The sequence below is a fragment of the Aeromonas sp. 600282 genome (genome assembly GCF_049175755.1).
In the GTDB taxonomy this organism is placed as follows: domain Bacteria; phylum Pseudomonadota; class Gammaproteobacteria; order Enterobacterales; family Aeromonadaceae; genus Aeromonas; species Aeromonas veronii_A.
This window is the reverse complement of record NZ_JAAKVR010000001.1, coordinates 288225-345895: the sequence shown is the minus strand read 5'-3', so window position 1 is coordinate 345895 and position 57671 is coordinate 288225. Positions and strand designations below refer to the sequence as shown.

General features: G+C 60.3%; 40 protein-coding genes (2 of these 40 cut by a window edge). 13 read left to right on the top strand and 27 right to left on the bottom strand.

Annotation, left to right across the window (positions count from 1 at the left end; translation table 11 throughout):
* The 5 genes from cysG to G5137_RS01455 all read right to left on the bottom strand — a co-directional run.
* A protein-coding gene (gene cysG / locus G5137_RS01475; protein ID WP_421254806.1) for a siroheme synthase CysG crosses the window boundary here: on the bottom strand, nucleotides 1–1371 show its 5' portion. The gene continues 9 nt to the left of window position 1, outside the view; the window shows 1371 of its 1380 coding nt (coding positions 1–1371); its start codon is at nucleotides 1369–1371; the stop codon falls past the left edge of the window.
* Nucleotides 1372–1568: 197 nt separating this feature from the next.
* On the bottom strand, nucleotides 1569–2579 hold the full coding sequence (gene asrC, locus G5137_RS01470) for a sulfite reductase subunit C (RefSeq protein WP_421254805.1): 1011 nt from the start codon (nucleotides 2577–2579) through the stop codon (nucleotides 1569–1571).
* 11 nt (nucleotides 2580–2590) lie between these two features.
* A complete protein-coding gene (asrB, locus tag G5137_RS01465) occupies nucleotides 2591–3430 on the bottom strand; it encodes an anaerobic sulfite reductase subunit AsrB (protein WP_021229668.1) in 840 nt (279 codons plus the stop codon).
* A 1-nt stretch (nucleotide 3431) separates the two neighbouring features.
* Nucleotides 3432–4490 (bottom strand): anaerobic sulfite reductase subunit AsrA, encoded by a 1059-nt coding sequence (gene asrA, locus G5137_RS01460; protein ID WP_421254804.1) that lies wholly within the window; start codon nucleotides 4488–4490, stop codon nucleotides 3432–3434.
* Between the two features lie 200 nt (nucleotides 4491–4690).
* Nucleotides 4691–5533 carry a patatin-like phospholipase family protein gene (locus G5137_RS01455; RefSeq protein WP_005333746.1) on the bottom strand — a complete coding sequence of 281 codons (843 nt, stop codon included), beginning with the start codon at nucleotides 5531–5533 and terminating at the stop codon, nucleotides 4691–4693.
* Nucleotides 5534–5798: 265 nt separating this feature from the next.
* Here G5137_RS01455 and G5137_RS01450 point away from each other — a divergent pair, with 265 nt between their 5' ends.
* Nucleotides 5799–6815 carry a S66 family peptidase gene (locus G5137_RS01450; RefSeq protein ID WP_421231470.1) on the top strand — a complete coding sequence of 339 codons (1017 nt, stop codon included), beginning with the start codon at nucleotides 5799–5801 and terminating at the stop codon, nucleotides 6813–6815.
* 134 nt (nucleotides 6816–6949) lie between these two features.
* Here the strand turns inward: G5137_RS01450 and G5137_RS01445 are convergent, their stop codons facing one another.
* The gene (locus tag G5137_RS01445) at nucleotides 6950–8545 is read right to left on the bottom strand and encodes a methyl-accepting chemotaxis protein (RefSeq protein ID WP_421254062.1); all 1596 of its coding nucleotides are present in this window, start codon (nucleotides 8543–8545) and stop codon (nucleotides 6950–6952) included.
* Nucleotides 8546–8798: 253 nt separating this feature from the next.
* On the opposite strand from G5137_RS01445, the gene hutW reads away from it, so the two are divergent.
* On the top strand, nucleotides 8799–10160 hold the full coding sequence (gene hutW, locus G5137_RS01440; RefSeq protein ID WP_421221530.1) for a heme anaerobic degradation radical SAM methyltransferase ChuW/HutW: 1362 nt from the start codon (nucleotides 8799–8801) through the stop codon (nucleotides 10158–10160).
* A 98-nt stretch (nucleotides 10161–10258) separates the two neighbouring features.
* Here the strand turns inward: hutW and G5137_RS01435 are convergent, their stop codons facing one another.
* Together G5137_RS01435 and G5137_RS01430 are read right to left on the bottom strand one after the other, a co-directional pair.
* Nucleotides 10259–11659 (bottom strand): DEAD/DEAH box helicase, encoded by a 1401-nt coding sequence (locus G5137_RS01435; protein ID WP_266133891.1) that lies wholly within the window; start codon nucleotides 11657–11659, stop codon nucleotides 10259–10261.
* 161 nt (nucleotides 11660–11820) lie between these two features.
* Nucleotides 11821–12297 carry a glutathione peroxidase gene (locus G5137_RS01430; RefSeq protein ID WP_040066373.1) on the bottom strand — a complete coding sequence of 159 codons (477 nt, stop codon included), beginning with the start codon at nucleotides 12295–12297 and terminating at the stop codon, nucleotides 11821–11823.
* A 338-nt stretch (nucleotides 12298–12635) separates the two neighbouring features.
* On the opposite strand from G5137_RS01430, the gene G5137_RS01425 reads away from it, so the two are divergent.
* Together G5137_RS01425 and G5137_RS01420 are read left to right on the top strand one after the other, a co-directional pair.
* The gene (locus tag G5137_RS01425) at nucleotides 12636–13244 is read left to right on the top strand and encodes a 2OG-Fe(II) oxygenase (protein WP_040066372.1); all 609 of its coding nucleotides are present in this window, start codon (nucleotides 12636–12638) and stop codon (nucleotides 13242–13244) included.
* Between the two features lie 204 nt (nucleotides 13245–13448).
* A complete protein-coding gene (locus G5137_RS01420) occupies nucleotides 13449–14438 on the top strand; it encodes a D-alanine--D-alanine ligase (RefSeq protein WP_040066371.1) in 990 nt (329 codons plus the stop codon).
* Between the two features lie 169 nt (nucleotides 14439–14607).
* On the opposite strand, the gene mngB is transcribed toward G5137_RS01420, so the two are convergent.
* Together mngB and mngA are read right to left on the bottom strand one after the other, a co-directional pair.
* A complete protein-coding gene (gene mngB / locus G5137_RS01415; RefSeq protein WP_421254803.1) occupies nucleotides 14608–17262 on the bottom strand; it encodes a mannosylglycerate hydrolase in 2655 nt (884 codons plus the stop codon).
* 86 nt (nucleotides 17263–17348) lie between these two features.
* Nucleotides 17349–19295 (bottom strand): PTS 2-O-a-mannosyl-D-glycerate transporter subunit IIABC, encoded by a 1947-nt coding sequence (mngA, locus tag G5137_RS01410; protein WP_421254802.1) that lies wholly within the window; start codon nucleotides 19293–19295, stop codon nucleotides 17349–17351.
* Between the two features lie 247 nt (nucleotides 19296–19542).
* On the opposite strand from mngA, the gene G5137_RS01405 reads away from it, so the two are divergent.
* Nucleotides 19543–20262 (top strand): GntR family transcriptional regulator, encoded by a 720-nt coding sequence (locus G5137_RS01405; protein WP_421254801.1) that lies wholly within the window; start codon nucleotides 19543–19545, stop codon nucleotides 20260–20262.
* A 116-nt stretch (nucleotides 20263–20378) separates the two neighbouring features.
* Here the strand turns inward: G5137_RS01405 and xseA are convergent, their stop codons facing one another.
* Nucleotides 20379–21752 carry an exodeoxyribonuclease VII large subunit gene (xseA, locus tag G5137_RS01400; protein WP_421208516.1) on the bottom strand — a complete coding sequence of 458 codons (1374 nt, stop codon included), beginning with the start codon at nucleotides 21750–21752 and terminating at the stop codon, nucleotides 20379–20381.
* A gap of 330 nt (nucleotides 21753–22082) precedes the next feature.
* Here xseA and G5137_RS01395 point away from each other — a divergent pair, with 330 nt between their 5' ends.
* The 6 genes from G5137_RS01395 (at nucleotide 22083) to G5137_RS01370 (ending at nucleotide 34735) form a co-directional block, all read left to right on the top strand.
* Nucleotides 22083–25289, top strand: a complete 3207-nt coding sequence (locus G5137_RS01395) for an alpha-amylase family glycosyl hydrolase (RefSeq protein ID WP_227340721.1) — start codon at nucleotides 22083–22085, stop codon at nucleotides 25287–25289.
* A gap of 623 nt (nucleotides 25290–25912) precedes the next feature.
* Nucleotides 25913–26536 carry a YitT family protein gene (locus tag G5137_RS01390; RefSeq protein WP_100654792.1) on the top strand — a complete coding sequence of 208 codons (624 nt, stop codon included), beginning with the start codon at nucleotides 25913–25915 and terminating at the stop codon, nucleotides 26534–26536.
* Nucleotides 26537–26800: 264 nt separating this feature from the next.
* Nucleotides 26801–28264, top strand: coding sequence for an IMP dehydrogenase (gene guaB, locus G5137_RS01385; protein ID WP_041207517.1), 1464 nt, complete (start codon nucleotides 26801–26803; stop codon nucleotides 28262–28264).
* 84 nt (nucleotides 28265–28348) lie between these two features.
* Nucleotides 28349–29938: a glutamine-hydrolyzing GMP synthase gene (guaA, locus tag G5137_RS01380; protein ID WP_042032353.1), complete on the top strand. Its 1590-nt coding sequence runs from the start codon at nucleotides 28349–28351 to the stop codon at nucleotides 29936–29938.
* 380 nt (nucleotides 29939–30318) lie between these two features.
* Nucleotides 30319–30591, top strand: coding sequence for a hypothetical protein (locus G5137_RS01375; protein WP_005337011.1), 273 nt, complete (start codon nucleotides 30319–30321; stop codon nucleotides 30589–30591).
* A 298-nt stretch (nucleotides 30592–30889) separates the two neighbouring features.
* Complete coding sequence (locus tag G5137_RS01370; RefSeq protein ID WP_421254800.1) at nucleotides 30890–34735, top strand: hypothetical protein; 3846 nt, start codon at nucleotides 30890–30892, stop codon at nucleotides 34733–34735.
* A gap of 312 nt (nucleotides 34736–35047) precedes the next feature.
* On the opposite strand, the gene G5137_RS01365 is transcribed toward G5137_RS01370, so the two are convergent.
* The 5 genes from G5137_RS01365 to G5137_RS01345 form a co-directional block, all read right to left on the bottom strand.
* Complete coding sequence (locus G5137_RS01365) at nucleotides 35048–35875, bottom strand: bifunctional transcriptional activator/DNA repair enzyme AdaA (protein WP_421254799.1); 828 nt, start codon at nucleotides 35873–35875, stop codon at nucleotides 35048–35050.
* Between the two features lie 51 nt (nucleotides 35876–35926).
* Nucleotides 35927–36691, bottom strand: a complete 765-nt coding sequence (locus G5137_RS01360; protein WP_421254798.1) for an SDR family oxidoreductase — start codon at nucleotides 36689–36691, stop codon at nucleotides 35927–35929.
* Between the two features lie 383 nt (nucleotides 36692–37074).
* On the bottom strand, nucleotides 37075–38115 hold the full coding sequence (locus G5137_RS01355; RefSeq protein WP_421254877.1) for a lipocalin-like domain-containing protein: 1041 nt from the start codon (nucleotides 38113–38115) through the stop codon (nucleotides 37075–37077).
* A gap of 185 nt (nucleotides 38116–38300) precedes the next feature.
* Nucleotides 38301–40730 carry an FtsX-like permease family protein gene (locus G5137_RS01350; RefSeq protein WP_421254797.1) on the bottom strand — a complete coding sequence of 810 codons (2430 nt, stop codon included), beginning with the start codon at nucleotides 40728–40730 and terminating at the stop codon, nucleotides 38301–38303.
* A 30-nt stretch (nucleotides 40731–40760) separates the two neighbouring features.
* A complete protein-coding gene (locus G5137_RS01345) occupies nucleotides 40761–41441 on the bottom strand; it encodes an ABC transporter ATP-binding protein (RefSeq protein WP_421254796.1) in 681 nt (226 codons plus the stop codon).
* A 197-nt stretch (nucleotides 41442–41638) separates the two neighbouring features.
* Here G5137_RS01345 and G5137_RS01340 point away from each other — a divergent pair, with 197 nt between their 5' ends.
* Nucleotides 41639–42106: a DUF4357 domain-containing protein gene (locus tag G5137_RS01340; RefSeq protein ID WP_005333716.1), complete on the top strand. Its 468-nt coding sequence runs from the start codon at nucleotides 41639–41641 to the stop codon at nucleotides 42104–42106.
* Nucleotides 42107–42213: 107 nt separating this feature from the next.
* Complete coding sequence (nhaD, locus tag G5137_RS01335; RefSeq protein ID WP_421254795.1) at nucleotides 42214–43638, top strand: sodium:proton antiporter NhaD; 1425 nt, start codon at nucleotides 42214–42216, stop codon at nucleotides 43636–43638.
* Nucleotides 43639–43714: 76 nt separating this feature from the next.
* On the opposite strand, the gene G5137_RS01330 is transcribed toward nhaD, so the two are convergent.
* From G5137_RS01330 to G5137_RS01280, 11 genes are all read right to left on the bottom strand, one after another.
* Nucleotides 43715–44926, bottom strand: coding sequence for a Bcr/CflA family multidrug efflux MFS transporter (locus G5137_RS01330; RefSeq protein ID WP_421254794.1), 1212 nt, complete (start codon nucleotides 44924–44926; stop codon nucleotides 43715–43717).
* Nucleotides 44927–45040: 114 nt separating this feature from the next.
* The gene (locus tag G5137_RS01325; RefSeq protein WP_421254793.1) at nucleotides 45041–46735 is read right to left on the bottom strand and encodes a hypothetical protein; all 1695 of its coding nucleotides are present in this window, start codon (nucleotides 46733–46735) and stop codon (nucleotides 45041–45043) included.
* Between the two features lie 58 nt (nucleotides 46736–46793).
* Nucleotides 46794–48122, bottom strand: a complete 1329-nt coding sequence (locus G5137_RS01320) for a hypothetical protein (RefSeq protein ID WP_421254876.1) — start codon at nucleotides 48120–48122, stop codon at nucleotides 46794–46796.
* Nucleotides 48123–48228: 106 nt separating this feature from the next.
* Nucleotides 48229–48789 (bottom strand): hypothetical protein, encoded by a 561-nt coding sequence (locus tag G5137_RS01315; protein WP_146061297.1) that lies wholly within the window; start codon nucleotides 48787–48789, stop codon nucleotides 48229–48231.
* Between the two features lie 34 nt (nucleotides 48790–48823).
* On the bottom strand, nucleotides 48824–50248 hold the full coding sequence (locus G5137_RS01310) for an NAD(P)/FAD-dependent oxidoreductase (RefSeq protein WP_270656758.1): 1425 nt from the start codon (nucleotides 50246–50248) through the stop codon (nucleotides 48824–48826).
* 102 nt (nucleotides 50249–50350) lie between these two features.
* Nucleotides 50351–51190, bottom strand: a complete 840-nt coding sequence (locus G5137_RS01305) for an FTR1 family iron permease (protein WP_421254792.1) — start codon at nucleotides 51188–51190, stop codon at nucleotides 50351–50353.
* Nucleotides 51190–54180, bottom strand: a complete 2991-nt coding sequence (locus tag G5137_RS01300; RefSeq protein ID WP_421254791.1) for a YncE family protein — start codon at nucleotides 54178–54180, stop codon at nucleotides 51190–51192. The genes G5137_RS01305 and G5137_RS01300 overlap by 1 nt, the downstream gene beginning before the upstream one ends.
* Before the next feature lie 4 nt (nucleotides 54181–54184).
* The gene (locus tag G5137_RS01295) at nucleotides 54185–54634 is read right to left on the bottom strand and encodes a hypothetical protein (protein ID WP_100653541.1); all 450 of its coding nucleotides are present in this window, start codon (nucleotides 54632–54634) and stop codon (nucleotides 54185–54187) included.
* Nucleotides 54635–54933: 299 nt separating this feature from the next.
* On the bottom strand, nucleotides 54934–55410 hold the full coding sequence (locus G5137_RS01290; RefSeq protein WP_421172181.1) for a DUF2919 domain-containing protein: 477 nt from the start codon (nucleotides 55408–55410) through the stop codon (nucleotides 54934–54936).
* A 152-nt stretch (nucleotides 55411–55562) separates the two neighbouring features.
* Nucleotides 55563–56510: a magnesium/cobalt transporter CorA gene (gene corA / locus G5137_RS01285; RefSeq protein ID WP_266133904.1), complete on the bottom strand. Its 948-nt coding sequence runs from the start codon at nucleotides 56508–56510 to the stop codon at nucleotides 55563–55565.
* Between the two features lie 505 nt (nucleotides 56511–57015).
* Nucleotides 57016–57671, bottom strand: partial view of an electron transfer flavoprotein-ubiquinone oxidoreductase gene (locus G5137_RS01280; protein WP_421254790.1) — the final stretch only. 988 nt of this gene lie beyond the right edge of the window; only the last 656 of its 1644 coding nucleotides appear in the window; its start codon lies beyond the right edge, outside the window; its stop codon occupies nucleotides 57016–57018.

Sequence of the window (57671 nt, the reverse complement as noted above, 5' to 3'; positions counted from 1 at the left end):
GTCGTTGCCATACCAGTCGAGCTGGTCGGCCAGAGTGACCACCGAGCCGATGATGATGAGGCTCGGGCTCTTCACCTGACGGGCCAGTTCGGCCAACTGCTGCAGCTCGCCGCGCACCACCCGCTGACTGAGCTGGGTGCCTTGCTCCACCAGCGCCACCGGGGTATGACCGGGCATGCCGTGGGTTTGCAGCTCATCCTGAATGCGGGCGGCGTGGGCCAGCCCCATGTAGAAGACCAGAGTCTGGCGGCGGGCCGCCAGCGCCGACCACTCCTGGGCGATATTGCCCTCCTTGTCGTGGCCGGTGATGAACTGCACCCGCTGGGCATGATCGCGGTGGGTGAGGGGAATGCCGCTGTAGGCGGCGCAGCCCGACGCAGCCGTAATGCCCGGTACTACCGAGAAGGGGATGCCCGCCTCGGCCAGGGTTTCCAGCTCCTCGCCACCCCGGCCAAAGATAAAGGGATCGCCCCCCTTGAGCCGCACCACCTGTTTGCCGAGGCGGGCCTGCTCCAGCAATAGCTGGTTGATCGCCTGCTGGGGCACACAGTGGCGGCCCGCCTCCTTGCCAACAAAGATCCGCTCGGCATCCCGGCGCACAAGTGCCAGCACCTCCTGCGACACCAGCCGGTCATAGACCACTACATCCGCCTGCTGCAACTGCTGCAGACCGCTTAGGGTAAGCAGTCCCGCATCGCCAGGGCCGGCGCCCACCAGGGTTACGCTTCCCTTGCTCTGCAGTGGCTCATTCAATAGCTCTGCGACGCTCTGCTCGGCAGCCTGCTGTTGGCCGCGGGCCAGTTGGCGGGCGAGGCGATCGTGGCTAAAGAGTCGCTCCCAGAAGCGGCGGCGGGCCAGCTTGTCCGGAATGAGTTTGACTCGCTCGCGCAGCTTGCCCGCCAGCGCCGCGAGCTGGCCGAGGTGTTGCGGCAGCATGGCTTCGAGTTTTTCCCGCAGCTGGCGGCTCAGTACCGGTGCCGCGCCTGCGCTGGAGATGGCCACCATCAGCGGCGAGCGGTCGATGATGGCGGGCATGATGGCGCTGCAGTGGGCTGGGGAGTCCACCACATTGCAGAAGATCTGGCGCAGGTTCGCCTCATGAAAGACCTGCTGGTTGACCTCTTGCTGATTGGTGGCGGCGATCACCAGCCACTTGCCATCGAGCAGTTCGGGATGAAAGCTGGCGGCGCAGACGGTCAGGCGACCCTGCTCGGCCCAGCTCATCAGCTGGGGTTCCAGATGGGGGGCATTGATGGTGATCTTCGCCTTGGCATCGAGCAGCAGGCGCGCCTTGCGCACCGCCACCTCACCGCCGCCGACGATCAGGACCGGCTTGTTTTGCAACTGACAGAAGAGAGGGAGAAAGTCCATAACAGGCTCCGGATGCTGGCCCGCTCGCAATGCCGCGCCGGGCGAGATAGCAGGGCGCGCCGTGACGCACCCCGGATGGTCGGGGGAAAGATCCCCCGACGGGAATAAAAAAGGGGAAGGGTGATCTACGCCCGGGCCAACGACAGATCCCCACCGGTGTCGGCCACTTGATCACGCTTCCCCAAACGAGGTTTTTCCTATTGCACCGCTTTGACGTGCATGTTGGCGACGTACTGATCTTCGGCCCAGAAGATGCGGTCAGCGACCATGGCTTCCGGGTTGAGGGTGACGCCGCGCAGCACCCGCTCCTTGAACTTGTGATAACCGGCCCGATCGATAAGGTGACCCATGTGCAGGTAGATGGGTTTGCCATCCAGCATCTCGGCCTCGAACTCGAACAGGTTCTTGATCACCGCATGCAGCACCTCTTCGGTCACCCAGTTGAGGAACAGCTTGCCGGTACGGGGAGTCTTCTTGCTGGTGCGTCCCCCCAGCTTGACCATGTAGAGCTGCTTGGGATCCCGCTGCCAGGCCATGGTCGGGCAGGCCAGCACGCACTCGCCACAGCCGATGCACTTGCTCTCCTCCTTGACCGCCTTGCCATGCTTGATGGCGAGGCAATCGACGGCGTGGTGGCTGCACGCCTTGACGCAGGCGCCGCAGCCGATGCAGCGCTCGGCATTGAAGTGGATTTTGGCGATGCCGAGGATGCCGAAGTCGGCCATGTTGGCCTTGGCGCAGTCGTTGGGGCAGCCGGCGATCACCATCTTGAGGTGATAGGGGTTGGGGTAGAGGTGCTTCTCCATCCGCTGAGCCAGCCCGGTGCAGTCGATATTGCCCTTCTGGCAGATGGTGTTGCCCTGACAGGCGACGATGTTGCGCCCGCCGATGCTCTGGTAACCGGCGCGGGTGTCCTCTACCTCGATGCCGCAGGTCTCCACCTCAATCTCCCTGATAAAGGGCTCGAGGGCGGCGTTGACCTTGTCCATGTCCTGATACTTGATGCCGGGCATCGCCAGCTTCTGGCGGGTGGTGAGGTGGATCAGGCCGTTGCCGTACTGTTCGGCGATCTGCTGGGCCACCGCCAGCAGGTGGGCGGGCATGATCCCGCCGGGAATGCGTACGCTGATCATCGCTTCGCCGCGCACCTTGGAGAGGCGGTATTCGTTCTTGGCGCGGGCCTTGATGATGTCGATATCGAGACTCATGGTGTTCTCCCTCAGTCGATCAGATGCTGGGCCTGGTCAAAACGAAAGACCGGTCCATCCACGCAGATATAGGTGTCGCCCATCCGGCAGTGGCCGCATTTGCCCACGGCGCAGGCCATGCGGCGTTCGTAGTCGACCCAGATGCGATCCTTGGGGATGCCCCGTTCGAGGAAGGCGAGCACCACGAAGCGGATCATGATGGGGGGGCCGACCACGATCACCTGGATATCCTCCTTGTCAGCGAGATCCAGCTGGTCGATGTAGTCGGTGACCCGGCCAATGCGAAACTGCTCGCTCTCCTTGCCCTCGTCCAGGGTGACGATGAGGTTCTGCTGCTCGGCCCAGAGCGGCATCTCGTGGCGATAGAGCACCGCCTGCTCGTTCTTGAAGCCGAGGATCATGTCGAGGGATTTCACCTCTTCCGGATGTTTGCTGAAGCGGCGCAGCAGCCCCTTGACCGGGGCGACGCCGGTACCGCCCGCCACCACGATGAGGTGCTGGTTGCGGTAGGTCTCCAGCGGATAGCCGTTGCCGTGGACGCCGCGCATCCACACCTTGTCGCCCACATCGAGGGCAAACAGCGCATCGGTTACCTTGCCGACCTTGCGGATCAACAGATCCACATAGCCATCGCCATAGTCGGAGACCGAAATGGGCGCCTCGCCAACGGTGGGCAGGGAGATCTCCACAAACTGGCCGTAGTGGACATCAAAGTCGCGGGAGACCCGAAAGTTCCACTCCAGCTCGGTGTGGCGCTCGATGGCCAGAATGGTGTAGGCCTTGGGCAGCAGGCGGTTTTCGACCACGTCCTGCTGCGGTTCTGCTGTTGCGGTTTGCTGGCACTGGCACATATCAGTTCGCCTCCTGCGCGTTGTCGGCTGCGATGGTCTGTTCGACCACATCGGCCATCTTGTTGATGATGTTGCTAAAGGAGATGTAGTGAGGGCAGCGATCGTCGCAGCGGCCGCAGCCGACGCACATGTGCTCCTCTCCCTGACGGGCCTTGTAGTCGTTGACCTTGTGCAGGGCGCGATAACGCAGGCGCTCGCCATGTTTGGCGCGAAAACCGTGGCCACCGGCCATGTCGCTGAAGCCATCCACCATACAGCTAGCCCATTGGCGACGGCGCTCACCCTGCTGGGGATTCTCCGCATAGGTGAGGTCGTGCACGCTATAGCAGCTGCAGGTCGGGCAGGAGGTGGTGCAGCGGCCACAGCCGATGCAGCGGCTGTCGTACTCGGCCCAGACCGGATGGGCGGTGAGGATCTGGCGGATCCGCTGGGGGTCGTCACAGACGCTGTCCGGGGTGCGTACCTTGACCGGGTTGCTCTGGACAAATTCCGGGGTGAAGTCATCGGATTCACCCAGTTCGGCAAAGTAGCCGAGCAGCTCGGGATCCTTCACCTCAATACGGGCACCCTCATCGCTCAGACGAATGGCGGCGGCGTAGTCCTGGGTCTCGTTGCTGCCCATGGAGACGCAGAAGCAGTTCTCGAAGCTCTCGCGGCACTCCAGCAGTACCAGCTTGAGCTTGCTGCGCAGTCTGGCGTAGTAGACGTCGCTGTTCTGGCCGTTTTTCAGGTAGACCTGATCCAGCCTGCGCAGAGCGTGGATATCACAGCTGCGCAAGAACAGCAGGGTGGGCTTGGCCTCCACCTTTGATTCGCGCAGCTCCAGATTGTCGAAGTGGAACAGGGTCTGGGTGATGGGGAGCACCACCTCTTTCGGGGAGAAGTGGGACTTCTCCTGCCACACCAGCTCGGCCGGATGGCGGATGCTGTGGTAGGTGACGTTGTCGGTGTCGGAGAAGCGGCCGCCCCGATATTCGGCCGCGGGCGCCATGATCCGGTAATCGGGCAGCAGCCGCTCGAACAGCTGCGCCAGCGCGGGATGGGTGAGAAGAAACGACATAAATAAACACCTTGTATGAGGGTGAGATGCCCTGGCATAGGGATGAGGAGCGGGCCGGTCAGGATGTCTGGCACCGGTTCTGGCCGCGCTTGCCTCGCCACGGTCTGTTTTTATGACTCATGTTGCTCAACTGACCCGATTGTTATTGTGTTGGCGGCGCGTGCGTCGCGGCAGGTCGGGTCATGCCTGTAAAACCCTTATCAATTGAGCAGGGCGGCCTGATAGCCTGCGCACTTGCCCATCACGTATCCCATCTCCAGCTTGTTGATATCGCGGGTAAAACGGGAAACGGGGAAGTAGTCAGCCGGGGCGATCACCTCGATCTGGCAGTCCTCCGGCGGATTGGCGATAAAATCGAGCGCCTCGTTGTAGCTGCGATCCCGCTGCTCCAGCGCCTGTGCCAGCGCGGGGCGGGTCTTGAGCAGGGTACGGATCATCCAGGGGAAAGGCATCGGCTTGAGCCGATAGCCAAGGGGCTCGGAGAGGATCACCGTCAGGTGACGGGCACCGCGGCGGTAGGCTTCGATCACCGGGATGGAGTCGGCCACCCCCCCATCTGTCATCGGTACCCCGTGTACCTCCGGGTATTCGTGGGAGGCGAGGGGAATGGCGCAGCTGGCGGGCAGCACCTCGTTCATGTTCTCCGGCTTTACCCGGATGTACTCCGCCTTGCCGGTCAGGGTATTGGTCACCACCGCATAGAAGGGGATGCCGGTCTCCCGGTAGGCGTGAATGTCGAGGGGATACTTGCGACAGCTGGTGTTCCACAGCCAGTGGATATCCACCAGATTGCCCCCCTTGGCAAAGCGCAGGGGATCCATAAACTGCTGGCTGCACGCCAGTTTGGTCAGGATCTCGTGGCTGCGGCCATGCTGGCTGGCGAGATAAGCCAGCAAGTTGGTAGCTCCCGCCGAGACGCCGATGGCGAAGTCAAAGGGGCGATAGTCATGCTCGATAAACGCATCCAGCACGCCGCTGGCAAATATGCCGCGCATGGCACCGCCTTCTACAACCAATGCGCTGGGGGATGCGTTTTTGTTCATGACAGGCACCTCATTGATAAGTCAGAGAGAAAAAGTGGGAAAGAGAATGTCCGGGCTGTCAGGCCGACCATTCTGACAACCAACCGGGGTTGGCCATCGCAATGAGGTCATTCTAGGAAGGGGATGGTGTTTAGAATATCTGTTAATAATGAATCAAGTGTTTTGTATTTCTAAACGATGGTGATAAACCCGTTGTGATCAAAGGGATTGTGTAGGAGTCTCAACGACTCTGTGATGGCTGGATATTGGCAAGGATGAGTGTGTCATGACGTTATTGGTTCCCCCGCTGCTCCAACGTGGCGATACCATCGCTTTTTACTCCCCCTCCAGCGCGGCGACCGCCTGGGCACCCAACCGTTTTGCCCGCGCAAAAGCCTTTCTTGAGGGGCAGGGCTTTAGGCTCAAGGCGGGCAGCCTCACCGGCCAGCAGGATCACTGGCGCTCCGGCTCCATTGCCGCGCGGGCCGAGGAGCTCAACGCCCTTATTCGCGACCCAGAAGTACGCTGCATCATGTCGGTGATTGGTGGCAGCAACTCCAACTCCCTGCTCCCTTACCTCGATTTTGATGCGCTCAAGCGCGACCCCAAGATCATCGTCGGCTACTCCGATGTGACGGCGCTGCTGCTCGGCATCCATGCTCAAACTGGCCTGGTTACCTTTTATGGCCCGGCGCTGGTGGCCTCCTTTGGCGAGTTGCCGCCGCTGGTGGATGAGACGCTGGCCAGTTTTTTGCAGATTGCATTGGCCGATGAAGCTGGCGTCCCCTGCACGCTGCCTACGCCAGCGCAGTGGAGCGATGAACGGCTGGATTGGGAGAACCAAACCCGGGCCAAGCAGTGCCAGCCCAATCGGCTGATCTCGGTGGGCTCAGGCCGGGTTGAGGGACGGCTGATGGGCGGCAACCTCAACACCATGGCGGGGATCTGGGGCTCTCCCTATATGCCAGCCATCGAGTGCGGCGACATTTTGCTGCTCGAGGACAGCCTGAAATCTGCCGAGACGCTGGAGCGCTCCTTTGCCCACCTCAAGCTATGCGGGGTGTTTGATCGGATCGGCGCGCTTATCCTCGGCAAGCACGAGTTGTTCAACGATCAGGGTAGCGGCAAGCGCCCCCTCGATATCCTGCTGGAGGTGGTGGGGGAGCCGAGCTTCTCCATTCTGGCGGAGTTTGACTGCGCCCATACCCACCCCATGCTGACGCTGCCGCTGGGCATCGAGGTAGCGCTCGATCTCGACCGCCAGCAGCTCACCTTGCTGGATCCCTGGTGGGATGACTGTTGAGGCTATGTTGCCAAGGGAGATGAAGCACACATGCTATGTGCTGAAGAGGATTGATGAATGCTCGACACCGCCCATCAAGGGTAGTTTGCGGCAACAAGCGCGACTCGGGAGCGCGCTTGTTGCCATTGGCTGGATTACCAGCGGTAGGTTTTCAGCAAGGCCTCCAGTTTTTGACACTGCTCGACCAGCTGGATACTGGCGAGGTTGGCGGCATGGGCCTGACCCAGAGTGTCATTGGACGTATTGCGAATGTCGCTGACCGCGTGATCCACTTCGCTGCAGACCCTGTCCTGCTCTTCTGCTGATTGTGCCATCTGGGCGTTGAGGTCATTGATGCTGGCGATGCGTCCAATGATGTTTTGCATGGCCGCCAGGGTCGCCTCTGTCTTGCTGATGCTCTCACCGGCTTTGCTTTTTGCATCCCCGATCACCACAACGGCGCTTTGGGCCTCGTTTTGCAGGGCGGCGATCATCTGGGAGATCTCCTCGCTGGCGGCACGGCTACGGTTGGAGAGGGCCCGCACTTCATCGGCTACCACCGCAAAGCCACGGCCTTGCTCGCCGGCCCTGGCCGCTTCAATGGCGGCGTTGAGGGCCAGCAGGTTGGTCTGATCGGCAATCCCCTTGATCACCTCAAGCACACCGTCAACGGCGAGGCAGCGGCTATCGAGTTGCTGGATCACCTGATCCACCCGATCAATTTCTGCCGACATCTCGCCCATATCTATGATGGAGTGCTGGGCGAGGCGGCTGGTATTGGCGGCATCCTGATTGGTGAGGGCGGAGAGCTCGGCGCTCTTGCGGGCATGTTCGCGCACTTCGTGGGAGCTTGCCGCAAGCTCGCTTACAGCGGCGGCAACCTGAGTGGTCATCGACTCTTGCTGACGGGCCGAGTTTTCTGTCTGGGTCGCCACCTGACGGATCTGGCTCGACTCCTGATAGAGCTGATGGGTCGCCCCTTCTACTTCCTGCAGGCTGTGCCTGAAGCCCTGCACCATCTCATTGACGGCACGGGTCATCTGGCCCAGCTCATCCTGACTCTGGTTGAGCAGGGGGATAGCGAGGTTACGCTCTTTGGCCATCTGGAGCATGGTACGTTGCAGTTGCCGCAGCGGGTGTTTTACATAGCGTTGCAATACCCACCACAGCAGGCCGAAACCGAGGCTGAAGACAAGGGCCAGACTGCCGCTCAGGATCAGGTTGTTGTGGCGGATCTCGCCGAAGGTATGGCTGAGATCGTAACTGATCCGCACCGCTCCCATGACAGTGCCTTCAGGCACTTGATGGCAGGTGGTGCACTGGGTACCGCGATACTCCTTGTAGGCTTTGAACGGCTTGATCAGGGTGAGCTGGTTACCCTGTTGCTGCAGGATGGTTTCCCCCTGATTGATGGCGCGTTCGTCGAAGCTGTCCTGGGCTTTCTGGTCCGGGAAACCCGGGCCAAACAGGTTGCTGACGGCCGGGGCTCGAACCAGACGAGCCTCGACAATGCCCGCTTCACTCTTGAGTTTGGTCTGCACTATCTGCCGGTTGGCCATGCCACCTGTCATCATCAGCACGTTGACCTGATCCATATAGGTGTTGGCCATGCTCTCAACCTTCTCCTCTGCCAGCCGGATGGCGAGATCCCGTTGCAGCCAGGCAGAGAGCTCGAAGCTGAGGCCAAAGGTGGTGCTGATGACCAGCGCAAGAGGGAGAAAGATTTTCCAGTTCAGGGAGAGGTTATGCATAGTCGGGGCGTTCCATGCGTTGTTGTGTTTTATCTGTTCCAGCTTCATCTGAGCGTAGGCGAGGAGAGCAAGAATGATGGTTCTCTATCGGCACACCATAACCGCTCTTTAGTAAATAATCTGTTAAGCAGATCGGTAATGCTGGTTGCCAAAATGACTTCGACGAGCTGCACGGCTCTGCGGGTTGATCCAGAACAAAATGCCAGTAACGATAATCGTTATCATTGTCATTATTTACTAAATAGTGACCACCATGAATCTGACCCCTTCCATGACCGGTATCTCCTCGCCGGATCCCCTCAAGTTTGCCTTTAGCGCCAAGACCTCGGCCCACGCCAGTCGGGGAGGGATGCGCCCCTTCCCGCTGGATGAGGCTGGCTGGCAGAGCTGGTGGCAGCGAGAGAGTGAAGCTGAGGAGCGCGCCCTCTACATCCATATTCCGTTTTGCCGCAAGCGCTGCAGCTTCTGCAATTTCTTTGAAAATGGCGCCAACCCGGCGCGGATCAACCGCTATGTCAACGCTCTGTGCGCCTCCCTTGCGCAGGCGGCTGACACCCCGCTGGCGCAGAGCCTGCCATTTTCAGCCGTCTATGTGGGGGGCGGTACGCCGACCGACATGAGCGCCGACGAGCTGGCCATGCTGGCCGCCGTGATCCGCCGTTTTCCGTTGTCGGCCGATGCCGAGGTGACGCTGGAGGGGCGGCTCAACGGCTTTGATGATGAGAAATGGCAGGTGGCGCTGGCCGGGGGCTTCAACCGCTTCTCATTCGGGGTGCAGAGCTTTGATACCCGGGTGCGTCAGCAGGCGGCCCGTTTCGATGACAGGGAGACGCTGCTGACCCGTCTGGGTGAGCTGACCCGGGATGATGCGGCTGTGATCGTGGCGGATCTCATCTTTGGTCTGCCCGGTCAGGATGATGCCGTGTGGCAGCAGGATATCCGCGATGTGATGGCGAGCGGTGTACACGGGGTCGATCTCTATCAGCTCATCGCCATGCAGGGCACCAATCTGGAGCGGGCGCAGGAGAAGGGCACCCTGGATTGGCTCGCCGATGGCCAGCAGCGGGCGGCCATGTATGCCTATGGCGGGGCGCAACTGGAAGCCCACGGCTGGGAGCGTCTCTCTTGCAGTCACTGGCGGCGCAGTCCGGCCGAGCAGAGTCGTTATAACCAGATGGCCAAGCGCGGTGCGGAGATCCTCCCCTTTGGCGCCGGTGCGGGGGGCAGCATTCTTGGCCACGGCTTGATGTATGGACGGGATCTGGCCCCCTGGCACGACGCGCTGGCCAGTGGCAAGCGGGCGCCCGGGATGGTGATGGGGCGCAATCCCAATGCAAGGATGGACGGTCTGCTGCGCGGTGCCCTCGACAGTGGCGTGCTGGCGCTGGATCGTCTGCCGGTCTCCTTGCGTGCTCATCTGATGCCGCTCTTCTCGGCCTGGCAGCAGCATGGCTTGGCCGAGATAAGCCATGAGCGACTGCAACTCACCCTTGCCGGACGCTTCTGGAACGTCAATATGCAGGCTGGCTTGTTCGAGTTCCTGCAGCTCAATCCGCTCGATGGTTCAGCGCCGCCCAGCCATGGTACCGCCGCGGTGCGCCATTCGCTGGTCTGAGCCCGAGTGGAGCATTTGCACGGCTCCGTGTGATCCACAACGAAAGAGGGAGCCTTGCAGGCTCCCTCTTTTGGCTTGGCAGTTAGCGTCGCGCGAGCTTACTCGTCGCTGCTCTCCTGATAGCTGTCGCGCATTGCTTTGGGCAAGCGGCGCATTGGCGCAAAGCCGATATCCTCGCCCACCACTTCCCGCTTGCGGGACTTGTTTTGAGGAGACTGGGCGGGCTTCTTGGAGGCATCATCCTTGGCTTTGCCCTTGCCTGCGGCAGGTTTGCCTTTGGCATTGCTCTTGGCGTTGGCATGGCCGCGAGCCCGGGGCGGGTTCTGCACCGGCTTGCTGCCCGGCAGAGTCTGGCGACTCGGCTTGCCGCTTGGCTCATACCCTTCCAGGATCTCCACGGTCAGGGATTGGCCGATCAAGGCTTCGATAGCCTTGAGCTGACCCAGCTCGTCCTGGCTGACCAGCGAGATTGCCTCGCCGCCACGACCGGCGCGGCCGGTACGGCCGATACGGTGGATGTAATCCTCCGCCATCTGGGGCAGTTCGAAGTTGATCACGTAGGGCAGTTGATCGATATCCAGACCGCGGGCGGCGATATCGGTTGCCACCAATACCCGAACGTCGCCACTGCGAAAATCGGCCAGCGCCCGGTTGCGTGCTCCCTGGCTCTTGTCACCGTGGATCGCCACGGTATTGAGGCCATCTTTTTGCATCTGCTGGGCGAGGCGGTCGGCGATCTGCTTGGTGCGAACAAAGACCAGCACCCGCTGCCAGTTGCCACGGCCAATCATGTGGGAGAGCAGCTCGCGGCGGCGTTCCCGATCCACCTGAATGATGCGTTGGGTCACCTGCTCCGCGGCAGTATTGCTGGGGTCCACCTCGATCAGGGTGGGGTCGTTCAGCAGGTCATCGGCCAGCGCCTTGATGTCGTTTGAGAAGGTGGCAGAGAAGAGCAGGGTTTGCCGCTCTGCAGGCAGCGCCTTCATGATGCGGCGGATGTCGACGATAAAGCCCATGTCGAGCATGCGATCCGCTTCATCCAGTACCAACACTTCCAGTTGGCTCAGGGTCAGGGCGCCCTGGGTCAGCAGATCCAGCAGACGGCCCGGGGTGGCGACCAAAATGTCCACCCCCAGCTTGATGGCGTCCAGATTGGGCTTGATGCTGACACCGCCATAGGCGATCAGAGTCTTGAACGGCAGGTGGTGGGCATACTTTATGATGCTCTCGCCCACCTGTGCCGCCAGTTCGCGGGTCGGGGTGAGCACCAGGGCGCGCACCTGACGTCGGCCGCGGCCATGGTTGGCCAGCAGACGCTGCAACATCGGCAGGGTGAAACCGGCCGTTTTGCCTGTGCCTGTCTGTGCACCGCCGAGCACATCCTGACCAGCCAGAATAGCCGGAATGGCTTGCTGCTGGATGGGGGTTGGCTGTTCGTAACCCAGCTCCTTGACGGCCCGCAGGATGTGCGGGGACAGACCCAGTTCGTTGAATGACATGTTCGAGAGAAACTCCTGAGATGAGCCTTTGGCTCAACGGGTGGCCAGCGCGTTGGAGCCAGCCACGATATGGAAAAGATAGTGGGGCCGTAATATAGCAAAAGAGCGGCCGCTGCGCAGTAGCTGTTGTACCGGCCGCTCTTTTGTATCGCGAAAAGCAATCAGAGCAGGTCGCGGATGGGGGTGACCAGACTCTCCGGCTTGGTGGTGGGAGCAAAGCGGTCAACCACCTTGCCATCACGGTCGATCAGGAACTTGGTGAAGTTCCACTTGACGTTTTCGAGCCCCAGCAGCCCCGGTTTCTCTTTCTTGAGCCATTGATAGAGGGGGTGGGCCTGTTCACCGTTGACATCGCACTTGGCCATGATGGGGAAGCTGACCGGATAATCGAGAGAGCAGAAGCGAGCGATCTCGTCCGCATCCCCCGGCTCCTGATTGCCAAACTGGTTGCAGGGGAAGCCCAGGATCACCAACCCCTCTGGCCCCAGCTCGCGATAGAGGGCTTCCAGCCCCTCGTATTGAGGAGTAAAGCCACATCGGCTAGCCACATTGACCACCAGTACCACCTTGCCCGCCAGTTGAGTCAGCGGGTAGGGGCTTCCATCCAGTTGTTGCAAAATAAGGTCGGGCAGAGGCATAAGCAGATCCTTCTCGTGGTTATCCGTGGGGTGTCAGGTCGGTTGTGGCGATGAGCGCCGGCCTAACGACATGATGGTGATGTGGCTACGGTATCGGTTGGCTCTTTTAACGGCAAGGTGAGAGCAAGGATCCGTCCCCTTGATTGCAAGGGCCATCACAGTTTCGACAGCCAATACGCTCCTTGGCAGAGCGGGATCACAACTGTCGACAAAAACGCGGGGCGGCGGGCAGCAACTCGCGTATTGATGTTGGGACTTCTCAAGAGAAGCAAACCGGTTTGTGACTTTGCCGGTAAGTCGCTACAAAGCGCCCTCTTTCTACTCATTGTGAGCCAATCTTGGACTATCAAGCTGCCATGGATGCCATTTACACCCGGGGATGGGTGATAGTGGATGATTTTTTGACCGCCACCGAGGTGGATGCCCTCAAAGCCTGTTTGCCAAGCGAATGGCAACCGGCCGGGATCGGCCGTGACGCCCTGCACCAGGGCAATCCCGACATTCGCCGTGACCAGATCCACTGGCTGGAGCCCTCCCTCGGTGCGCCGGTGGCTGACTACCTCGCCCGGATGGAGTCCCTGCGTCTTGCCGCCAACCGGATGCTGATGCTGGGATTGTTCGACTACGAGGCCCACTTCGCCCGCTATCGCAGCGGGGATTTTTACGCCACCCATCGGGATGCCTTTGCCGGTCGCTCCAACCGCCGTCTTACCACCGTGTTTTACCTCAACAACGACTGGCTGCCCGAAGCGGGTGGAGTGCTGCGCATGTATGACGACAAGGAGCAGTTTCTGATGGATGTCAGCCCCAAGGGGGGGCGGCTGGTCATGTTTCTCTCCGAGGAGTTTCCCCACGAGGTACTGCCTGCCAATCGCGAGCGCTACAGTATTGCCGGCTGGTTTCGGGTCAATGGCAACGGCATGGGAAGGGTCGATCCCCCGCGCTGAGGGGCAATGTGTCCCGATTTTGACACAGGGGAGACTTTTCACTGCAAGAAGTGGGGTCATGGGTCTCCCATCAGCTGACAAGGGTTGATCTCCCTTGCTACACTGGCGCGCACTTATGTTCGTATCTGGCTTCGTCCGGTTTTTATGGTGGTTGGCTTATCAAATGGTCATGACGAGGCCGCTTTTCCCAAGGGATCACATCTAATGAAGAACATGCATGTCTTGCTGCTGTGCGGCGGCGGTGGCTCAGAGCACGAGGTTTCTCTGCGCAGCGCCAATTTCCTCGAGCAACAACTGGGCCTTCTGCCCGGTGTCGAAGTGACCCGCGTCGAGATGTTCGCCGATCGCTGGCTCAGTGCCGATGGCCGCGAGTGCAAGCTGGGGCTCGACAAGCTGCTTTCGTTTGACAGCGTGGCCCGTCCGGTGGATTACGTGGTGCCCTGCATCCACGGCTACCCGGGTGAGACCGGCGATCTGCAATCCTTCCTCGAGCTGGCCGGATTGCCTTATCTCGGTTGCGATGCCGAGGCGAGCAAGATCTGCTTCAACAAGATCAGCACCAAGCTGTGGCTCTCCGCTATCGGTATTCCCAACACCCCGTACCTGTTCCTGACCGAGCAAAATGAGGCGGCGCTCGCCGAGGCCAAAGCCGCGCTGGCCAAGTGGGGCAAGGTCTTTATCAAGGCCGCTTCCCAGGGCTCTTCCGTTGGCTGCTACTCCGCTAGCAACGAAGCGGATCTGGTAAAAGGTATTGCCGATGCCTTCGGTTACTCCGAACAGGTACTGATCGAGAAAGCGGTCAAGCCGCGCGAGCTGGAAGTAGCGGTTTACCAGTACGGTGACGAGCTGGTGGCGACTTATCCGGGCGAGATCTGCGTGCCGCAGGACAAGTTCTACACCTATGAAGAGAAGTACAGCAGCGCCAGCCATACCGAGACGGCACTGCGTGCCGAGGGGCTGACCGAGGCGCAGGCCGATGCGATCCACGAGTATGCCCTCAAGGCGTTCCGTCAGCTGAAACTGACCCATCTCTCGCGCATCGACTTCTTCCTGACCGAGGAGGGGGAGATCCTGCTGAATGAAATCAACACCTTCCCGGGCATGACCTCCATCTCCATGTTCCCGAAACTGCTGGAGCATCACGGTCACCGCTTCGCCGACTACCTTGAGCAGATCCTGCGCAAGGCCAGCTAAGTGCGCGCTCCCGCTCGCGGGATGAAGCAGGGCCCAATAAAAATCCCCGCCAATTGGCGGGGATTTTTTTATGCCGTTATCAAGCGTGGCAGGCCAGCTTGAAGGGATAAGCAGGCGGGGAGGGGATGACTCTTCCCCGCCTGTTGCTAGCTGTGGGTGTTACCGGCGGTTAGTCGCGAGCCACCCGAAAGCGCACGCTGCGGGAGTGGCAGGGCGCCAGCTCGCCAAACTCGCCAGCAGCCAGCTCAAGGGGCAGGGGCTGCTCGTCCATCCGCACCGCTTGCCAGTCGCTCAAGGTGTGCTGGCTGGTCACTTTGCCACCCTCCTGCACCGCCTGTTCGCTCGGGTTGTAGACCCGGATCACCAGCGCCTCTTCATCCTCGGCTTTCTTCAGGGCACTCAGCACCGGACCGGAGGGATCCATGGAGAGCAGACTGAAGTGGAGCGGGGTGGTGAAGCTCGCCTTGTTGAGCTTCATGGCATCGAACGGGATCTTGTTGTAGCAGCGAACCGGGGTGAGGTAGCGGCGCGCCGCCTGCATCACGTTGGCGCTGATGTGATCGCCGGCAAACGCCAGCAGGCTGAAACGGCAGCTGAGTTTGCCACGCACCTGGGAGTCCGGGGTGGGCAGCTTGATGCCGGAGGGGCGACCCGGGCGCAGCAGCAGCTCCTCTTTACCGAGTACGCCGACCCCGCGCAGCAGGGTGAGTGCCAGGGTGTCGCACTGCTCACCGATCACTTCAAACTCGCGCAGACCGTCGCTCAGCACCGCCAGTCCCTGCTTGCCATCTTGCAGGGCGACGAAGTTCATCAGCTGCCAGACCGGAATGGGCGCCTCTTTCCACCCTTCCGTTTCCCAGTTCGCCATGGCGCTGTCGCGGGTGGGGCGGGTGATGCAGCCAAACTGGTTGTCAGAGACCACGGTGTCGCTCGGGAAGGGGGTGGGGATCAGCACTCGCACCCGATGATCATCGGCCTGATTGTCGAGCTCCAGCTCGATATCGATACGCGGGCTCTGGTGCGCCAGCGTAATGCGGCAGATGACATCGAGGTGGCCGCTGCACTGGCGGTTGGCACGCTCGGCGAGGTTGGCAGGCAAGGCCATACGCAGTTTGAGCGTAGCGATGCTCTGCCACGCCTGATGGGTGACCTCGCGAGTCACCGCAAACTCGGTGGAGTAGCGCAGCCACTCGTCCCGCGATGGTGAGTAGTCATACTCGTCACCATCATCGGAGCCCTCTTCCAGCGTGAGCACCTGATCAAAGGTGGTGCCGCGCAGCTTGTCCAGGATCTGCAAGGTGCCGTTGTCGTTGAGGGCGATGCGGTAAAAATCGTTCTCCAGCAGCTCGCCGTTGGCCGTCACCGGCTGCTCCAGTCCCGGCTGATTGCCCTCGATATGGAGAGTGCAGTAACCCATGGCCGGCAGGGGATGGCAGAGCTGGATGTCGTACTCCATAAAGGGGTCGTAGTTGCCGTAGTGAACGATCTGTCTGTCCACCAGACCCGGGTCAATCTCGCGTTTGGCGCGGATGAAGTAGGGGACCGGTTGGCCCGCCTCATCGCGCAGGGCAAAGGATTGGGCGCGAATGCGGATGCTGGTATTGATCACCTCCTGACGGGGGAAGGGCATCAGGTTGAACAGGCAGAGCTTGTCAGCCACCTGTACTCCGTCTTCGCACAGCGCCACCGGCATGTTGTCGACAATCTTGCGCATGTAGAAGCGGATCAGGTTCTCGGCCATGTCGTCGGCCAGAATGAAGCGGGTCATCACCTCCTGATGCACCTTGTCGCTGCAGCAGCAGCCGATGCTGTCGTGGGCGTGGTTCTTCATAATCTCCTTCCACATCTTCTCCAAAAGCCCGTGGTGGTACTCAAAGCCGAGCGCCCAGGCGATGCTCGCCAGCGGCTCGAGGATGTTGACGATCTTGTTCTCGATGGCGGCGTGGGCCAGCTTGATGTCCATCCGGGTGGAGGAGATGGTGCGGTGTACCCGCATGTATTTGCCGTCGTTGAACTCCCCCTTGAGGGTGGCCAGCTGGTCGCGGCACGCCTCGATGCGCTCGAAGACCTGCTCGAAGCGGCTCATGTGGAATTCACGCTGGGGGTAGATCTCGCGCAGCTTGTCGATGATGGCGAAGATGTTCTGTTGCAGCGGCATCTGATCGTGGCCGTTGGGCAGCAGGATATCCTGAGTGACCGAGGCCTTCTCCAGCACCTCGAAGTAGGATTCGAGCCGCTTGCGCAGCCCCGCCTCATCTTCCGGCAGGTATTTGCCGATGGCGTAGCCGAGCGGCAGTACCTGGGCGGTCACCTCGCTGCCATCGTTGCTCTGCCAGAGGAACTCGGTCTTGTCGGTACCGTGGCGCTCGGAGCAACCGCGCCAGAACATGGCCCGATCGATCCCGAAGCCGTTGAAGATGTGGGGTAGCTGGGAGGACATGCCGAACGAGTCGGGCAGGTAACCGATCTTCATCGGCTCGCCAAGGCTGAGGCAGTCGCGCATCCCGTAGAGCAGGTTGCGCAGGATGGACTCGCCGCTCACCTGCATGGTGTCGGTCTGGGTGTACCAGGGGCCGATGATGAGCTTGCCCGCTTCCACCAGCGCCTTCACCCGGGCCTTGTTCTCGGGCTGGATGGCGAAGTAATCCTCCAGCACCGCGGTCTGGCCGTCCAGCACATAGAACTTGTAGTCGGGGTCGGATTCAAGACGCGCCAGGATCTCCGCCATGTTGTTGATCAGCAGGATGCGGGACTCCTCGGTGGTGAAGTACCACTCCCGATCCCAGTGCATGTGTGGCGTGATGTGAACTCGTGAAACTGTCATGACAATGATCCTTTGCTGACGCACGGCGGCCCTTGCCTGCCGTGCGGAAAAATAGTCTGTTGAAAAAGTGGTGGTGAAGATGAGCCTTACTCTGCGGCGACCACCTGATAGGTGCCGCGCTGCATGGCGTGACTGCGCCAGCCGATCAGCACCACAGTGGAGATAAGGGTGCCCACCAGCGCCGCACCGAGCCAGACGGCGGCAGCCGTCAGGGCGCCATGGCCACCATCGTGGAGCATGAACAGGGAGAAGATGCCGGCCCCCGGGGTGGAGAGACCAATCCCCATGGCACCCACCATGGCGCCGGTGACCACCGAGCCTGCGAGGAAGGAGCCGATCACCCGGATTGGATCTTCGATCGCCATCGGAATGGCGCCCTCTGTGATCCCCGCCAGCCCCAATAGCCAGGTCGATTTGCCGGTCTCGATCTCGAAGGTCTGGAACAGGCGCGGCGCCAGCAGGGTGGAGAAGGTGACGGTAAAGGCCGAGACCATCTTGACCGCGCCGAAGATGGCGTAGGGGCCGTAGACCCCGTTGGCCATGGCGCCGAGGCAGAAGGCGTAGGCCGCCTTGTTGACCGGGCCACCCAGGTCAAACGAGCACATAAAGCCGAGCAGGGCGCCCAGTACCAGCGCATTGGTGCCGGAGAGGCCGTTGAGCCATTCGGTGAGGCTGTTGTTGAGCCAGGCTACCGGCTGGCCGATGACAAACAGCATCAGGCTGCCCGCCACCAGAGTGCCGATCACCGGATAGAGGTAAAAGGTGAGAAAGCCGTTGAAGTTGGGGCTAAGGCGCACATGCTGCTTGACCCAGCGCATCAGGTAACCGGCGATAAGACCACCGACCACGCCGCCGAGGAAGCCGGAGCCAATCATGTTGGCGGCCAGTCCCGCAGCAAAGCCCGGGCCCAGCGCCGGTTTGTCTGCCAGCGAGTAGGCGGTATAGGCCGCCAGCACTGGCACCATCAGGGTGCCCAGCATGCCACCGCCCAGCTTGCGGTACATCCAGAGCCAGGAGTTCTCGGTATCAAACAGATGCTGCAGGCCGAAGATCTGGGCCAGCAGCACAGAGACGGCGAGCACGGTACCGCCTGCCACGATCAGTGGCACGGCAAAGGAGATGCCGCTCAGCAGCGCCTGCTTGAGCTCGGTCTTGAGGCTCACCTTCTTGCCGGTCGGCGCGTCGCTCTGGCTGGGGTTTGGCGTCGGGGCGGTGCGACCGGCCTTGGCCGCTTCCAGCGCATCATTGAGGATCCGCTCGGCATGGCGGATGGGCTCGGCCACCGGCGTCTCGATCCGGGGGATACCGGCAAAACGCTCCTGCTCCTTGATGGCCACCTCGGCGGCGAAGATGCAGGCCACCGCAGCATCGAGTGATTCTTGCGGCAGGCGATCCTCGATGCCGTTGGCACCCTGCTTTTCGACCAGTACCCGAATGCCCAGCTTGCGCCCCGCCTTTTCCAGATACTCGGCAGCCATATAGGTGTGGGCGATCCCCGCCGGGCAGGCGGTGACACAGACCACTGTAGGTTGATTTGTATTTGATTTATCTTCTTTTTCTGGTTGCTTGCCACTATCCCCCTCACCATCAAGCAGTACCATCAGTTGCTCGGCACTTTGAGCCGCCAGCACCGCCTCGCGGGTATCGTCATCCACCAGGGCAGTGGTGAGGGTGGTGAGCAGTTGCATGTGGGTGGAGCCCGCCTGATCGGTCGGGATCGCCAGCATGAAGATCAGGTTGACCGGCTCGGGGCCGTCGATCCCCTCCCAGCCCAGCTCCTCGCTCAGGGTAGCGACGGCAAAGGCTGCTTCACGCACCGCATCACACTTGCCGTGTGGCACCGCCAGCCCTTCGCCAAGGGCGGTGGGGCCCTGCGCCTCGCGGGCCATGACCGCCGCCAGAAAGGCGGCCTTGTCGTGCAGCTTGCCGGCCTGATCGAGCCGATCAGCCAGGGCATGAATGGCCGCATCCCGATCGGCAAACCGGGTTTGCAACGTGATGAGATGGGGGCCGGTAAGACTGGTCAGATTCATGATGATCCTCTGTCAGGTTGGCTTGCCAGCAAGCCGTCATGGTGAAAGTGACAGCGATGCTAACAAACCGGTCGACTGATTTTTGTGAGTGGTATCATACAATTCGTTATTTGTATTGTTTTTGTATTGTTTGTTCGAGGTGATTTGTTAGGTCAAATGAGGCCGAGCCGTTTTGTCTGCCGGGCAACTGGGGTAGAATGGCGCCTCTTCCATTTATCATGGCGCAGAGCCGACGAGGTGGCCTTTCGTGTCGAAAAAACCTATGTATCGCCAGATAGCCGACACCATCACGCAGTGGATTGCGCAAGGGGAGCTGGCCCCCGGCGATGCCCTGCCCACGGAAGCCGAGTTGCGCGAGCAGTTCGGTGTGAGCCGGGTGACGGTGCGCCAGGCCCTCAAGCAGCTGACCGAACTCAACGTCATCGAGAGCATTCAGGGCAGCGGCAGCTATGTGCGGCAGGAGAAGGTGAACTACGACATCTATCAGCTCACCAGCCTCTATGAGAAGGTGACCGATCCGGCGGCCGAGACCCACAGCGACATTCTCGCCTTCGAGGTGATCAAGGCGAGCAGCGAGCTGGCCGAGCGGCTCAATCTGCTGGAAGGGGCGCTTGTCTACTACGTCAAGCGGGTGCGCTTTATTCGTCAGATCGCGGTAACGCTGGAGGAGACCTGGATGCCGCTCGCCCTCTTCCCCGACCTCAGCTATGCGGTGATGCAGGGCTCCAAGTACCACTACATCGAAGAGGTGAAGCAGCTGGTGATTGACCGCAGCGAGCAGGAGATCATTCCGGTGCTCCCCTCGGCGCAGGTGGTGGAGGCGCTCGGTATCGATCCCGCCAAGCCCATTATCGAGAAGGTCTCCCGCGGCTTCCTGCAAGATGGCACAGTGTTCGAGTTCAGTCGCAACTTCTTCAAGAGCGATGATTACAAGTTCACCCTGGTCGCCCGCCGCGCCAAGGGCTGAGCGGGCGCCAGCACCCGAGATGAAAAAGGCCACCACTGTGTTTGCGGTGGTGGCCTTTGTTTTTGGCTGATTGCCGGGCTGAATGGCAGATTGGCTGGTGGTTTGATGCAGCCGTTCTACTGCGCTGAGTCGTTGATAACTTTCTCGACCCGTACCTGCAGGCTCCCTTGCGCCAGAGTGGTGATGAGCTGATCGCCATTGTTGACCTGATCGGCGCGGCTAATGACCTCACCACGCGCGGTGCGGGTGATGGAGTAGCCGCGCCCCAGGGTGGCGAGCGGGCTCACCCCGTCGAGGCGGGCGCTGAGCATGGCGAGGCGGTGACTAGCAAGGTCTTGCCGTTTTGCAATCAGGGCATGAAGCCGCTCCTCGGCCAGCTGATGGCGGCGTTTGCCAGCTGCCAAGAGGCGCTCCGGACTCTTGCCCTGCAGGCGCAGTTCAAGGTTGGTGAGGCGCCGCTCACCCTGATGCAGCCGCTGGCGCAGCAGTTGCTGCAAACGGGTGGAGAGCTCGTCGAGTCGCTGGGATTGTTGCTCCAGCCGCCGCTTCGGATCCTGATGGTCGAGCCGCTTTTGCAGCAGGATGAAATCGTGGCGGGCGGCGGTCTGCTGGCGGCTCATCGCCTGCAGCAGTCGCTGCTTGAGGTGAACGAGACGCTGGGCTCGGGCGCTCTGATCCGGCGCCACCAGCTCGGCGGCGGCCGATGGGGTAGGGGCGCGCAAGTCGGCGGCAAAGTCGCTGATGGTGACATCCACCTCGTGGCCCACCGCGCTCACCACTGGTATGGCGGAGTGGGCAATGGCACGCGCCACAGCCTCTTCGTTAAAGCACCAGAGATCTTCGAGCGACCCGCCGCCGCGCCCTACGATCAGCACATCCACCTCGGCGCGCTGGTTCGCTTTGGCGATCGCCGCGACGATCTGGCTGATGGCGGCGCTCCCCTGTACCTGAGTCGGGTAGATAAAGACCGGTAGATCCGGCGCACGCCGTTTAAGCACCGTCAGCATATCGTGCAAAGCCGCACCGGTGGCGGAGGTAATGAGGCCTACCGCGCGCGGTTCGCGGGGCAGCGGCCGCTTGCGGCTCTCGTCAAACAGCCCCTCGGCGCCGAGGCGGCGCTTGAGCTCTTCAAAACGCAGCGCCAGCACGCCATCGCCTGCAGGTTGCATCGACTCGATGATCAGCTGGTAGTCGCCGCGCGGCTCATAGAGGGAAACTCGCGCCTGCACCAGTACCTGCATGCCATCCTGCGGGCGAAAGGCCACCCGCCGGTTGTTGCCCTTGAACATGGCGCAGCGCACCTGCGCCGATATGTCCTTAAGCGAGAAATACCAGTGGCCGGAGCTTGGCATCGCCAGGTTGGAGAGCTCGCCGGTCAGCCACACCAGCCCCAGATCTTGCTCCAGGATCATGCGCACGGCGCTGTTGAGGCGGGTGACGGTAAAGACCTGCTGTTGCCTGTTTTGGCCGGATTCGTTGCGATAGTTCAAGGCGGTTCCTGCGCACGGTTCCTCGCCAGCGAAGGCGGAGGAGAGAAACAATGTCGCCATCTTACCCCACTTCACCTCGTCCGCCGAGTCAATGGATCAGGTTGGTCACTCCTCCCTGCAAATCGGTGTTGCATGGAAATGAAAGCGCTATCAATCACATACAGCCAATAGCGAAGTCGATGGTGGTCACATTTTGCGCGCATTCGCCATGAATTGGTTATGGGGAACTCTAGACTGATCGGGCTCATCCGAAGGCGGGACTGTAGCGGATGGGGGAATGCCGGGGCACACCGGCATCACACACAAAACAATGAAAATAAAGGACTATCAATGGCTAGATGGATACTCGCGGCCGGATTGTTGGGAACCCTGATCACGGCGCCGACGTCGGCGGCGGAGTGGTTCTTCCGAGGCACCGCGAATGGATGGGCGGCGACCGCAATGACGTCGACGGACGGCGTCAATTTTGATACCTGCCAGCGCTTCGTGAGCGGGGATGCCAGCGGCGGCCCGCGCTTTAAGATAGACAGGTACGGCAACTGGCAGCAGAGCTACCCGGCGGCCGACTACGGGGTCAATGCCAACACGGCGTACCAGATCCGTATCAACGCCAGCACTCAGGCGGTGAGCGCGACGGCGGTGGCCAGTTGCGAGGCCTCGGGGTTTGCCAGCACCTTGCCGCAGCTCAACGTACGCGGCACCTTCAACGGCTGGGCCAGCCTCCCCATGACTCTGGTAGGGGATCACCTGTGGCAGGTGGAAGCCTACATGGATGGCAAGGCGAGCCAGCGCCTCAAGTTTGATCAGGCTGGCGACTGGGCCGTCAACTTTGGCGACAGCAACGGCGACGGCGTGCTTGAGAAAAGTGGCGGCGACATCTTCTGGAGCGCCGTGGGTACGGTGCGCATCCAGGTCAACGACCAGACCCTGGTCTACAGCATCACCCCCCTTGGGGATGACAACCAGCCGCCGCTCGCGGTCATCACCCCGGGGGGCACGGTGAATGTGACCCAGGGGGCGTCACTGACCTTGAGCGGCAGCGACTCTACGGATCCCGACGGCCAGATCACGAGCTATCTGTGGAGCAGCGGCGAGACCACGGAGAGCATCGTCGTCAGCACCACCCAGACCGGCAACTTCACCTATGGCCTCACGGTCACCGACGATCAGGGCGCCAAGGGCAGCAGCAGCGTGAGCGTGATGGTCGGGGCAGGACAGAGCAGCGACAGCTGGTACTTCCGGGGCACGACCAACAACTGGGGGCTCACCCCCATGACCAGCGAGGATGGTACCACCTTCTGCACCGAGCAGGCCTTTGGCAGCAACAACCCCCGCTTCAAGATTGACCACAAGGGGGATTGGACCGAGGCGTATCCGGCCCAGGATTACCTGGTCAGCGCCAACACCCGCTATCGCATCTGCTTTGACAGCCTGCGCAAGGCCATCGAGGTGGAGACGCTGGCCGGGGCCGATCTGCAGGCCCCCACGGTGACGGTCACCCCGGCCCCGGGGAGTTATCTGGACAACCAGTCCATCACCCTGGGGGTGAGCGACGATCAGGACAGCGCCCCCGCCGTGCATTTCACCACGGACGGCAGCCAGCCCACCACGGCGTCGGCCCGCTATGCAGGCCAGCCCCTGGTGGCGAGCGACAAGGGGAGCGGCACCGATCTGGTGATCCGCACCCTTGCCATTGACGCCAGCGGCAATCAGCGCGAGCAGCGCTTCGAGTACCGTATCGGCGAGCAGGGTGTGGCGAGCGGCGATTTTCGTGCCGAGAGCATCTACTTCCTGCTGACCGCCCGCTTCTATGATGGCGATGCCAGCAACAACTACCATAACCGGGATCGCTACAAGGCGGGGGATCCCCATTGGCGCGGCGACTTCAAGGGCTTGATCGCCAAGCTCGACTACATCAAGGATCTCGGCTTCACCGCCATCTGGGTGACGCCACCGGTGGAGAATCGCTCCGGCCTAGACTACCACGGCTACCACGCCTACGACTTCTACCGGGTCGATCCCCGTCTGGAGTCGCCGGGGGCGGGTTACCGGGAGTTCATCCAGGCGACCCACGCCAAGGGGCTCAAGGTGATCCAGGATGTGGTGCTCAACCACTCGAGCCAGTACGGCCTGCGCGGCAAGACCTGGATCGATCGCCTGCCCGTCAAATACTACGTACCGGCGGGGTCGAGCCAGGGGCTCATCAACAACGGCCCCTATCAGGGCAACCTCGGGGACTACGCTAGCGCCAACCGCTGTGACGACGACAACCCGGCGGCTCCCGACTGGTACAAGGCCCGCTGCCAGTCCGATCCGGCGGGCACCCAGCCTCTGGTGGACCCCAAGACAGGCGCCACCGTGCCGAGTGCTGGCTACAACCCCAACCGCTTCTTCGGCATCGACGCCCAGACCCTGGATCCCGCCTGGTATCACCTGGACGGTTTCATGTCAGGCGGTGACTGGGAGAGCCCGCTCGCCCTGCAGCGCAAACACATGGCGGGGGATTGCATCGATCTCGCCACCGGCAACCAGAACGTCAAGGACTACCTCAACGGCGCCATCCGCCAGTACCTCGACATGGGGGTTGACGCCATTCGCATCGATACCTTGAAGCACATCGAGCGGGACGAGCTGCTGACCTATGTCCACGACTGGCAGGCCCACAAGCCGGGGTTGTTCGTCTTTGGCGAGAACCTGGTCAAGGGCACCGGCTGGGGCTCTGAGCTGGCCAACGACAATGCCTCGGCGGTGATCCGTCCCTGGTGGTATACCCGCACCACGCCGAACCCGGCGGATCCCCGGGCAGGGGGCGATTCCGGCCTCTCTGTGCTGGACTTCTCCCTCTTCTCCACCTTCCGTGACAACGTCACCCGGGGGAGCTTTGGCGGGGTGGGCGGGATCTTTGCCATGGACTGGGTCTATGGGGATGCCACCAAGCTCATCACCTTCTTCCAGAACCATGACGTGGGGCCGGACAACGACTTCAAGTACCGCTACGGCGGGGAAGAGGGCAATGCGGCCATGACCTACAACCTGCTCTGGACGGCGCGGGGCATCCCGACCCTCTACTACGGGGAGGAGGTGATGTTCCAGGCGGGCAAGCCTCAGGATATCGACGGGGCCACCATGACGGTGGATCAGACTGGTCGTGCCTACTACGGGGAGGTGCTGGACAACCCGGCCACTCCGAGCCACCCGCTCTACCAGCACATCAAGCGCCTGAACCAGATCCGCAAGGCGGTGCCCGCCCTGCAGAAGGCGCCCATGAGCCAGGTGAACGAGTGGGGCAGCGGCATCAGCTTCGTGCGTGACCTGAGCGCTCAAGGCAGCTACGCTGCCGTGGGCCTCGCGGCCAGTTCGGCCCAGCAAATAAACCTGAGTGGCCTGAAGAACGGCACCTATACGGATGCGGTGACCGGCGCGAGTCAGAACGTCAGCAACGGCAGTCTGAGCTTTGCGGTGCCCGCCTATTCGGCACGGGTCTGGGTACTGAACGGCCCGGGCAAGGTGGGCGTTGACGGTAAATATCTCAAATAAGGAAAGCCTGTCACAGTGTGCAGCGAGTCGGCCTTGGGGCCGACTTTTTTATGCCGCATATCAAGGGATCGAGGGAGATGGACCAGACGGGGAAGGCAATAAGCAGTAGCGTCGACATCGCTTGGGAGCAAGCGGCATCCGAGGGTGGCTTGCTCTGTTATGGTGCTTTCGCCCCAAAGTGGTGCGCATCATCGACATTGGCAGCAGGAACCCACCTTGGAGAAATATGCCGTATCCACCCTATGCCCCTCCTGTGACGAGCATGATTCATGCTGCCATGTGGCACCATATCAACATGATCCACTTAATAACGGGCTTTAAAAGGGAAGATGGTGAGCTGCCTTCAGTGTGGCTGGTCAAACATGCTGATGCAGCCTGATGTTTGTCCCATGAATGGGTGTGTTGCTCCTGTCATAGGCAGAATGTCGGAATTTAAATTTGATTTTTCAGCTTATCCTGGATGCTTGTGTTGATTGGCGCTTTTTTTGCTGAGTCTTGTGATGTCGGCAGGGGGGACCGGCAGGGGAAATGGCCAGGGCGCCCGAGTATGCCGACCCCTTCGGCCCAGTGACTGGTGCCCTGATGTCACAGCAAACATGGAGAGGAGTCATATGGAGAGTGAAATGACCATGTCGCCCGTGCCGGCGACCAAAGCCCTGGCCCACACCCTCAAGGACGATGTTTACGGCATGGTGCTCGGGGTCATGTTTATCGCGGTCGGTCTCAACCTGCTCAAGTGTTCCGGCATGATCACCGGTGGCATCGCGGGCATCGCCCTGCTGCTCGCCCATGTCAGCAGTTTGCCCATCGGGGTTCTGTTCTTCATGGTCAACATGCCCTTCATGGTGTTTTGTTACTTCACTATGGGGCGCGCCTTCACCATCAAGACGCTGATCGTCAACGTTACCCTCTCGGCGGCCACCCAGGCGGTACCGCTGCTGCTGACGGTGAGCTATGTCCACCCACTGTTTGCCGCCTTGGTAGGGGGGACCTTTCTCGGCATGGGGGTGTTGTCTCTGGCGCGCCACAATGCCTCCGTAGGTGGCACCGGGGTGGTAACGCTCTGGCTGCAACGGCGCGTTGGCATCAACGCGGGAAAGAGCCAGATGGTGCTTGATGTGCTGGTGTTTGCACTCTCCCTGCTCACCTTGCCACTGCCCTTGCTGCTCTGGTCCACCCTGAGTGCGCTGGCGATGAACGCCATGCTGATGAATTGGCACAAGCCAGGTCGCTATCAGGGAAACTGAACACCCGGCTGCACATAATTGGATCATTGAAAATGCTGTTCCGGGAGGTTGGAGGGAGAAAGGGGCTCAACGACAAAAAAGATCATCTTGTCGTGAAAAAAGGCATGATTACAGCTGAATTTATTAGTTTTTTGCGCCGTTGGCCGCCTAAAAGAGGGCTATGCCATAAAAAATTCAAAAAACTTCTTTACCAGTGACCAATGCGTGAGTAAACTTCGTCGGCAATATTTTACACCCCCACTTCCTCAACGGTGAGATATTGCCATGCTCAGGATTGCCAAAGAAGCGTTAACCTTCGACGATGTACTGTTGGTTCCCGCCCACTCCGAAGTTCTTCCCAATACTGCCGATCTGCGTACCAAGCTGACCTCCGCCATCAGCTTGAACATCCCGATGATCTCCGCTGCCATGGACACTGTGACCGAAGCCCGTCTGGCTATCGCACTGGCCCAGGAAGGCGGTATCGGCTTTATCCACAAGAACATGTCCATCGAGCAGCAGGCTGCCGAAGTGCGCAAGGTCAAGAAGTACGAGAGCGGCGTGGTCACTGACCCCGTCACCGTACGCCCTGACATGACCATCGCCCAAATCAAGGAGCTGAGCCACAAGAATGGCTTCGCCGGTTACCCCGTGGTGACTGACGGCAATCAGCTGGTCGGTATCATCACCGGCCGTGACGTGCGCTTCGTGATTGACCTCTCCCAGACCGTTGAACAGATCATGACCCAGAAAGATCGTCTGGTCACCGTGCGTGAAGGGGCCCCTCGCGAAGAGGTGGTTGCCCTGATGCAAAAGCACCGTATCGAAAAAGTGCTGGTGGTGAACGCCGACTTCAAACTCAAGGGCATGATCACCGTTAAAGATTTCCAGAAAGCCGAGCGCAAGCCCCACGCCTGTAAAGATGACAAGGGTCGTCTGCGGGTCGGCGCTGCCGTCGGTGCCGGTGCCGGTAACGAAGAGCGCGTTGCCGCGCTGGTGGAAGCCGGTGTTGACGTGCTGCTGATCGACTCCTCCCACGGCCACTCCCAGGGTGTGCTGGATCGCATCAAAGCCACCCGCGAAGCCTATCCGGATCTGCAGATCATCGGTGGCAACGTGGCGACCGCCGCTGGCGCCAAGGCACTGGTTGCTGCCGGTGTCAATGCCGTCAAGGTCGGTATCGGCCCAGGCTCCATCTGTACTACCCGTATCGTGACCGGCGTGGGCGTGCCCCAGATCACCGCCATCTCCGACGCCGTTGATGCGCTGGAAGGCACTGGCGTTCCGGTTATCGCCGACGGCGGCATCCGCTTCTCCGGCGACATCGCCAAGGCCATCGCCGCGGGCGCCAGCTGCGTCATGGTCGGCTCCATGTTCGCCGGTACCGAAGAAGCGCCGGGCGAGATCGAGCTCTATCAGGGTCGCTCCTTCAAATCCTACCGTGGTATGGGTTCCCTGGGCGCCATGTCCAAAGGCTCCAGCGACCGCTACTTCCAGACCGACAACGCCGCTGACAAGCTGGTACCGGAAGGTATCGAAGGTCGCGTGCCTTATAAAGGTCGCCTCAAAGAGATCATCCATCAGCAGATGGGCGGCCTGCGCTCCTCCATGGGTCTGACCGGCAGCGCCACCATCGACGACATGCGCACCAAGGCTGAATTCGTGCGCATCTCCGGCGCCGGGATGAAAGAGTCCCACGTCCACGATGTGACCATTACCAAAGAAGCCCCCAACTATCGGATGGGCTGATAAAACGGGGCCCTGCGCCCCGTTTTTCCACCCTTTTTTTATCCCGTGCCCTTTGTGACAACATCAGCCTGATGCAGGAATAAAATGACTAAAGACATTCACCAGCACCGTATCCTTATCCTCGACTTCGGTTCCCAGTACACCCAGCTGATCGCCCGCCGCGTGCGCGAAATCGGCGTTTACTGCGAACTGTGGGCCTGGGACGTAACCGAAGAGCAGATCCGCGAATTCAATCCGAGCGGCATCATCCTCTCCGGCGGCCCCGAGTCCGTCACCGAAGCGGGCAGCCCGCGCGCCCCCGAGTATGTGTTCAACGCCGGTGTCCCTGTGTTCGGTATCTGCTACGGCATGCAGACCATGGCCGAGCAGCTGGGTGGCAAGGTGCAATCCTCCACCGAGCGTGAATTCGGTTACGCCAAGGTGGAAGTGCTGGGCGAAGCTGGCAAGAGCAGCGCCCTCTTGCGCAACATCGAAGATGCCATCGCCGACAACGGCAATGCCCTGCTGGATGTCTGGATGAGCCACGGTGACAAGGTCACCACCATTCCGGCCGACTTCACTACCATCGCCCGGACCCCGACCTGCCCCCACGCGGCCATGGCCAACGAAGCCAAGCGTTTCTACGGCGTGCAGTTCCACCCGGAAGTGACCCACACCCGTCAGGGTGCCCGCATGCTGGAGCACTTCGTCAAAGATATCTGCGGCTGCGAATGCCTTTGGACGCCGGCCACCATCATCGACGACGCTGTTGCCCGCATCCGCGAGCAGGTGGGTGACGATGAAGTGATCCTCGGCCTCTCCGGCGGTGTCGACTCCTCCGTGGTTGCTATGCTGGTGCACCGCGCCATCGGCGATCGCCTCACCTGCGTCTTCGTGGATAACGGCCTGCTGCGCCTGAACGAAGGCACCCAGGTGATGGAGATGTTTGGTGACCACTTTGGTCTGAACATCGTCAAGGTCGATGCCGAAGAGCGCTTCCTCTCTGCGCTGGCCGGTGTTGACGAGCCGGAAGCCAAGCGCAAGATCATCGGTCGCGTCTTCGTCGAAGTGTTTGACGATGAAGCGAAAAAGCTGAAAAACGCCAAGTGGCTGGCGCAAGGCACCATCTATCCGGACGTTATCGAATCCGCTGCCAGCAAGACCGGCAAGGCCCACGTCATCAAGTCTCACCACAACGTCGGCGGCCTGCCGGAAGAGATGAAGATGGGTCTGGTCGAGCCGCTGCGCGAGCTGTTCAAAGACGAAGTGCGCCGCGTCGGCCTCGAGCTGGGTCTGCCCTACGACATGCTCTACCGTCACCCGTTCCCGGGCCCGGGTCTGGGCGTGCGTGTCCTTGGCGAAGTGAAGAAAGAGTACTGCGATATTCTGCGCCGCGCCGATGCAGTCTTTATCGAAGAGCTGCGCAAAGCCGACCTCTACAACCAGGTCAGCCAGGCGTTCGCCGTGTTCCTGCCGGTGCGCTCCGTTGGCGTGATGGGCGACGGTCGCAAATATGACTGGGTCATTGCCTTGCGCGCTGTTGAAACCATCGACTTTATGACCGCCCACTGGGCTCACCTGCCGTACGACTTCCTCGGTCACGTGTCGAACCGCATCATCAACGAGATCAACGGTATCTCCCGCGTGGTGTATGACGTCTCCGGCAAGCCGCCCGCAACCATCGAATGGGAATAAGCGGCTCGCGCCGTTCTGCCCTTCGAGCATAAAAATGCAAAAAAGACGCCCTTGAGGCGTCTTTTCTTTTCTCAATCGTTTGCGCCACATATCTTCTTTTTTCGAGCAGCTTTTTCGCCACCTTGCCCCTGTCATATGTGACAGGGGCATTTTTGCCATCTCGCACTAGGCTCTCTCATGCCAATTGAGCCCGCTGTCAACTGCGGCTCGTGGCTGGGGGGAGGGCTGATCCAGTTGCAGATAGCTGCGCAAACGGGCCCATCGTCATCGCGCCAACCGGCAGTGACGATACCTCGGTGGAGACCGGAAACCACTTGAATCAACGGGGCGCAGCCCGAACGGCCAAACGAGTCGGGATCATAGAGCACGGAGAGTTTGATATGTCAGAACAAGCAGTGTTGGTGGGTGGATGGACCGCATATCACAAGCTGACCGCCGAGGATCAGGCGGTATTTGATCAGGCGCTGAAAGGATTTGTCGGGGTGCAATATGTACCCTTTGAAGTCTCCACCCAGGTGGTGGCTGGCACCAACTACCGCTTCAAGTGCAAGAGCACTGTGCCGCTTGCCAAACCGATCCATGGCGAAGCCGTGGTGCAGATCTTCAAATCACTGGACGGGGATGCCCATATCACCTCCATTACCCCGATTTGATTGGGTGGTGGGGCAAGGTGGGGAGGGGGAATAGCTTCCAACCTGTTTGCTCCAAAGCCTGAAAATAAGATAGACGCCTTAGGGCGTCTTTCTTATTACAGGAGTTTGCATGTCAATATTTTTCAGACAATAGAACTGTGGAGGAATGAAACTCATGTGACTGTTAATATGGGTAGATTTTTTGGTCGAAATGCAATCACCTCCTGATATAGGTCACACCATTTCCTCTACAAGTAGATAATTGATTTATATGTGAATAACATAGTGGCCTTCTAACTCGGAAGCATCAGAGGGCATCGTGGCGATTTTTGATATTGAGAAAGACGACTTACTCCGGCTCTCTGATACCCAGCTTGAAGAGTTAATAGCGCGCCTTGCCGAGGCGGAAATTGCAGCCCATGGTCATAGCCCTGCCTATGTACACTGGTCTGGCTCGATAAATGCTCCCGATGGCGGTATTGATGTTCATGTTCGAGTACCGGTCGAGCACATGAGCACGGGCTTTATTGAAAGACCTGATACGGTCTTTCAGGCCAAAATACACGGTATGCCGAAATCGGCAATCAGCAAGGAAATGGCCCCCGCAGGAAAATTATCACGCGCTATCGCAGAGCTAGCAGCAAAGGGTGGTAGCTATATCATCATTAGCTTAAGCGATGATTGCTCTCCTCCTATGAAACAGGATCGGCTCAAGGCCATGAAGGATGCAGTGAAGGATGATCCTCATCGCTCCAATATTCAGTTGGATTTTTACGACCGCTCGAAACTGGTGCAATGGTTGCGACAGCACCCATCAGTCATGCTCTGGGCCAAAAAAACGCTCGGGCAGGGATATTCTGGTTGGCAGCCATATGGGGCATGGAGCAATCCACCTCAGGGGTCAGAAGATACCTTGATTTCAGCTCCCGGGGTGACAATTACTCTGCCATCAGGAAAAGGGCAAAAACTAGCCATTCAGGACGCAATCGGGCCAATGCGTGAGCTGATTCGTTCAACCAATAAAGCTGTTCGGATTACGGGATTATCCGGTGTTGGAAAGACCCGAATTGTACAGGCTCTTTTCGATGAATCAGTCGGAGAAGATGCGCTCGATCGGACTATCGCAGTTTATGTTGATACCGGTGAAAACCCGGAACCCTCTGCAACAGCAATGTTGGATAGACTGATCGCTGAAGGACGACGGGCCATTATGATCCTCGATAATTGTCCTTCTGAATTGCACACTCTTCTAGCCAGTAAAGTAGCGGCCAAAGGTACGATCAGCCTTATTACCGTTGAGTATGACATTAGAGATGACAAGCCTCAGATCACAGAGGTCATCCAGATTGAAGCGGTGGGGCCTGAGGTTGCCGAACAGCTTGTTCTACGTCGTTTTCCCAATATCGATCGAAATAATGCCCGCCGAATAGCAGAGTTTGCTGATGGTAATGCGCGTGTTTCTCTGGCTATCGCTGAGAGAGTTGAGGAAGGTGAAAGTCTGGCCCAGCTTTCAGATGCACAGTTATTTAACCGTTTGTTTGAACAGCGAAACAATCCGGATGATAGTCTACGGGAGCAGGCTGAAATATTGTCTCTAGTCTATTCATTTTCGGTCTCAACGGCTGAGGAAGGACAAAACGAACTGGAAGTATTGGGTTCTATCTCGGGGTATTCTGTAAGCCAGTTGTTCCGAGCAACAAGCAAGTTGTCAGATCGCCATATCGTACAAAAGAGGGCCCATTGGCGGGCCATTTTGCCTCATGCCGTTGCCAATAGGCTGGCTGCATTGGCACTTGATAGCATTCCAGTTGATCAACTCAGGGCGACCTTTGAAGCCACCGGTCGTCAACGTTTACTCATGTCTTTCGCGCACAGGTTAGGGCTGTTGCACGACCACACCGTTGCGAAAGAAATTGTTGAGTGTTGGCTTCAGCCTGACGGGTTATTGGGACGGTTAACAGAATTAAGCGATATATCTGACAGAATACTGAATTATATCGCACCGGTTGCTCCAGAAGCATTGCTAGACAGAATTGAAACTGTTCTTATTGCTTCTGATTTTGAAGGCATGATGCCAGGTTATAATCCTCGTCGAACATCAATTATCAATCTTTTGCAGTTACTGGCATATGAATCGAAAGCCTTCGAGCGGTGTATCAGACTTCTCATTCAATTAGCGGACTATGAAGAGGAATGCAATGATAACAACTCGGTGAGAAATCAGATTACACAATTTTATCAAGCATATCTGTCAGGTACGCATGCTTCCTTATCGCAACGTATTTCATTTATGAATGAATGTCTTACATCAGGCGTTGCTCGACGTAGAGCATTGGGTTTCAGGATGCTTTCGACTGCCTTAGAGGCTCATTGGACTTGCTTTGGAATGAATGAGTTTGGTGCTCGGCCAAGAGACAATGGATTTAACCCCAGTCAGGATGAATTATCTGAGTGGCGCCAAGCTTTTATCGATATTGCAGTCAAATTGGGCACTTCCAGAGATCCAAATCTTGAAAGCTCTGCGCGGAATATCCTAGCAAATGCATTTCGTGATATGTGGGGTGAAGAAGCGATGAGAATCGTATTAGTCGATGCTGCGTACAAGTTACACGCTCATTACCCTTGGGGGGAAGGTTGGATTGCAATTCGTTCAACAATCTATTTTGACCATATCAATCTAGAAGGTGAGAGTGATGTCGAACCTCTACCAGACAATCTTGCTGCATTGGAGAGGGCGCTGAGGCCCCAAGGTTTGGTTCCAAATATCATGATTTATGTACTAAGTCCGGAACTTGATTCTTGTGTGCAAGAAACTGATTTTGAATATAGTGACACCGATGTATTTCAAGAATCTGAGAATCAACTTGAAGCAAGGGCATTTAGGCTGGGTGAGGCGTTTGCTGCATCTGAATATGGGCTAAATGAGCTATGTCCTAAGCTGTTTTCCAACGATTGGCTGCCATACCGCATTTCATTCGGGAGAGGGTTGGCAAGAGGAGCCCATGACTTACAAGCTGGTTGGTTGAAACTTGTTGAGCAACTCGAAAAGCAGCCTGAAACTTGCAGGGATTTTGCTGTCTTTGGCGGTTTCATCGGAGAGGTTGAATCTATCAATCCATCGCTAGCTGAGGAGATGCTTGAGTATTGTGCCCAACATCCTGATCTTAGACGCGTGTTGGTGGGTCTACATTCTCAGCGGAAGTTCACAGAAACTGATCTAAACCGTTGTATGGTACTTCTGGATGATGTTGATATTCCTCTCAGCATGTATGGGCCAATCCTTTGGCAGGATAAGTATGCTCATTTGCCCAGAGAGCGCGTTCTTGATCTTGCTCTACAGCTTCTAAGTAAACCTAACGGTGATGATGTTGTTGTGTATGCTCTAAGCATTAGATTACGTGATAAAGAACGTGATAGGGATGTTCTCGGAACTGATCTTCGGCGGATAGGTCTAAGGGCTGCAATCCAGATTATTACAAGAAAACACCATAACTATAGTGGGTCTTTTGATTATCGTATGGATCTAGTTATTCAGGCTGCACTGCGTTTTGATGGTAATGAGGCTGAAAAGCTGGAGTGGTTGGACACGATCTTTGCTGTTGTTGAGAAGCACCATGGCTACATTCATGCTTTCAACCGTGCCATTAATACAACAGCGGGATTGATGCCAGAAGCATTTCTCAATCGTATTTTGGAGGGTACGGAAGAACAACAACGTAGGCGGTTGTTTTTTATCCGCCATAGAGGATTGCTACAGTCTCCTCTCTCCAAGATCGATATGGATGTATTGATAGAGTGGTGCCGAGCTAGAGACAATATAAATGCATGGGAGTCTGTGGCTGCTGGTATTAATTTGTGGAAGAAGAATGAAGAGGTTGAAGAACTTGAGATGTCAGAGTTAGCTCTCAGGCTGCTTGAGGCATCTCCTTCCCCTGCTATTGTTCTGGAAATATTCGCCGAGCGTGTCACTCCTTCATCTTATTCTGGCAGTCTAGCCGAAGTAATGCAGTCCAGAGAGAAGGCTATTCGTAAGTTGGTTGAACATGAAAGAGCAGATATTTCGACTGCGGCTCAAAGAGTTTCTGCAAACTTGATTCAGCTAATCGAGCGCCAGAAAGAACGAGAGCTGCGGGAGGATATGGAACACGAGCAGCGGTTTGAATAAGAACTGTCTGTTTCAAGTCCTAGGGTGCAATGAAATTGCACCTCTACTTTTGTTCCTCATACCTTGCACAAAAGCCGCTCGGCAAACGGTGCAATGCGCTGCGCTTATTGCACCCTACGTCTCTTCGTCAATTCGCTGGGGGGCGGCTGAGCGCTGAGTCTTGCCAAAGCAACAAAAGGGGCGATTTGCGCCCCGATTCTTCTGATCTCCCCGCTTTATATCGCCGCACGCTGTCTGGCGTAGCCTGATTGTCTGCTGACTTATTACCAAAATTCCTGTTTTCCTCATCAGGCGGGCTGAAAAAAGCCACCTTTACTCATACCTCGCCGCTTCCCAGGCGTGTATCGCCTGTTTACGGGTCTCGCCCCAGTGATAGCCGCCGAGTTTGCCGTTTTGCTGGATGACCCGGTGACAGGGGATCATCAAGGCGACGGGGTTGGCGCCCACCGCCAACCCCACGGCGCGGGCGGCTTTGGGGTTGCCGACGGCGCTCGCCACTTGGGCGTAGCTCACCACCTTGGCGGGCGGGATCTGCAGCAGCGCCCGCCAGACGCTGATCTGAAAGTTGGTACCGCTCACGTGCAAGGAGATGGGGCGATCAGGCGCCTTGCTGCCATCGAACATGGTGTTGATGACGTTCTGGGTGCGTGATGGCGCTTCTTGCAGCCTTGCCTCAGGCCAGTTATGGGCGAGGGCGGCCAGCGGCACCTCTGGGGCCTTTTCATCGAGAAACGAGAAGTTGCACACCCCCCGTTGGGTCAGGGCGACGAATGCCTGACCAAAGGGGGTGTCGTGCACCCCGTGATCGATAACCAGCCCGGCCCCGCGCTGTTTGTACTCGCCCGGCGTTACCGCTTCGAGCTGCACGAAGTGATCGTAGAGCCGCGAGCCGCTGCTAAGGCCCAGGGTATCGGCCACCTCCAGCAGCGGGCGCGACTCCTGCAACAGCGCCTTGGCCCGCTCCAGGGTCAGCACTTGCAGATAGCGTTTGGGCGTCACTCCGGCCCAGCGGCTGAACAGCCGCTGGAAGTGAAAGGGACTTAAGTGAACGTGCGCCGCTATCTCGTCCAGAGTGGGCTGACGCTCCACCTGACTTGCGATAAAACGGATGGCATCGGCGATGCGGGCGTAATCAGACATAAGGCGCTCTCACGATAAGGTTTCGGTCGCAGGATCTTTGGGGCGACAAGGTCATGTGCGACAAATTGATACCCCACCATCGGCCAGCAGGGCAATGCCGGTGGTAAAGCTGGATGCATCGGACGCGAGATAAAGGGCCGAGCGGGCGATCTCCTCCGGTTGGGCCAGCCGTTTGAGGGCATGCATATTCTGCACAAAGGCGAGGCTCTCTGGCGTATTGGCAAAAGCCCGTCCCATGGGGGTGTCGGTGCCCCCCGGCAGCAGGGCGTTGACCCGAATCCCTTGTGCCCCATACTCGGCGGCCAGCACCCGGGTCATGCCAATGAGGCCCGCTTTGCTCGCCGCATAGGCCGCCATACCGGGCAGCCCCAGGGTATGGCCGACAAAGGTGGAGGTAAAGATAAGCGAGCCGCCGCCGCGCGCCTGCATGGCGGGGATCTGGTACTTGGCTCCCACAAAGGCGCTGGTGAGGTTGGTATCCAGAATTTCCTGCCACTGCGTCAGCTCAAGCTGCTCTACGCTGCCCGGCGTGCCTGTGGTACCTGCGTTGTTGAAGGCGATATCTAGCCCGCCGAAACGGGTTAGCGCGAGATCAACAAGGTCGCGGGCGTAACTCTCGCTTTTCACATCTCCCGCCAGACTCACCGCCTGGCCCCCCTCGTGGCGGATCTCCTCCACCAGCAGATCCAGCTCGGGCTGGCGGCGGGCGCCGACGACGACGCTTGCTCCCTCCCGGGCAAACAGGATGGCGCTGGCGCGACCGATGCCGGAGCTGGCGCCGGTGATAATGGCGACCTTGTTGGACAGTAATGACATGGCAGTTCCCTCGCAGGTGTGTTGTGCGCCAGCTAAGTGGTACACAGGGTTGGCTGTGGGTTGGAACTCCAATAGGTTCCAACCGACTTGGGTTTGGCCCCCACTATGGCAACCACTCCTCGCTGGAACGACCCGAATCTTGCTCTCTTTCTCTCCAACTTGTTTTGCTACATGTCGATACAGGCCTTTGCGGCAACAAAAGGGGCGAACTGCGCCCCGAATTCTTTATAATGCCCCCCTTTAAAACCGCCGGCTCCAGGTGCGGCGCGCCCTGTGTGCTGCAGTGAGGGGCGAGAGCCCCGGCGCCATGGTGGCTGCGTGCATCATCAAGCCCGCCTGGCAGGGCATTGACGGCGATTGCAATCAACAGACACGCTCCTGGATCAATAGCCCGTCATCTCCAGATAGCCGACCCCCTTGGCATCCCCCGAGACAGAGACCGCCCCCTCCCAGTAGTCAAAGCGACCTGTCATGGCCTGATTGGGCTGACGGGCTTTGATGGTGAGGTTCATTCCGGCGGCGTTTAGCTGCCACTCGACGGGGTAATTCTGCCCCTTGGGGCCGCGCCAGGTGTTGCCCGGCGTAAGGCGAATCGCGTCGGGTGCGAGCACCCGGCTGCTGCCATCCCGCTCAATCAAGATGCCGTAGCGGTTCTCGGGCTCTGCGCGTCCCGATTTGGTGCGCAGGCGAAACAACATCAGCTCGCGCCCATCGTTCAACTGGAGCGAAAACCAGTCCCAGCCCGATTGCCATTCGGCCAATACCGAGCTGCTCCACTCGTGATCAAACCAGCCTTGTCCGCTGACGGTGCGGGTCTCGCCATCGCGAGTCAGGATGCCTCGAAGAGTGAGGCGCGGGTAGGAGTAGTAAAAGGAGGCGTTGCCCGGGCTCTTCTCGCTATAACCGACCTTGCCTTGCAGCACCAGCGGCTTGGCAGCAGTGACGGTGAGGTTCAGCTCGCCAATCTTGCTCTGCACCTTGAGGGTGGCGGGGAACAGCGCAGCCCCTTGCGAGGCAAGCCGCCACTCCCTTAGCCAATATTGACCGCCGCTGGCCCCCGCCAGTCCCGGCCCCTGCCGACTGGCCCGTTCATCTTGCTGGTGGCTGCCACGGTCGAGATCCGTGATGGCAAATTGGGCCAGCCAGAGCTGTGGGGTGAGCCAGGGGTTGCTGGTGCGAAGTGCTTGTTCGATCCCTTGGCGAAACAGGGTCCACTGCATGCCATATTCACGCCCCTGTTCATCCTTGAGATTGCCGGTGAGATACCACCACTCGGAGCGGTAATCGGGGTGGGCGGCGTGATCCTCCGGCAGTTTGATGGTTTGCCCCGGCTGCACCTTTTTAAAACTGTCGCTGCCGCCACCGAGCAGGGCGCCCAGATCGCTGGCCTGCGCGCTGCCAATCATGGCAATCAGTGGGAGCAAGAGGGTGGCGAGCCACAGGGGCCGTAAGGAGGACAAGATCCCCCTCACCCTGGCCCTCTCCCGAAGGGAGAGGGGATGGTTCAATGCCGCACTCTGCTCTTCTCTGCGCTGAAGAAGGGGCGGAGAGAGGGAAGTGGTCAATGGGGTCGTCAAGCCATGGCTGAGCCAGTGCGCTAACCGATATTTCATACCACTCTCCTTGCCGCATACCAGGAGGCCAATGCGCCACAGACCGGCGCCAGCAACAAGGCCGTGACCGCATGAAGGGGGGCGGCCTCGAAGGCGAGGCGCCAGCCAAAGGCGCGGGGGTTGACCACCTCGATCAGCACCCAGGCGAGGCCATACCCCACCGGCAGGGCCAGCAGGGCGGTGAGCAGCCCCAATCCAGCCCCTTGCCACACCAGCAGCTGGCGGCAGTGGCGGGGGCTCAAACCCAGACTTTGCAAGGTCTGCAGCTCGCCATGGCGCGCCAGCCCCAGCACCATAAAGGCCGAGCCTATGCCGACAAAGGCGATGCCCAAGATCAGCAGTTTCAATAGCTCGGTCACCACAAAGGTTTGGTCAAACACCTTGAGCGCCGCGCTGTGGATGGCGGGGGCGGAGAGCAGGTTTAGCTGCTCGCCAAAGCGCTCGCGCAGGCGGTCGGCCAGTTGCTCGGGGTCGTTGCTAAAGAGGGCGAGGGATTGCACCGCCCCCGCCTCGAAGGCATGCAGGATCTGCCCCTTGTCGCTGCCGTAATCCTGATAGACGCCGGTGACGGTGAACTGCCTTGGCCCCTGCTCGCCGCTGATCGCCAACGTCTGGCCCACCTTGACCCCGAGGCGCACCGTCAGCGGTTCGCTCGCCAGCGCTTCGTCTGGGCGGGTCGGCCAGCGTCCGGCCAGCAGCGGATAGGCCGCTTTAAGCTGGGGGATAAAATCCATCTGCGCCCACTCGATGGGCTGCCCCTGCCAGCGGGCCGGATGCACCGAGCGGCGCGAGGCGGCGCTCACCAGCGGATTGGCGAGCAGGGGCTTAAGGGTCGCTTCGCTCAAGGTGCCCTTGCTGCCCGCCACCCCCTTGGGGGCGGTGACATAGAGATCGGCGGCCAGACGCTGGCCGAGCCAGATCTCCACGCTTGAGCGAAAACTCGACACCATGACCCCGATGCCGATGGCCGCCGCGATGGCGAGCTGCAACGCCATCACCGCGATGGCGGTGCGATCGAGGTGATAGAGGGTCTCGGCTACCCCGAGCCGGGCCGTGAGGGGGCCGCCCGCGCGCCGTCGCAGCCAGCCAAGCAGGCCGCGCAGGGCATCGGGCAGCCAGAGCGCCATGGCCAGCAGCCAGCCTCCGGCGATAAACAGCGCACCGGTGAGACCGGTTTGCGGCAGCCACAGGCACAGAGCGCACAGCAGCAAGATGGCGATGGCCAGCAAGCGCCGTCGCCACGGGTGCGCAGGGGGGCGGCTGCTCCCGGCGCGCAGTTCGAGGGGGGATTGGCGCAGCAGTTGCCACCAGCCGGGCAGGTTGGCGGCCAGCGTGCCGAGCAGCCCGATCAACAGCGCCTTGAGCAGGCTCACGGGGGAGAGGCGCAACATATCGATGGGGTTGGGCCCATAGAGATCGGCCAGCGCCTGGGTGAGCTGCCCCATCAGCGCCAGCGCCAACAGGCTGCCGAGCAGCACCCCGAGCAGGGTGCCTACCGTGGCGAGAATAAGGAGCTCCAGAATGAGCCAGCGGAGTACCCGGCTCGGCCCCATCCCCAGAATGATCAGCTGGGCCAGCTGGGGGCGGCGTACGCTCTGCACAAATCGCTGGGCATTGAACACCAGAAACAATCCCACCGCCATGGCGAGCAATGACAGCGCCGTCAGGTTAAGCGCCAGCGCATCACCAAGCTGGCTGGCATCGAGCGCCGGGCTGATGGGCTCAAGCCACAAGGGCTGGTTTGGGTAATCGGTTTGCAGGGTGGCCTGCAGTGTGCGAGCTTCTGATTCGCTTAGCTTGAAGACGATGCGATCGAGCCTACTCGCTTTATCCAGCAGCGGCTGGGCGAGGCCGATGTCGGTTATCAGCAGTCGCTCCATGGGCACGGCGCCCGGCTCGAAGGTGCCCGCCAGCGTCAGAGTCAGGGGGCGGGCGCTGGCGCCATCGCTGCCGCCCAGCACAAAGCGTCGGCTCTGGCCCGCTTGCCAGCCAAGGCGATCTGCCTCGGGGGCCGCCAGCCAGATGCTGTCGGCACGGTTTAGGGTGAAAGCGGGTTCGCTCGCGGGTCGGGCGTCAAACAGCTGGCGCAGGGGGCCGGGGTTGAAGAGATCCATCCCCAACAGCTGAAAGCTGCGCCCCTGCTCATCTTTGAGCCAGCCATGGAGCTGGGGCATGGCATCGAGGGCGGGCTGGCTGGTCACCAGCTGCACGTAGAGCTGCTCATCCAGCCCGCCAGCGGGGGCCAGCCGGTAGTTGGCTTCCCCTGCCAGCTGGCTACGGGCGGCGACAAAATTGGTGCGGGCACTGTGATTGAGCAGCTCGATGGCCACCACTAGCGACACTCCCAATACCAGCCCGGCCAGACTCATCAGCAGCAACCAGGGGTGGCTGCGATAGAGGCGCAGTAGCGCTTTGAGTGGCAGCATCAGCGTGCTCCCGGCAGGCGCAATCGCCGTTTAGTCATGAGGGGGCCCCTTGAGTTCGATAAGTTGGCCCCCTTCGAGGCGCAACACCCTGTCTGCCAGCGCAGCATAGGCGGGGTTGTGGCTCACCAGCAGCAAGCCTGCACCTGTGTCGCGCACCGCCGCGATCATTAACTCCATCACCTGTTCGGCATTGTGCTCATCGAGGCTGCCGGTGGGTTCGTCGGCGAGCAGCCACTGGGGCTGATGGATAAGGGCGCGGGCCAGCGCCACCCGCTGACGCTGACCGCCGGAGAGCTGCTCCGGCCAGGCATGGCGCTTGTGGCTCATATCGAGTCGGTGCAGCAACTGGTCAATCTTTGCCTCATCCGGTGGCAGAGCGTTGATGGCCAGCGGCAGGGCCAGATTCTCGGCCACGTTGAGGGTCGGCAGCAGGTTGAAATCCTGATAGACGATACCGAAATGGCGACCCCGCAGGCGCGCCCGCTCGTCGGGTGAGCGGGTGTCGATCCGGGTCTCCCCTAGCCAGATCTCCCCCTCGTCCGGTGCAATCAGCCCGGCGATCAGATTGAGCAGGGTGGACTTGCCGCAGCCGCTTTGGCCCAGCAGCAGGGTGATCTCGCCAGCGGGGAGGGCGAGATCGAGATGGTGGAACAGCGGCAGTCGTTCACTGCCGTTATCGAAGCTCTTGCAGAGGTTGCGCAGGGTCAGCATGGGATAACCGTTTGATGGTCAATGGCTTTCATCATGCTTGGTACGCTAGCACGGCCAGCAATGATCAACACCCCTTACGGTTGTTCAAGAGTGCCAGTTAGTGATCAAGGCGGCAAAAGAGCAGTGGATCCTCGCTGGATCCCGCTTGCCCGAGGTGGTTAGAATAGGGGCTTCCATGGGTCACAGGATGAGCAAGGATGTTACACAAGCAAGTCAGTTTTATCATCGATAGCAAGGGCAACAAGCAGGCTGCCGTCGTCCCCATCGAGATCTACAACGAGCTGATGACCCTGCAAAAGGCACTCTCCGACAACCGGCCGGGGGAGCGCGAGCTCTACCACTTCAACGGCAAAGGGGCCGAGGCCCACGGTTATCCGGTGGGCAAGCGGCAAAATCCGGGCTTTATGGTGCTGGCCGGTTCCACCGCCAATGGCGAGGATGCCGCTTCCCTGCGTGAAGCGGTGATCGAGCTGCGTCACGAACTGCTGGAAAAGGGGGTCATAGTGCCCCGCAGTCAGGGCGGCTTTGTCTTTACCGCCGATCAGCTGTTCAATAGCCCGAGTCTGGCCGCCAGTCTGGTGGCGGGCAATAACCGCAGCGGTCTGGATGCCTGGCAAAACAGCGCAGGCTATACCCTCAAGCAGTCGGGTTTCGGCAAGAAGTAATCCCGCGTTTCGACAGCAAACCAATTAAGCGTTAATTGACCTGGATGAATTTTTCTTTTCATCCAGGTGCTAGCATCATTGCCAGATGGTTCTAAAAGGAAGAGACCATGTCTGCGCTCACCCCTGTTATTTTGCTGCTGTCCCTGTTTATCCCTCCCGCCCATGCCAGTAGTGGCCCTGTTCTGTTGACATCCTCCTCAATCGGACTTTTTTGTGTCGGATTGTTTGTCTTGGCCTACGCCCTGGTGATGGCTGAAGAGTATCTGCAACTGCGCAAGTCCAAACCCGTGCTGGTGGCCGCCGGGGTGATCTGGATCCTGATCGGTATCGCCTATGCACAGCAGGGGATGAGCCCTGTCGCCGAGCAGGCATTTCGCCATACCCTGCTGGAATATGCCGAGCTGATGCTGTTCCTGCTGGTGGCGATGACCTATATCAACGCCATGGAGGATCGGCGGCTGTTCGATGCCCTGCGCGCCTGGCTGGTACGATCCGGCTTTCACTTGCGCACCCTGTTCTGGTTGACCGGCGGGCTTGCTTTTTGTATTTCGCCGGTGGCAGACAACCTGACCACAGCGCTCTTGATGTGCGCCGTGGTGTTGAAGGTGGCCAACGGTGATCGGCGTTTTGTCAATCTTGCCTGCATCAACATAGTGATCGCCGCCAACGCCGGAGGGGCGTTCAGTCCCTTTGGCGATATCACTACCCTGATGGTGTGGCAGGCGGGCAAGGTGCAATTTGGCCAGTTCTTCACCCTGCTTATTCCCTGTCTGCTCAATTTTCTGGTCCCGGCCATCCTGATGAGCCTGATGGTGCCGCGTCATGTGCCGGAGGCTGATAACGAGGTGGTCGATCTCAAGCGGGGGGCCCGCCGCATCGTCGCGCTGTTCTTGCTGACCATCATCACGGCGGTGCTATGCCACAGTTTCCTCCATTTGCCACCCGTACTGGGCATGATGCTGGGGCTCGGTTATCTGCAGTTTTTCGGCTTCTATTTGCGCAAGTCGCTGCCGCGATCCCTTGCCCGCAAGCGTGCGCTCTATGAACGCAATGGCGATGACGTGCGGTTACGCAGTCTGGGTTCTGTGGTGCCATTTGATGTGTTCAACAAGGTGGCCAAGGCGGAGTGGGATACCCTGCTCTTCTTCTACGGGGTGGTGATGTGTGTCGGTGGGCTGGGCTTTATGGGGTATCTGGAGCTGGTATCACACTGGTTGTATGACGCTGGGGATCCCACCATGGCCAACATCTTCATCGGGGTCTTGTCCTCCGTCATCGACAACATTCCCGTGATGTTTGCCGTGCTGTCGATGAACCCGGATATGGCGTTGGGGCAGTGGCTGCTGGTGACCCTGACTGCCGGAGTGGGCGGCAGCCTGCTCTCCATCGGCTCTGCGGCCGGGGTGGCCCTGATGGGACAGGCCCATGGCATGTATACCTTTTTTGGCCACCTGAAGTGGCTGCCTGCCATCTTGCTCGGTTATCTGGTGAGCATAGGGGCGCACCTTTGGCTCAACAGTGCCCAGTTCTGAACGTCTGGGCGCCAGTACGAAAAGAGGCTTCCGTTGACGGAAGCCTCTTTCGTTTTCCTGACAGGAGGGAGGGGGATCAATCGCCTCGCTTGCCAGTCAGCAGCCAGTAACTCAGGGTGGAACCCACCCCGCAGCAGGCGATGGCAATGGCCATGGGCAGCGGCGAGTGGGGCGGATTGAGGTTGACCAGAATGCCGACCAGGGCGCCGATGCCAAAGCGCAGGGTGCCCGCCAGTGCCGAGGCGGTACCCGCAGATTGTGGGAAGTGGCCCATCAGACCGGTCATGGCGTTGGCGCCCACCAGACTGATATGGCCGACAAACAGCACTACCGGAATGACGATGCCCCACAGGCCGCCGGTCTGGCTCCAGGCGTTGTAGACCAGCAGGGCGCCCGCGCAGGGCAGCACCAGCAGACCGTATTGCAGCATCCGCTCGGCACCCACCCCTTTTACCAGTCGGCTGTTGACGAAGGTGACCACCATCATCAGCAGGATATTGAGGCCAAACAGCCAGCCGTAGTGCTCGGTCGGCACCTTGAAATACTCGATATAGACATAAGGGGAGCCGCTTAAGAAGGCGAACATGCCGGAGCTGGAGAGGGAGCCGCACAGCACATAACCCATGGCGCCGCGATGGGAGAGTACCCCCCAGTAGTTCTTGAGGATCTGGCCCAGATTAAGGGGCTGACGGTGCTCGGGTTTCAGGGTCTCCTGAATTTTCCACTGCATCACCAGACAGATCAGCAGGCTGATCCCCACCAGCAGCCAGAAGATCACCCGCCAGTCGGCGTGGGCACTGATATAGCCACCCACCACAGGCGCTACCAGCGGCGCTAGGGTCATCACCAGAATGACGAACGACATGGCGCGAGAAAACGCATCCTTCTCGAACAGATCGCGCAGCAGGGCATTGACCACCACAGAACCCGCCGCACCGCCCGCCGCTTGCAACATCCGATAGGCCAGCAATTCAGGCAGGGAGTCCGCCATGGCACAACCGACCGAGGCGATGGCAAACATGATGAGCCCCGCCAGGATCACCGGCTTGCGGCCATAGCTGTCGGCCAGCGGGCCGTAGAAGAGTTGGCCGATGGCAAAGCCGCCCAGAAAGGCGCTGATGGTGAGCTGGGCGCCGTCGATGCTGGTGGCCAGATCCCGGGCGATGGCCGGAATGGCGGGCAGATACATATCCACCGCCAGCGGGGTCAGACCCGCCAGAGCGCCGAGCAGGATAAACAGGAAACGGGGAGAGAGCATGGTGGCCTGGGGGGACTGTGCGTGGGGCATAGGGTATCCGCTGGTGAACCTTGGTTGAAAAAGGGAGAAGGGCGAGTCTATCAGGTTTGCCCCCGCTCGGCATGACGTTCCTACCCCCTCAAAAGGGGGGGGGGGTCCGATCGCTCAGGCACCTTGGGGATCACGCTTGCGGTCATGTCGGCGCGCTGCGCGGATCACTCCCCCCAGCCAGAGCAGCCAGGCCAGCAACGAGATGGCGTAACCGAGCCGCTCCGGCCAGCGGGCGGTGAGGGTGAAGGTGAGGCTGTGTTGTCCGGCGGGCACCCAGACCTGCACCAACCCGTTGCGGGTGCTGCTGACGCTCAGCGGCAGGCGCTGGTCGAGCCTTGCCTGCCAGCCCGGGTAATCAAACTGGTGCAGGACCAGCTTGGCGGGTGCCGGGGCATCCACCGTCAATTCGATATGACGAGGCTGCCAGCGCTGGATCTGCCAGTTCACCCCCTGATGGTCGCTGGTGATGGCGGGCTGGAATTCCTCTTTCCAGGCCAGCAGGGTGGGGGCAAACATGCCGCGTGGCACCTGCTTTGGTCGGTATTCGCGGGCGCTGCGCTTGCTGTCGAACTCCCCGTCGAGCTGACTCTTTACGGGAGCCTGGGTGAGCGGCGCCTCGCGTACATAGAGTCCCTGCGAGAGCAGGGTGAGGGCAAGTAGTAGCCACCAGACCCACTGCCACGGGCGATAGGTGGGGGTACCCAGCGCCACTACGGCGACGGTAGCGATGACCAGCAGCAGATTGAGGCGCCAGGGAAATTGCACCAGTTGCAACGGAGTGAGCAGGCGCCACAGGGGCTCGCTTGGTGGCAGCATCATCAGAAAGCTCAGGGTGCCAATGACCCCCCAGAGCAGCAACTCGGGATGGCGCGGCTCGCGGGCGGCCGCCCAAGCTACCAGCAGCAGAGCCAGGGTGAGCAGCGTCAGCCAGGCGAGATGGCCGCGAAAGCGCCAGTCATCACGGCTTTGGGGCAAACGATCGAGAAAGTTGCGCTGAAATTCGAACATGCCAGTGCGCATCTGCTCCATGGAGATCCCCCCCTGATCCAGCAGAGCGGGCAGCAGCAACAGGCTGGCCATCGCCAACCCCCAGAGCTGGCCCAGCAGGGTGCCGATAAGCGGGGAGGCGGTGACAGGGACACTGACAAGCGCTGTGCTCCCCTTGTAGCTCCAGACCAGCAGCAGGCTGCGCAGGGTGAGCAAGCCCAGAATGAGCAGGGTGCTTGGTAGATGGGAAAGCGTCAGCATGGAGACGGCCAGTGCGAGCAGCAGTAGGGCAAAGGGGGCGCCGCGGCAGAGGCGATCCTGCGCCAGCAGTGCCAGCGGTGCCCAGACGAAGGCCCAGCTCTCCGCCAGGGCAAAGCGGGCGTAGATATCGATGGCCAGATGATAGGGCAGCGCCATATAGAGCAAACTGGCCGCCAGCGCCCGTCCGTGGCCGGCAAAGGGGCGCAACCAGAGATAGGCAAACAGGCCGGAGAGCCAGAGTGCCACGCTGCTGCTCCAGAGCAGCGGCGTCATCGCCTCGTGGGCCAGTGGGGTGGGGCCGGCGAACAGGGCGCTCACATAGTAGGGCAGGGGGGGATAGAAGAAAAAGACCGGGCTGCCGAAGGCGCCGTTCATCTCCATCAACCAGCGCGGATAGAGCTCACCTTGCCACAGTTGCACGGCAAAGAAGTGACCGGAGAGCAGGTGGTGAAACAGATCATGGCCCTGACTGCCGCCACGCAGCCAGAATGGCAGCAACAGGAGGGCACAGGCCCCGGTCAGCACCGACAAAACCCACAGCCACTCTCTGGTTACACGCATAAGGAGACTCGTCTGTTATGGATGCGCAGTGAGTGTACCCGAGTTGTTCCCCTCTTTTTTAGTTGCCTTGGCGGATTTTTGCGCTCTTTCTGTGTTTCTTGTCACTTTTGCCATGGGTTGTCTGCCGCGAGGGAATGGCGAGCCAGAGGCCGGGCTCGGCGGCAAAGCGCGGGGCAAACCAGTGCTGGCGCACCGCAGTGGGCATTTCGTTCGCGTCGATGGGGCGGCGACTGAGGCGGCAGGCTCCCCGAGAGAGCGCCAGCGCCGCATCCCCCTTGTACCAGCCATCGGTGACGGCCAAGGCTGTGGTCTCCCGCAGCAGCCGCACGCCCCACTGGGTCACCAGCGCTGGGCAGCTTTTCTCTGCGAGCCTTGCTGCCTGCACCATGGCGGGCGGATGGGGCAGGGTGCAGGTCGCGCCGAGCAGCAGCAATCCGGCGACCGCGACCACCCACTCGCCACGACGTGGCAGCCAGCCTGCCAGCAGAACTATGCCAAGCAGTGTAATGGGCGCCAGATGGCGGGGATTGTCGGGATTCTGGCCAAACAGGGTCCAGAGCAGCAGGGCGAGCCAGTAGAGCGTCCAGAGCGGGGGGAGGGCGGCAGGGTGGTTTTTTGATCTTTGCCAAAGCGGCAGTACCAGCAGCGCCCCAACAGCCAAGGGCCAAAGCGGGGTGAGCTGATCGTTGAAGGTGCGCGCCCAGCTGAGCAGCCGATCGCCGTGGGCCGCTGCCGTGTTGCCCCACAGGGTAAAGTGGCCATCGGTAAAGCGCCGCCCCTCGCTGAAGTAGGCCCAGCCATCGGCCTGCCAGACAAAGAGCAGGCTGATAAGCCCCACCAGCACGATGGGGAGAACAAACCTGACGCGCGTGCCCTGCTGCGCCAGCCCGAGCCACAGGGGCAGCAGCGCCAGCACGAAGTAGGAGGGGCGCAGTGCCAGCATAAGTCCCAGTAACAGACCCGCCAGCGCAATTCTGCGCTGTTGCAAGGCCAGCAGTGCCCCGAGCCAGGCGGCGAGCGCGGGCCCATCCGAAAGGCCGGAGAGCGCCAGCGTCGGGGTGAGCGGCAGTGCCAGTACCAGCAGCCAGAGCGGCGCCAGCAGGCTTGGCCGTTGCCACAGCCTGACCGCCAGCAAGGCGGCGAGCGGCGCCAGTAAACCGCTGCCCAAGAGGCTTGCCCACTGCACCGCGCGGGCCGGATCGTCCACCGCCAGATTGATCAGCCGCGCCAGCCAGATAAAGGCGGGGTAGCCCGGAAAGTGGGGTGAGAACTCCAGCACGCTAAAGCGCGTCACCCCGTGGGCGAAATTGAGGGCATCGTCGGAATCGAGCGCCACCGGGAAGGCCAGCAGCCAGCCGAGCCAGACCAGTTGCAGCAGGATCAGCAAGTAGGGTCGATTAGCGAAGCGTAATCGGCCGTGGTGACGCCCCCCTTCTCCCCTTGCGGGAGAGGGGCCGGGGATGAGGGGGGCCGTCGGCATCAATGAGAGGTCATCAAAGCGGCGCCAGCACGGCCATCAGCGCTTTTTCTGCATCGCTAAAGGCGGCTGCGTCGGCGGGCTTGGCGCCCACCCCGAATACCCCCGGGTTACCGATGGCATCGAGCACCTTGGCCAACGCCTGTTCGGCCGCCTTGCGATCCCCTTCACTGAGGGAGGGGAGGATCAAGTCGAGGAAGCGCTTGCTCTTGACCACCAGCACCTTGGCGGTCTGGTAGTCGCCAAGATTCTGGCTGGCCCCTTCGAGGCGGCGCTCGATCTCCGCCTTGTAGGCGCGGTTGAGCAGGGCCGCGGTAGCCGCGGCGTCTTTGGCCTTGATGGCGGCGGCCAGCGGTGCTTGCAATTCCACCTTGTGGTGCTGTTCCAGATAGGTCAGCTCCTCGGCAATCTCGCTCAAGGTAGCGCTGGCATCCTTGCCGTCAGTGGCGGCGCCCAGCAGCGCTTCGCGGGCGTCGATCAGTGGCTCCTTGCCGGCGGCGGCGTAGGAGTAAGCCTGCGCCTGCCCGCTCAGGGTCAGCAGCAGGGTGAGGGCGAGTAAACCCGGGCGGATGGTCATCCTGTTCTCCTTACTTATGCCAATGGCGCGGCACTCAGGCCACGCTCTGGGTTTCGATCACGGTATTTTCGTTGCGATGGTTAAAGATGGCGTGACGTCTGTCCACCCCGTCGATCACCATGTCGGCGGCCATCATACCCATCTCCATGGCGGTGTCGGTGAAGATGTAGCGGAATGTCCCCTGACGGCCGGTCATGATGAGGTTTGTGATGGGCATCAGCGCCTTGATGGCTTCGTTGCGGCGCGCCTGATAGCCGAGATCCATCAGCGGATAGGCGTATTCGCTACGCGCTTCAAAAGTTTCATCGCCAAGCTTGGCGGTATCGACGCCGAGGCTCGCGAGATCAGCGGTAACCCGACCGCGCAGATCAGAGAGCGGCGCCTGCCAGGTGGCATCCCCCGGATTGCAGGGGATCTCCAGCATCACCGAGGTCTGGCCCTGGGGCGCCATAAAGGGGCTGCGGCGGCGCGGCTCCTGCAGGCGGGTGGCCAGAATATGGGGGTCGGAGAGGTACTGCCAGGTGTTGTCCGACAGGTTCTCCTGTTTCAACGGCATATTGACGAAGCGAAGCGACCGGTAGTGCAGATCGCACGGTAAGCCCAGATGCTGGCAGGTGAGCGGCAGCGGCAGGGTGGAGATCACCTGATCAAAGCGCTCGCTCTGCTCAATGTCATCTTGTTTCCAATACACCCGCTCGATGCGGTCATCAGCCTGCTCAAGGCGGGTGATGGTTGCGCCGGTTTTGAGCTCAACGCCCTCTGCCACCAGCCGCTCCCCCAGAGTGGTGAAGATCTGGCCGAAGCCATATTTGGGGTAGCGGTATTTGCGGGCATAGGTGCGCACCGAGATACTGCCGTTGCGTCTTGGCAGCAGGCGGCGCGCCACGTCTTTCAAATCGATGAGGCTGATGCGCTGACCGGCCCAGTCGGCGGAGAGCTTGTCCGGGTTGATACCCCACAGCTTGCCGGTGTAGCCCTCGAAGAACTGGCGATAGAGGGTGCGGCCGAAGTGACTCTGGATCCACTCGGCAAAGCTCGCCTTGGCAAAATCATCCGGCTTCTTGCTAAAGGGCAACAGCAGCAAGTCTTTTACCGCCCCGGCCATCAGGGCGAGCGGCGCCGTCTTGAGCAGGTTGGGCAGGTTCAATGGGTAGTCATAGGTGCGCCCGCCAAAGCGGATAACGCTCTTGCGCTCGGCGTGGAGCAGGTCGTCCCCCATCAGCTCGTCGATAAAGGCGAGCAGCTCGGGGTTCTTGGTGATAAAGCGGTGCCCGCCGTAGTCGAAGCGATACTCGCCGTCGCGCCCCTTGAAGGTCTGGGTGGCGCACATGCCGCCGACCACCGGCTCCTGCTCGAACAGGGTGACTGCAAAACCGGCGCAGCGCAGGCGCCAGGCCGCCATCAAACCGGCGGGGCCAGCGCCCAGCACTGCAATGCTTTTCTTGTTGTTATCGCTCATGACCTATTCCAAAACTACTTGATAGATCAGGAAACCGCGCCAAGGCGCGGCCCCCGAATAGTGTTGTTACCCCGTGGCCTTGTTGCCACAGGGCGTGTTGGCTCAGCCCTTGCCAGTCGCGGCACTTACCTGCGGGTGATAGCTGCGCTGCCAGAGGGTAACGAAGATCGCCAGATAGAGGGCCCAGGTCAGCAGCTGCAAGCCAGCGGGTGAGGCATTGTAGCCAAACAGGGCGCGCAGGAAGGTACCAAATACCCCCTGATCGTCGAGAATGTGGCTGATGTCGAACACCGGCGTGGTCCAGAAGGTGATGATATCTGCCGCCTGCAACATGTTGACGGCGGACGAGAGCAAGCCTGCGGCGATGATGATGATAAGCAGGCCCGTCCAGCGGAAGAAGGGAGCCAGCGCCACCTTGCGGGTGGAGCGCAGCAGCCCCCACACCAGCGCGATGGAGACCAGCAGCCCCGCCAGCGCGCCAATCATGCCGGATTGCAGATCCACCCCTTGCCCCGAATAGAGCAGGGCGGAGAAGAAGAGCACGGTTTCAAACCCTTCGCGCATCACCGCCAGAAAGGCGAGCAGCACCAGCCCAAACAGGTTGCCGCCATCGATGGCCGCATCGATGCGCGCCGTCATGGCCCCTACCTGGGATTTGGCCTGCTTTTGCATCCAGATCGCCATATAGGTGAGCACCAGAGTGGCAAACATCAGGATCCCCGCCATCAACAGGTGGTTGTAGCGCTCGCTCTCGAACTGGCTCACCACCACCTGGAACAGGAAGGCGACCACAAGGGAGGCGATAAGGCCGAGCCCCACCCCCAGATAGATGAACTTGTTGTAGCGGCTCGCCCCCAGCTTGGCGAGGTAGGAGAGGCAGATGCCGACCAGCAGGAAGGCTTCCAGCCCCTCGCGCAGGGTAATGAGAAAACTTGCAAACATCAGGATTGAGGCTCCGTAGCGGGCGTGACGGGGAGAGGCTGCAGGGTAAGTTGCAACCGATTTAGCTGCACTATGGGTGGCTCCGGCAAGCTGGGCTCGGCGGCGCGCACCGCATCATTGACCCACTTGGGGTAGGTGCGGAAATTGAGTTTGATATCGGCCTTGAAGGGCCCTTGGGCATCTGCGGGTAGCGGCCAGGCTTCATCCCGCCAGCCATCGGCCGGAATGCGGGTATCTTCCAAGAGCTTGGCGTAGCGCCAGAACTTGAGCCCCACCGGCTTGCCCTCGGCATCGCCGAATACTTTTCTGAACAGCCGCGCATCTTCAGGGACGGCGCCATCCACCGGCTGGCCGCTGGCAAGCACCACCTTGCCGGTGGCGTCGGTGACGGTCAGCTCCAGCCAGAGTTCACGAAAATCGGCCACCCCGGTGGGCAGGGCATGGCCTGCGCCGGTATTGGCGACCCGCACCACCAACTGCTGGCTATCGGCAGCCTGTTCGATACGGGCGGAGAGGGTCGCGCTGGAGCGCAGCAGCGCCAGACTCTCCAGCTCGAGTTCAGGGTTGCGCAGCCCCACCAGCTGGTGCTGGGCGCCGGTGAAGTTGTGGCGATAGAGCCGCGCCTTCATGGTGCCGTTTTCGGTGGACTGGCCCGCCACCGGCGCGCCGCCATTGCCCGGTTCGGGGTTCATATGGCAGTCGATGCAGGTGCGTCGTTTGGCGGGATCCTCGGCCTTGGCGAAGCTGGATTGTTCCCACTCGTCCCAGGTGTTGACGATGTTGGCACCAGTGCCCGGAGCAAACTCGTTGTGGCACGACTTGCACAGGGCCGCATCGCGGTAGAAATCCTTTTGATAGGAGGCTTTGTGGGCCGCCGGACGGGCGTTGATCTGCCGCTCAGCCAGCCAGTGTTGGAGGCTACCACCCGCGGCATCCTCGAACACATAGCTCTCGCGGTCTTTCAAATTCACGGTAAAGGCGCTGTTGCCGCCCGCATCTTCCACTTTGGTGATGCGATGACAGAGCACACAGCCGGTCCCTTCCTCCACCACAGGTTCGCCCGCCTTGTGGGCGGCAATCAGCGAGGCGCCGCCCTGCTCGAACATGTGGGAGCCCTTGGGCAGATCCAGCTGGCCGGTCATCACCTGCTGGGGCATGTGGCAGCCCTGACACCACTGGCCAAACGCTTCGCCCTCGGTTTCACGGGCCAGCGCCTGCACCACCTTGTAGTAGGGATGGGAGTTGCCCATCAACCGGTGGTTGCTCTCGCTCCAATCCTGGAACGCCTGTTGGTGGCAGTTCTGGCAGGAGGCAGAGTTGAGCCACTCCTTCGGGTGGGTAGTCGGCGCCTTGGCGGGATCCGTGCGCGGAGCATCGAGCCTGAGCCAGTTGGCCAGATAGGGGAGGTTGCCATCGGCGGTGACGAAGGCGTGCAAGTCCTCCATCATCGCCTTCACTTCCGGTTGGGGCTTCGCGGGGTCAACTGCCTCGGCCCCATCGCGGGTGTCATGGCCCATGCCGCCCTGGGTCTGCTGGGTCATGCGCAGGTATTCGCCGACAAAATCCCCCGCCACCATGTTGGTGAGGTTGGCGTGGCCGTTGATGGCGTTGTCGCCGCTCTTCTGGCGATGAGCCGCCATCAGATAGCGGTTGGTGAAGTTGAACCCGTCCAGATGACAGGAGTTGCAGCTCATCCAGTTGTCCCCCGCCATGGGGAAGCGTGAGTTGGACGCTGTGTTACCAAGGTTGAACAGCCGCTCGCCGTGCTGAAGCGGCTCGGGGCGCGGATCCGTCTCTACCAGCTTGGCGAAGTGGGGCACATCGACGGTGACCCGGGCAAACGGGCCGCTGCCGCCGCTATTGAGGAGTGTGAGATCCTGTCCCATGGCGTTGTGCACCAGAATATGGTCACCGTCGATCAGCAGATCCCGCGGATTCTGGCCCGGCAGGTGACGCAAGAGCTGGGTCGCCTTGGCGCCCCCCTGAAACTTCTTGCGGCGGTGGCGGTTGTTGTTGGACTTGCCGCTGCGGGAGAGGTCAAACACCAGCAGATCTTCCGAGCCCGCCAGGGTCAGATAGACCCGCTTGCCATCGGCGGCAAATCGGGCTGCAAACGGGTTGGAGACGATCTGGCTGCGGTTGCCGACGCTTGGCAGGTTGATCTGCAAAAAGAGCTGTTTTCTTTCATCGACCCGCTCTTTCTCCTCATCGAGATCAATGATGGAGACCGCTGGGAAGACGGTGCTCTGAAACTGGAAGGGGTGGCTGAAGCTCCACAGTACGTGAGGCAGCCAGGCCTCGCTGCCATCGGGGGAGAGGGCGATGCCATCGAGCAGGCGCGGCAAGCCTTGAGAGTCGCTCGGCGTGTCGCTATGGGTCTCGGCCAGGGTAATGAGCTTGGGCTTGGGAAGCGAAGCTCCCTTGGCGCCGTGGCCGAGCTTGGCGAGATCATAGATGGCGAGCTGGCCGGTCATGGCGTGGGTGAGCAGCAGGCGATCGTCGTCGGTCAGGGCCAGCCCACGGGGAGTCTCGGCGGTTTCTGCATCCAGCTGGAGGTTGCCGGCGGTGTCGTAGGCCTGCAGACGAGCGGATTCGAACAGGGTGACCCAGAACCACTGCCGCTTGACATCGAAGATGACCCCATAGGGGCGGTGGCCGGTGGGGATCGTCTTTTCCAGATCGAGATCATCATCCAGCAGCAGCAGGCGATCGCCGCTGTAGTCGGTGACCAGCAGGGTGCCGTCATCGGCGCGGGCAAGCTGGCGCAGATCGCCCCCCAGCGGCACCTCTTTGAGCCGCTTGCCGCTATCGCGCTCAAGCAGGGTGACCGATCCTGTGCTCAGGTTGGCGGTGACGAGGCGCGGGGCGCTCCCTTCCTCATAGGCGATCATCCCGGCACCCATCTGCTGGGCAAACGCGAAGGGGCTGGTCAGCAGCAGGACGAGTGCCAGCAGGGGTGACAAATATGCAGAGAACGATGACTTCAACATGGGATCAGGATCGCCATTTCAAGATGGTCCAGCGCCAGGCGTGGCGCAGCACCAGAGGAGTTAACGCCAACGCGCTCAGCCAGTGGGCCCAGCTGGCGAGGTTGCCCGTGGCATCGCCCGGAGTGCCGTGCAGCACCAGCAGCAGGCCGCTGGCCAGACAGATCAGCAGCAGGGCTTCAATAATCCGCCCCGTGGTGCGTAAAAAGGGTTTGTTGCTGCGGTTCAACAAGCTGCGATGGGAGAGCCAGAAGGCGCCAAACAGCAGGGGGAACAGGGTGAGCGAGAGCATCACATGGAAAAACAGATTCCAGCGTGCCAGCGACCAGAGCGGGGTCAGCGGTTCCCACAGCAGCAGGCCTGAGAAGAACATCAGATAGAGGGTGCCCTCGGCGGCCTGATGGTGGTAGGCCAGCCACTGCCAGAATTGTCGGGGTGAGAGAGAAAGGCTTGTCATAAAGGCTCCAGCACCCGGGCGGGGCAGCCCGGGGGGAGCAAGTTTATAACGCAGTAAGAGTAATGAAAAGTGTTATCAATTCCATTGATAATGAATCAAGCCTGAATGAACGGGGTGACCTAACACGACGATTGATAATTCCTTATCCGCTTGGCCGCCACCTATGGGGCGAGAGTGCGGGCGCAGCCGCTCCTCGACAGCGGGGCAGCTTGCGGCTCGGGGTTATGGCCGCGCGTCGGGCATTCAACTCACCAAGAGGCTTTTTATATTTATTTCAATTGATTGCAGCTAAAACTTGGCTAGATTTTCGACTTCTGATGAGGATCATCAGCAGCATATTCCCGTAGCTGGCGACTGCGCAGCAGATACCAGAGTGACCAGAGGCTGGCGACCAGCACCAGTGCGGTAGGCCAGCTGAATGACCACTTCTGCAGATTGAGGCTGTGCAACTGCATCAGCAGGCCGCTGACGGCAGAGCAGAGCAGCAGCAACGGGCTGTGGCGCCGGAGTCTGGCGCGAATGCTCTGGGTCTGCTGATAGGTGCCCCCGCAGGCGAGCAACGCCAGCATGGCGGGTACGTCGGTCAGCAGGCTGATGTAGAGGCTGATCCTGTCGGGATAAAAGAGGGTCAGGATTTCACTGCCGCTCTCGCGGGTCACTCCCGCCATCAGAAAGAGCCAGACCGAGCGGGTCAGCAACAGGGCGATGGGCCAGAACCAGAGGGGAGGGCGCAACTGTCCGTGATCGTCATATCGATGTTCGGGGTAGAGGGTCATGGTTGCCCGATATCCATTCATAGAGTGCAAGTGATGCAAGGGATATGGGGCGAAGGCGAGCCCTTTGCAAGGCGCGGGAGAGAGCGGGAATTAATCGGGGGGCCATGCCCCCCAATCCGTTTCTTCAGATATCGCAGCGCGCGTCGGCGGCGTTACAGCCACCCCTTGCGCTTGAAGAAGAGCCCGGTGCCCAGCGAGGACATCACCATCAGCACCAGCGAGAGGGGATAGCCATACTCCCAGGCGAGTTCAGGCATGCGGCCGAAGTTCATGCCGTAGATACTGGCGATCAGGGTCGGCGGCAGGAAGATCACGGCGGCAACCGAGAAGATCTTGATCACCTTGTTCTGCTCCAGATTGGTCACCCCCATGGAGGCCTCCAGCTGGAAGTTGATCTTGTCGAACAGGAACTGGGTGTGAGGCAGTAGTGACTCCACGTCGTGCAGCATCTCGTCGATCCACTTGTTCTGCTCCAGGCTCATGCGCTGGCGCAGGCTGCGTTTGAGGAAACGCAGGGCGCGGCGGGTATCGTGCAGGGAGAGACGGATCTGGCCGTTGGCCTCTTCCTGTGCCAACAGCTCCTTGAGCATAGGGTTGATCTGATCCGGCTCGAAGATCTGATCGGCGGTGTTTTCCAACGTCTTGTAACCATCTTCGATAAGATCGGAGAGGTACTCCACCTTGAGGTTTTGTACCTCCAGCAGGATATCGAGGGCATCCTCCACCTCCAGCCGATCCTGGCGCATATAGTGGCGCAGCAGGCGCACCAGCCCGATGTCATCTTCACGAATGCTGATCAGCAGGTTGTTGCGCAGGGTAAAGGAGACGTGGACACCCTTGGTGTCACGACCGATCCGCTGGGGAAACAGGGAGTGAATGTGCAGACCATCGGTATCCCAGTAGAAACGGGCGGATGCTTCGATGTCGTCGAGCTCCTCCTTGTCGGGAACCTCTTCCAGGAACAGGCCCGTCAACCATTCTCGCTCTGCCGTGTCCGGCTTGTAGGCATCCAGCCAGACCGTGTTGTCAGGTACTATGTCGTCAGGCCCGAGCGTGACTATGTCCAGCACCTTGTTATTGAGAATGTAGGCGGTGATCATCTGTCCCCCCTTAAAAAGTCATGGGTAATCAGGGATGGTTGCACAGGTCATGCGGCCTTAGATCGCTGAAGAAGGCGATCCCGTGGATAAGCAGATCGGGCCGATGGAAAACCTGAATGCGGCGAACTATACAGGGGTGGGCCCCGCTTGTCAGGGGCTATTCATCAGGGATTCAGCTTGTTTGTCCAAAAAAACAGCGAGGTCGGATCACCTTAGCAGCCATGCGGTGTAGAACCAGCCTTTGGCGGGGGGAGGGATGGCTGGGGCTGCTTGTTGCCGCTACCCCGCTTCATCAGATATTGGGATAGTTGGGCCCGGAGCCCCCTGTGGCGGTATCCAGACGATGTTTTGGGGCTGAGTATCTTTGATGTCACCGCATCTTGGCATTGCCGTATTCCATCACATATTGGGATAGTTGGGCCCGGATCCTCCTTGTGGCGGTGTCCAGACGATGTTTTGGGACTGAGTATCTTTGATGTCACCGCATCTTGGCATTGCCGTTCCATCACATATTCGGATAATTGGGCCCGGAGCCCCCCTGTGGTGGCGTCCAGATAATGTTTTGACTGGGGTCCTTGATATCGCAGGTTTTGCAGTGGATGCAGTTGGCGGCGTTGATCTGCAGCTTGGCCGCGCCTTCCATTTCCAGCACTTCAAACACCCCGGCCGGGCAGTAGCGTTGGGCGGGTTCGGCCCAGGTGGGCAGATTGACCTCGACCGGAATGCGCTCGTCCTGCAGCTTGAGGTGACAAGGCTGATCCTCGTCGTGACTGGTGTTGGCCAGATACACAGACGAGAGTTTGTCAAAGCTCAGTCTGCCATCGGGTTTGGGGTAATGGATGGGCTCGCAGCGACTGACCACGCGCAGCTGACGGTAGTCGTGAGCCTTATCGAGCAGCTTGAAGGGCGAGTTTGCGCCAAACAGCCGTTGTTCCAGCCAGTTGAAGGCACCGCCCAACCAGGGACCATAGCGGTGAAGCGCCGCGCCGAAGTTGCGCGCCGCCTTGAGCTCGCGGGCCAGCCAGCTCTGTTGCAGCTCGTCGCCATACTGGGCCAGATCCCGGCCCCCTTCATCGCCACCCTTCAGCGCCATCGCGACGGTTTTTGCCGCCAGCATGCCGGACTTCATGGCGGTGTGGATCCCCTTGATGCGGGAAAAGT

Excerpts from the sequence above, each read along its gene's own strand:
- asrC (WP_421254805.1), bottom strand. The coding sequence starts at position 2,579 with ATGAGTCTCGATATCGACATCATCAAGGCCCGCGCCAAGAACGAATAC.
- asrB (WP_021229668.1), bottom strand. The coding sequence starts at position 3,430 with ATGTGCCAGTGCCAGCAAACCGCAACAGCAGAACCGCAGCAGGACGTG.
- asrA (WP_421254804.1), bottom strand. The coding sequence starts at position 4,490 with ATGTCGTTTCTTCTCACCCATCCCGCGCTGGCGCAGCTGTTCGAGCGG.
- G5137_RS01455 (WP_005333746.1), bottom strand. The coding sequence starts at position 5,533 with ATGAACAAAAACGCATCCCCCAGCGCATTGGTTGTAGAAGGCGGTGCC.
- G5137_RS01450 (WP_421231470.1), top strand. The coding sequence starts at position 5,799 with ATGACGTTATTGGTTCCCCCGCTGCTCCAACGTGGCGATACCATCGCT.
- G5137_RS01445 (WP_421254062.1), bottom strand. The coding sequence starts at position 8,545 with ATGCATAACCTCTCCCTGAACTGGAAAATCTTTCTCCCTCTTGCGCTG.
- hutW (WP_421221530.1), top strand. The coding sequence starts at position 8,799 with ATGAATCTGACCCCTTCCATGACCGGTATCTCCTCGCCGGATCCCCTC.
- G5137_RS01435 (WP_266133891.1), bottom strand. The coding sequence starts at position 11,659 with ATGTCATTCAACGAACTGGGTCTGTCCCCGCACATCCTGCGGGCCGTC.
- G5137_RS01430 (WP_040066373.1), bottom strand. The coding sequence starts at position 12,297 with ATGCCTCTGCCCGACCTTATTTTGCAACAACTGGATGGAAGCCCCTAC.
- G5137_RS01420 (WP_040066371.1), top strand. The coding sequence starts at position 13,449 with ATGAAGAACATGCATGTCTTGCTGCTGTGCGGCGGCGGTGGCTCAGAG.
- mngB (WP_421254803.1), bottom strand. The coding sequence starts at position 17,262 with ATGACAGTTTCACGAGTTCACATCACGCCACACATGCACTGGGATCGG.
- mngA (WP_421254802.1), bottom strand. The coding sequence starts at position 19,295 with ATGAATCTGACCAGTCTTACCGGCCCCCATCTCATCACGTTGCAAACC.
- G5137_RS01395 (WP_227340721.1), top strand. The coding sequence starts at position 22,083 with ATGGCTAGATGGATACTCGCGGCCGGATTGTTGGGAACCCTGATCACG.
- G5137_RS01390 (WP_100654792.1), top strand. The coding sequence starts at position 25,913 with ATGACCATGTCGCCCGTGCCGGCGACCAAAGCCCTGGCCCACACCCTC.
- guaB (WP_041207517.1), top strand. The coding sequence starts at position 26,801 with ATGCTCAGGATTGCCAAAGAAGCGTTAACCTTCGACGATGTACTGTTG.
- guaA (WP_042032353.1), top strand. The coding sequence starts at position 28,349 with ATGACTAAAGACATTCACCAGCACCGTATCCTTATCCTCGACTTCGGT.
- G5137_RS01375 (WP_005337011.1), top strand. The coding sequence starts at position 30,319 with ATGTCAGAACAAGCAGTGTTGGTGGGTGGATGGACCGCATATCACAAG.
- G5137_RS01365 (WP_421254799.1), bottom strand. The coding sequence starts at position 35,875 with ATGTCTGATTACGCCCGCATCGCCGATGCCATCCGTTTTATCGCAAGT.
- G5137_RS01360 (WP_421254798.1), bottom strand. The coding sequence starts at position 36,691 with ATGTCATTACTGTCCAACAAGGTCGCCATTATCACCGGCGCCAGCTCC.
- G5137_RS01350 (WP_421254797.1), bottom strand. The coding sequence starts at position 40,730 with ATGCTGCCACTCAAAGCGCTACTGCGCCTCTATCGCAGCCACCCCTGG.
- G5137_RS01345 (WP_421254796.1), bottom strand. The coding sequence starts at position 41,441 with ATGCTGACCCTGCGCAACCTCTGCAAGAGCTTCGATAACGGCAGTGAA.
- G5137_RS01340 (WP_005333716.1), top strand. The coding sequence starts at position 41,639 with ATGTTACACAAGCAAGTCAGTTTTATCATCGATAGCAAGGGCAACAAG.
- nhaD (WP_421254795.1), top strand. The coding sequence starts at position 42,214 with ATGTCTGCGCTCACCCCTGTTATTTTGCTGCTGTCCCTGTTTATCCCT.
- G5137_RS01330 (WP_421254794.1), bottom strand. The coding sequence starts at position 44,926 with ATGCCCCACGCACAGTCCCCCCAGGCCACCATGCTCTCTCCCCGTTTC.
- G5137_RS01325 (WP_421254793.1), bottom strand. The coding sequence starts at position 46,735 with ATGCGTGTAACCAGAGAGTGGCTGTGGGTTTTGTCGGTGCTGACCGGG.
- G5137_RS01315 (WP_146061297.1), bottom strand. The coding sequence starts at position 48,789 with ATGACCATCCGCCCGGGTTTACTCGCCCTCACCCTGCTGCTGACCCTG.
- G5137_RS01310 (WP_270656758.1), bottom strand. The coding sequence starts at position 50,248 with ATGAGCGATAACAACAAGAAAAGCATTGCAGTGCTGGGCGCTGGCCCC.
- G5137_RS01305 (WP_421254792.1), bottom strand. The coding sequence starts at position 51,190 with ATGTTTGCAAGTTTTCTCATTACCCTGCGCGAGGGGCTGGAAGCCTTC.
- G5137_RS01300 (WP_421254791.1), bottom strand. The coding sequence starts at position 54,180 with ATGTTGAAGTCATCGTTCTCTGCATATTTGTCACCCCTGCTGGCACTC.
- G5137_RS01295 (WP_100653541.1), bottom strand. The coding sequence starts at position 54,634 with ATGACAAGCCTTTCTCTCTCACCCCGACAATTCTGGCAGTGGCTGGCC.
- G5137_RS01290 (WP_421172181.1), bottom strand. The coding sequence starts at position 55,410 with ATGACCCTCTACCCCGAACATCGATATGACGATCACGGACAGTTGCGC.
- corA (WP_266133904.1), bottom strand. The coding sequence starts at position 56,510 with ATGATCACCGCCTACATTCTCAATAACAAGGTGCTGGACATAGTCACG.